Genomic DNA, 57,671 nt, shown 5'->3' with positions numbered 1-57,671 from the left:
AAGTCAGCGACCAGCCTGCGGCTCACGGACGGCTCCTTCTACGGCTTCGAAGGCTGTATCGAGGATCAAGGCAGCTGCGAAGGCTCCTGCACGCACGTATGGAACTACGCATACGCCATGCCGTTCCTGTTCCCGAGCCTTGAGCGCAGCATGCGCGACCTCGACTTTCGCTATAACCGCCGCGGGGACGGGCGGATGTCCTTCAGGCTGATGCTGCCGATCGGCCGGGAAGCCAAAGATTTTCACGCCTGTGCCGATGGCCAATTCGGCGGCGTCATCAAAGCTTACCGCGATTGGAAAATTAGCGGTGACAGCGCTTGGCTCGCCGCCAACTGGGAGGCGATCAAGCAATCCATTGAATATGCCTGGGCGCCGAGCAATGAGGATCAGTGGGACCCTGCGCAGAAGGGCGTGTTGGAAGGCCGCCAGCATCATACGTTGGACATGGAACTATATGGGGCGAATTCGTGGCTGAGCGGATTTTACCTAGCTGCGCTGAAGGCCGGTGCGGAGATGGCGGCTTACTTGGGCGAGGCGGATACCGCCGAGACGTACAGGTGCATTTTTACTAAAGGAAAAAAATGGGTGGATGAGCACTTGTTCAACGGCTCCTATTATGAACAACATGTGGATCTGTCCGATCGGTCTATGCTGGAGCGCTTCGGGGAAGAGGCTGTGAGCAGTTATTGGAATGCAGAGCTGGGCGAAATCAAATATCAGATCGCCGGGGGCTGCGCCATCGATCAAGTTGTCGCTCAATGGCATGCCAACTTGTGCGGGCTCGGGGAGATTTTTGATAAGGTGCAGACACGTTCGGCGCTGCAAGCTTTATACAAGCACAATTTTAAAGCCAGCATGCGCAACGAAGCCAACACTTGGCGGATCTACTCTCTGAACGACGAAGCCGGGCTTGTCATCTGCACGTGGCCGGAGGGCACCGACAAGCCTTCCATCCCGCTCACGTACAATTCGGAGACGATGACGGGCTTCGAGTACCAAGCTGCCGTGCACATGATTCAGGAAGGGTTGATCGAGGAAGGGCTAACGATCGTCCAGGCGATTCGCGACCGCTATGACGGCGAGAAGCGCAACCCTTGGAACGAAATCGAGTGCGGCAGCAATTATGCCCGTTCAATGGCTAGCTACGCCTTGCTGAATGCGTTCAGCGGATTCGAGTATGATCAAGTGAACGGTATGATCGGCTTTCAGCCACTCATCGCGCCAGCCGAGTCTGAGTCGTTCCGCACGTTCTGGGCTTTGGACCGGGCATGGGGCAGCTTTGAAATGTCGCAGCACCATCTACGGCTGGACGTTTCACGCGGAGAACTGCGCTTGAAGCGGCTGAAGCTCGCTCCGTCCCAGCTCGCACAGGTTACACAGGTGAAGCTCGGGGATCGCGTACTGCCGTTCCAAATTTCTGACGGTGCTCTGTTTATGGCAGATGATCTCGTCGTATCAGCGCAGCAATCCGTCATTATTAAGCTGAATGAGGAACAGACGTAGACGCCAATAGGCCGCTCCAAGTCATGACAGACGACTTGAGGCGGCCTCCTTCTCTTCGGAAACGTCCTTCACTTGGGCAATCGGCAGCTTAATGGTAAAAGCAGCTCCTGCTTGCGGAATATTCTCAGCATGAATGGAGCCTCCATGGTCCTGAACAATCTTGTAGCTGACCATGAGACCTAGACCCGTGCCGTTCTGCTTCGTTGTGTAGAAGGGACGGCCGATATTGTTCATCAGCTCCAGCGGAATGCCAGGCCCCTGATCCTGAATCGTGATGCTCGTCTCGCGGGTATCCGCATCGACGATGAGCTGGATCTGCCCGCCTTTCGGCATCGCTTCGACGGCGTTTTTGAGCAGGTTGACGAACACCTGCTTCAGCTGGTTGGCATCCCCGATGACAGGCTGCGGCTTCGCTTTGTAATTGCAGAGCAGCTCGATATTGTTCATCAGACACTGCGTATCCAGCAGCAGCCGGACCTGCTCCAGCAGCTCACCCAAATCCAAAGGCTTGGCACTTTTGAGATTAGGCTTAGCCAACAGCAGCAGCTCGCCCGTAATCAAGTCGATGCGCTCCACTTCCGATTTAATAATATCAAAGTATTTGCCCGATTCCGGATACTTGTTTTGGATCAATTGAATAAAGCCCTTAATCGCCGTCAACGGGTTGCGGATTTCGTGCGCGATCCCGGCCGCTAATTGCCCGACAGCATTGAGCTTATCCGAGAGGCGCATGTACTCTTCCGTCTTGATCCGTTCCGTCACATCGCGAAGGACGACGTGGATCGCCGGTGACTCCTCTTCGAAATAAGCCGGCATACTCGTCACTTCAGTATCGATCACACGGCCGTCCAGATTGGTAATCTTTTGCCGCACACTACGGTGAACATAACCCCGATGGGTTTGCTCCATCTCTAATTGAATGAACTCATGATCTTCCGGCGGATGGTAGTCCAGAACAGAACTACCTATGACTTGTTCCGGCTTGGAGCCTCCCAATAAATCGAGTCCTGCCGAATTGCTGTAAACCCATTTGCCGTCCTGCACGATCATAAAAGCATCTGGCCAATTATCCACCAGCTGCTTAAGCATCTTCTCCTGCTGCTGCGCGCGTCGCGACAAGGTCTTCTGCTGCCCAATTTCCCTGCCAATCGCAGCGATCATAATTATTTCTCCACGCGCATTGTGAATCGGGGAGATTGAGGTGCTCACTTCAATTCTGACGCCGTTCTTGCCTTTGCGAACAAGCTCCAAATTCTCAATCATGCCGCCCTGGCCTACGTAGCGAATGATGTTCATGGATTCTTCCATTTTGTCCGCGGTTGAAATGGGCAGCTTCTTCCCGATTACATCTCCCGGCTCCCAGCCTGTAACGCGCGTATAGGCTTCATTAACTTCCAAGATATGCCCTTCCAAATCGTAGAGCACAAATACATCGGAGGAATTGTGAATCAAAGACTCATATTTTTCTTTCGTCGCCCGCAATTCTTCCTCTTGTTTCTTCAGCGGCGTAATATCATGGATAAAGCCGAGATAAGCAACCTCGGCGTGCAATGTGCTGTATTTGCTTGTCCCTTGAATAAGCCCCCAGATCTCATGGCCTTGTTTATGTATGTAGCGTATTTCCATGCGGTATGTTTCCGGAGCCGATTCCACATCGACGAACGGAGCCCAGTTCTTCTCCCGATCATCCGGATGATGAATATCCCGAATGTTCATCATCCTTATTTCATCTTTGCTATACCCGGTAAAATCACTAAAATATTGATTGACTCTAAAGATCCGACCATCCTGCCCAATCATGATAGCACCAATCGGTGCATTCTCTAAAAGGGTCAAGAGAGGTTCGATTACGGGATTCTCTTTCTCTGTCATCTTCTCTTACCCCCAAGGATTGGAAACGCTTACCATATATGTTTTGCTTTCGTTTGTAAAATGCTGCCACCAGCGCCGAGGCGCGTACATTGTCAGTATACAATGCCCCCCCTTCTCTTGGCTATAAAGCGATTTACTAAAAAATATGGATATATTGCACAGAAAGCTGAGCTCCCTCCATGCATGTTATCCATATCCTTCAAAAGCTTTATCCATGCCCATAACCTGCTTACAGATCGATAGCCCGATGGGGCTTGGTGTAATAACTGACACCCCAACCAAATCCGCCAAAAATAAAAGGCAGAGTCTCACGCTATCAATCTGAAAGCGTAGGAGACTCTGCCTTTCATATCGTGCTTTCGACCAGCATGGCGACGCCTTGCCCGCCGCCGATGCATAAGGCGGCCAAGCCCAGCCGGCCATTGCGCTTTCGCAGCTCGTGCAGCAGCGTGACGAGCACGCGCGCGCCGCTGGCGCCGATCGGATGCCCGAGCGCGATGGCGCCGCCACTCACATTGATCTTCTCCGGCGCTATGCCAAGATCACGACCAACCGCAAGCGATTGCGCCGCAAACGCTTCGTTCAGCTCAAACAGGTCGATCTCTTCGATCCGGACACCTGTTCGCTGCAAAATGCTGCGCGTCGCCTCGACGGGCCCCAGTCCCATGACAGACGGGTCCAGCGCAGAATGCGCGTAGCCCTTAATACGGGCAAGCGGCTTCAAGCCGAGCTCGCTTGCCTTCGCCTCTGACATGACGACAAGCGCCGCAGCGCCGTCATTGATCCCGGAGGCGTTGCCCGCGGTCACCGTGCCGCCTTGTTTGAACGCGGGGCGCAGCTTCGCCAGCACCTCCTCGGTCGTGCCCGAGCGCGGGTACTCATCCGCCGCGACGCGTACCGGATCGCCTTTACGCTGCGGGATCAGGACCGGGACGATCTCCTCCGCGAAGCGCCCCGAGGCGATCGCTTGCTCCGCTTTCTGCTGGCTCCACGCCGCGAAAGCGTCCTGCTCTTGCCGAGTAAGCGCATAGCGCTCGGCAATGTTCTCAGCTGTGACGCCCATGTGAATGTCGCACATGGCGCACCATAAGCCGTCGCGGATCATGGAGTCCACCATCGACGCGTCGCCCATGCGCAGCCCGCTCCGCGCGCCGGGCAGCAGGTAAGGCGCCTGGCTCATGTTCTCCATGCCGCCGGCGACCACGATATCGGCATCGCCGAGCCGAATCGCTTGCGCAGCCAGCATAACGGCTTTCAGCCCGGAGCCGCACACTTTATTGATCGTCATCGCCGGAACCGCTGTCGAGAAACCGGCCTTCAGCCAAGCCTGTCTAGCCGGGTTTTGGCCCAGTCCTGCTTGCAGCACATTGCCCATGATGACTTCGTTGACTTGCGAGTCATCCAGTCCGCCCGCCCGCTGCAAAGCTTCTTTGATCACGATGCTGCCCAGCTCAGGGGCTGGTACTTGCGCTAATGCGCCTTGAAAGCTGCCAATAGCCGTGCGCACGGCACTGACAATGACGACCTCTTGCGTCATTTGCGTCATAGCGAGTCTCCTCCCGACCGGTCCGACGTAGCCAATTGATCCGAACGCCAGACAAATGCGGCCTCCGTTTTCGCTCTAACTTCCTCAACCGTCGCCCCGGGCTGAAGTTCAACAAGCTCCATCCCGCTGGCCGTAAAGTCGAATACCGCCAAATCCGTAATCAGCCGGTTGACGACCGCATTGCCTGTAAGCGGCAGGGTGCAGGCCTTCTTCACCTTGGACTCGCCCTGTTTGTTCACATGCTCCATAATAACCACAATGCGCTTCGCACCGCTGACCAGGTCCATGGCGCCGCCCATGCCTTTGACCATCTTGTCGGGAATCATCCAATTGGCCAGATCGCCGTTCTCGGCCACTTCCATGCCGCCGAGAATGGCCAGGTCGATGTGCCCGCCGCGAATCATCGCGAACGATTCGGCGCTGTCGAAGAAAGCCGCGCCAGCCACGGCTGTGACCGTCTCTTTGCCGGCATTGATCAGGTCTGCATCCTCTTCCCCTTCCAGCGGATAAGGGCCAATGCCCAGCAGGCCGTTCTCGGACTGCAGCATTACCGTCAAGTCCTGCGGAATCGCATTCGCCACCAAAGTAGGGAGGCCAATGCCCAAATTCACATACATGCCGTCCGCTATTTCCTGCACAGCGCGGGTTACAATTTTGCCGCGTTCCTCACTCATCTCGTTCCCTCCCTGGATGTCACGGTGCGCCGTTCAATCCGCTTTGTATAGACGCCGCCATGCACGACACGCTGCACATAAATGCCTGGCAAATGAATTTCATCCGGATTCAACTCGCCGGGCTGGACGATTTCCTCCGCTTCCACGATTGTGATCGTTCCAGCCGTTGCCGCCAGCGGATTAAAGTTGCGCGATGTTTTACGAAACACAAGGTTGCCTAGGGTATCGGCTTTCCAGGCTTTCACCAGCGCGAAGTCGCCGGTAATACCCCGCTCCAAAATATACGTACGCCCGTCGAAGGTGTGATGCTCCTTGCCTTCCGCGACCAGCGTGCCTACGCCCGTAGCCGTGTAAAAGCCGGGAATGCCCGCTCCGCCGGCACGAATGCGTTCGGCCAGCGTTCCTTGCGGTACCAGTTCGACTTCCAGCTCGCCGCTTAAAAATTGCTTTTCGAATGTTTTGTTTTCCCCGACATAAGATGAAATCATTTTCTTGATCTGCCGGTTCGCCAGCAGCAAGCCGAGGCCCCAATCGTCCACCCCGCAATTGTTGCTGACGACGGTCAACCCTTGGCTTCCCCGGGCTTTCAGCGCCGCGATCAAATGCTCCGGAATGCCGCACAGCCCGAAGCCCCCTACGATTATTGTCGCTCCGTCGTGAATATCAAGTACGGCTTCCTCCACAGATGAAACTAGCTTGTTCATGCCGACACTCTCCTCCCCCTGCTTGAGAATACTTCTCACTCAAGACCTTTTTTCTATTATTTATATGTTCGCGAAAACGTTTTATTGAGCGGTATAGCCGCCATCGATCAATAACGATGCGCCCGTCACGCCGCGCAGCTTATCACTTGCGATCAGCACGGCAAAGTCGGCAATCTCTTCCACCGACAGCAGCCTTTTCTGCGGCACCAGCGGATAAATCACTTCTTCCAGCACGCTTTCCAGCGGCACGTTTCTTGTGCGCGCCAAGTCTTCCAGCTGGCCGCGCACAAGCGGCGTATCCACGTAGCCCGGGCACAGCGCGTTCACGGTAATGCCGTGGGCAGCGCCTTCCAGGGCGGCGACCTTCGTCAAGCCGATCAGCCCGTGCTTCGCGCTGTTGTAAGCGGCTTTGCCCGCGAAGCCAATCACGCCGTTGATCGAGGCCATATTAATAATGCGGCCGAAGCCTTGCCGCTTCATAATCGGAAACGCATGCTTAATGCCGATAAAAGCACCGGTTACCATCACTTTGAGCATAAATTCAAACTTCTCAACCGGAAAATCTTCAATAGGCGCCACATGCTGCAGACCGGCATTGTTCACTAAAATATCCAAACGCCCATACGCCCGCTCTACTGTCGCAATCGCTTCAGCCACTTCATTCTCCTGTGTGACATCGCAGCGCAGCCCCAGAGCGTCATGCCCCTCCTGCTTCAGTGTGGCAGCGGCTTGTTCCGCTTGCTCGCCACGTACATCCGAGATGACGACGGCAGCGCCTTCCCGGGCGAAAGTCCGGGCTATTTCCAGCCCGATTCCGCTCGCTGCGCCTGTGACGAAGGCTACTTTTTGATCCAGATACATAGTCACTTGACAACTCCTCATCTCAAAAGATAGATATAACAACCGCAAGCAAAAATACGGTCAACGTTTTGATGACGGTAATGGCAAAAATATCTTTATACGATTGTCTGTGCGTCAGGCCCGTAATTGCCAGCAGCGTAATAACCGCGCCGTTGTGCGGCAGCGTATCCATCCCGCCGGAAGCCATGGAGGCGATCCGGTGCAACAGTTCCGGAGAGATTCCCGCAGCCTGGGCGGCTGTCATATATTGTTTGCCCATCACTTCAAGGGCGATCGATAAGCCCCCGGATGCCGAGCCTGTCACCCCTGCAAGAATGTTCACCGCGAAAGCTTCGGAAATTAACGGGTGCGAGCTTAAGCCTAAAATCCAGTTTTGGATCACTTTGAATCCCGGAAGCGTTTTCACAACGTTACCGAAACCAACCTCGGAGGCGGTGTTAAAGATCGCCAGCAGCGCGCCCATGGCCGCAGCGGTTAAACCGGCTGCCAGCTTGTTGTTCACTTGGCGCACATTGATACATATCGCCGCCACGATCCCGATGCACAGGGCGACGATGAGCGCCCAGGTGGAAGAGACGGCTTTAACGCTGGCAATGTTAAACGTTTTGAGCAGCTCCTCACTGTACCAATTGTTGACGGTCAGGAAGCCTCGGCTCAGCAAGTAGTTGAAGACGAGCACGAGCACCAGCGGCACGATTGCCAGCCAGATGTTCGGATATTGCTGATCCGCGGCCAATTCCGGCTCGTTCTTGTGATTCGTGCCGTAGCCTTCGCCCGCCAGCTCCGCCTGCTTCCGGCGGCGTTCGAGCCAGATCAGGCCTGCGGCGAATACGAGAACGCCGCCGATGATCCCGACCACCGGTGCAGCGTAAGCATCTGTTCCGAAGTACGGCGTAGGGATAATGTTTTGCACCTGCGGCGTTCCTGGAAGCGCATCCATCGTAAACGTGAAAGCGCCGAGGGCGATCGTTCCGGGAATGAGCCGCTTCGGCACGTTCGCTTCACGGAAGATGGCGCTGGCAAACGGGTAGACGGCAAAAGCGACGACGAAAAGCGAGACACCGCCATAGGTGAGCACGCCGCACGCGAGAATGACGGATAAAATAGCGCGCTTGGAACCGAGCCCCTTCACGATAGTCTGGGCGATGGAAGATGCGGCGCCATTCAGCTCCATGACTTTTCCGAATATGGCCCCTAAGAGGAAGATTGGAAAGTATGTTTTGATATAGTTAGCCGCGTTGACCATGTACGTTTCCGTATAGCTTGGCATAAGCGCCAGACCGGAAATCAGGACAGCCAGTAAGGTGAAAATCGGGGCAAATACAATGACCGGGTAGCCCCTGTAAGCAAAAAACATCAGCAATCCTAAGGCAAGCAGAATCGCCACAACCTGAATGAACATCTGTTCACTTCTCCTCTTTGTCGAGAAATATAAAACGCTTACATTTCTTATGCTTCTAGTTTACATCGGACCTGTGCGGAGGTAAAATTCATAGATAGAATATTTCCTATGCCATTTATCTATGGATCGGAGTTGAACCGCTTTGGATCTCAGGCAGCTTACTTATTTACTGGAGATTGCCAAACAGCAAAATTTTACGAAAGCCGCAGAGAACCTCCACCTCACCCAGCCCACATTGAGCAAAATGGTGAAAGGTCTGGAGGCGGAGCTCGGTGTCACTTTATTTGACCGCAGCGGCAAATATGTCAAATTGACGGATACAGGCAGCGTCGCCATCGATCAAGTTCAGCTCATTATGCAAGCGGTTCAGAACTTGTACAGCGCAATTGAGGACGCTTCCAGTCTGCGAACGGGCACGATCCACATCGGCCTCCCGCCGGTGATCAGCTCGGTTTTCTTTCCGCGCGTCATCGCCAAATTTCAAAAACTGTATCCGCACGTAAAATTTCAGATTATGGAGGAAGGCGCCAAAAAGGTAGAGGGACTCGTCCTGGACGGGACGCTGGAGCTCGGTGTGGTCGTTACTCCCGTCGAACCCGATGCCTTTGACAGCATTCCTTTTTTAAATCAAAAGCTGGCGCTCGTTCTGCATCGCGACCATCCGCTTGCCGGGGAAGCTTTCGTCTCGCTGGCGCAGCTGTGCGATGAACCGTTCATCTTGTTTCCGAACGGCTATGCGGTACGCAAGCATGTGATGCGGGCGTGCCGCAGTCTCGGCTTTGAGCCCGACGTCGTCTACGAAAGCTCGCAGTGGGATCTGCTTGCCGAGATGGTGGCGGCCAATCTGGGCATCACCATTATGCCCGATGCGATTTGCAGCAAGATCGTCAATCCCGAATGCCGCACGCTGGAACTGACTGACCCGGAGATCCCTTGGGAGCTCGTTGTGATCAGCCGCAAGGATAAATACCAATCCTTTGCCATGCGCGAGTTCCGGACGTTCGTCCGCGGCTTGGCGAATTAAAGCGACAGGTGCGATCTTCCAACGCCTGATCGCGTGCATTTTCACCCTTTTTATGTTACATTTTCATATGAAAACTAAAGAAGGCACATCTAGGCGCCGTATGCACCTAGGAGAGGTTCGCAAACTCCCTCTATAAAAAACTAAGGATAACGCACTTCGGTTTGACTGTCATGAGTACCCGTGGTATGTTTTTTCGTGTTTTTTAGTTTGTCTTCTTTTCGTCCAGAAAAGAAAGGGGTTTTACCCATGTCCACAGGCAGAAGCCGTGAAGATTTGAAAGATATTACACTGTTAGGCAACCAAGGCACCAAATACATTTTCAGCTATGATCCTACACTCTTGGAAGCGTTCGATAACAAGCATCCGAACCGCGATTATTTTGTGAAATTCAATTTCCCGGAATTTACAAGTCTCTGCCCCATTACAGGACAGCCTGACTTTGCAACGCTTCACATTTCGTACATTCCCGACATCAAAATGGTCGAGAGCAAGTCGCTTAAGCTGTATTTGTTCAGCTTCCGTAATCACGGCGACTTCCATGAAGACTGCATGAACATTATTATGAACGATTTGATCAAGCTCATGGATCCGCGCTACATTGAAGTATGGGGTAAATTCACGCCACGCGGCGGCATTTCCATCGACCCGTACTGCAACTACGGCAAGCCGGGAACCAAATTCGAAGCGATGGCCGAACATCGCTTGATGAACCATGATATGTATCCGGAGAAGATCGACAACCGGTAATAATAAAAGGAGCTAAGCGCATTCACGCTCAGCTCCTTTCTCTATTGAAACGTAGGAAATTGCGTCTGATAGTTCGTAAATTGTGTTTTGATTTGCTGAATTTCCTGCTGGTCGGCGACTTTCATCTTATACCAGCCTTTCTGAAACATTTGATCAAAAAGTTGAAACTGGCAATTATGCGTGTCGCTGAGAATCGCCTGCACCGTTTCGTGCAGCTGCGGATTTTGCATTTCCAGCAATCCGGTGTTGTAACCGGAAGACAAATATTTTTCGTGCGTCAAAATTTCATTGATAAAGTCTCGATCATTAAGCTCCGGACCTTTAACCTGTGGCAGCTGTCCGGTTTGCGGCATAGCTAATTCAAGCGTCATGTGACAACCTCCTCTTGGTTTAGTGCAATAACGTCAGCAGCGAATTGTAATGCTGCAAATGCTTCTGCCCCGTCTGCTTAATAAGCGATTGAATTTGCGGATCTGTACAACGATTTGCGGTATCATTGCATTTTTTCATCGCGAGCAGTTCCCATGACAAAAAGTCTTTTACATAGGATAGCTCCTTGTCAGTGAGCACATTGCGATCTGATGTGGTCTGATTCTGGGATTGAGCTTGGCCCCCCGCTTGCATCTGCTGATTCATCAAAGTTGTTCCTCACTTTCTTCGGCGAGAAGTTCGTCTTTCTCTCTCTACTATCTGCCTGTCTCGGTCGCTCTATCCTTAACAAAAACATGCAGAGGAGGTCACGCCAAAGTCCTCGGAATAAAATTTTCTTCCATATTAGACCGAATTACAGGGCGATTGACTGAAGCTGCGCTTCACAGTCCGGATTTACCCAATTGCAGCCGGCGATTGGCGGATGCTGCGCGCCGCAGTCCGGATTTACCCAATTGCGAGGGGCTTTTTTCGACAGCTACCCGGAATTAGCATCTGTAAGTGGGAAAAATCGGATTGGAGAAGTGAATTCACTCTACTCGGACGCTGCAATTGGCCGAATTCGGACTATGGAGATCAATTGATAAATAGCATGCATAAAATAGCGTTTCTGGATCAGACTAAAGGAGGTGTTTAATCCAGAAGAAAAAGGTGGCTTTCAAGATGAACCAATCCAACCAAAACCAAAATCAAGCTAACAAAGCAGCTGTCCAATCTACACAGCTCAACCGACTTCCAAACGCTGAGAACGATGCGGAGTTTTCCGCAGAGGTCGCTGCTCAGGCTTTCCAAGGAGCAGGCCAAGGCGCTAACCAAAGCGCTAATGCTGCGAATAACGAAGACGAGCAGTAATCCCAAAGAAGACCCCAATGGTTCGGGAATGAACCTTCGGGGTCTTCTATTTTTTACATCGAAGTCGGTACCGGATAATAAACTGGCGGAAACGGGTTATGACAGCCCGGAAACGGGTGAATATCCTGGACCAGATATAACGGATAATGCTTGGTAGCGAATTGCGTGTGATACAAATATTCAATTAAGTAGATTTGGCCGCCTTGAACGCCGCACAAAACCCCGGAGACACCCGTGCCGTCCCGCAGCGATACACCAACAGGCTTCCCTATCCACATATAAGCTTTTTGCTCCAATGGCATCGGTGGTTTTCACCTCCTGCCATACCTTATGCGGGTATCCGCCTGATGGTTCAGCAGGCTGCTCGTTCACCTTATACCTTTTCTACCTGAACACGCCCGGAGAAAAATGTTGCTCCTCCCCCCATATCGGCGACCCGATCAGGGGTCAGCGCATTGACCAGTGCTTTGCGGCCTGGTGCATCCGCCCAAAGCCCTTGGCTGACAACAACCCCAGGCAGCACGTCCTCACCTGCGGATACAATCAGCTCGCATTCACCGCGAGCATTCCAGACCCGGGCCATGTCGCCGCTGGCCAGCCCTAACGCTGCTGCGTCCGATGCATTCATATGCAGCTTCGGCGCTTTTTCCATGCGCACATGCTTCTCATTATTCGAGAACGTCGAATTCAGGAAGTTATGATTCGGCGCCGGCACGAATAGGAACGGGTAATCCCCATCGTCGATCAGCGAAGTGTAAGTCGGCAGCGGCGGGTACCCTAGCTTTTCCATTTGCTCAGAGATCAGCTCGATTTTACCGCTAGGCGTTTTGAGTGGACTTGCCATCAAAGGCGTGATTTTAGCTTTGGCGAATTGCGTCTCCTGCAAGCCCTCTAAGGATATCCCTTCCAAATATGGATTGCGCGGATAGTTGAGCGATTGTCGAATCATTTCCTCGTCGCTATCCTTTAGCGCTTGTTCCTCATACCCCATCGCTTGTGCCAGCAGTCTGAATACTTCCGTATTCGCTTTGCTTTCTTCGTAAGGCGCGATGACAGGCTGTTGGATTTGCACATAATGATGCCAATATGATTTATACAAGTCCGTATTCTCATAGGAAGATGTTGCCGGGAGCACAATATCCGCGTACATGGCCGTCTCTGTCAGGAACAGGTCGTGCACGACCGTGAACAAATCTTCACGCTGTAACCCTTCTCTCACTTTATTCGCTTCCGGGGCGACGACCGCAGGGTTAGAGTTGTAGACATACAGCGAACGAATCGGCGGATCGAGCTCAAGCAAAGCGCTCCCCAACTGAATCATATTGATCTCCCGCGTAGGCTTCGCGAGCAAATCCGGCCGCTGCAAGGCCGCTGTATTGATATCCAAAAACCCTCCGTTGCCCTTAATGGCCCCGCCTCCGTGATGCAGCCATTGGCCCGTCAGCGCTGGCAGGCAGGCAATCGTCCGTACCGTCATACCGCCGTTATCATGATGCTGCGGCCCGTTGCCGATGCGGATGAACGACGGCGTCGTTTGCCCGTATAGGCGCGCAAGGCGGTAGATGTCCTCCACCGGCACGCCGGTAATCGCCGATACGACGGCCGGTTCATATTGGCGCACATGCTGGCGCAGCTCCTCATGCCCTACCGTATATTGGCTGAGGAAAGCCTCATCCACGATCTGCTCGGCAAACAAGATATGCATGATACCAAGCGCCAAAGCTCCGTCCGTGCCCGGCAAAATCGGAATAAACCAATCGGCCCAGCGGCCGGTCTGGTTTTTGTGAACATCGATGACCACGATCTGCGCTCCGTTCTTGCGCGCCTTTTCGGCCAGCACCACCTGGTGCATATTCGTGCTGACCGCATTAATGCCCCACATGATGATGAGCTTCGCATCTACGGTATCTTCCGGATCGATCCCATAACTGCCGCCCATCGTATAAGCATAGCCTTCCGTACCGGCGGACTGGCAGATCGTATAGAGCAACCGGCTGGCCCCCATCCGGTTAAAAAACCGCCGATCCATGCCCTCCGTCCCAATCCGCCCCATATTACCGTAGAAGCTATATGGCAGGATGGACTCGGACCCTTCTTCGGCGATCAGCCTTTGCCAATTGGCGGTGATGGTGCTTACCGCCTCCTCCCAGGAAATGCGCTCGAAGCGGCTGCCCTCGCCTTTGGGGCCGACCCGCTTCAGCGGGTACTTCAAGCGCTGCTCATCATAAATACGGGCCGTCATATTGCGGACTTTGTTGCAAATGGCTCCTTGCGTTATCGGGTGGGACGGGTCCCCTTCTATTTTCACTATTTTCCCGTCCTGCTTATGGAGCAGCAGACCGCACTGATCCGGGCAATCCAGCGAGCATACGGACGGAAAAACGCCATTTAACTGATCTATCATGTTCGACATAACTACTCCTTCTCCAAACTAGTAATTATTTTTACTATATACCTATTAAGGCTGGAGGGAAAGCATTAGCTGCGCCCAATTCTCTCCATCGCTTGACTTGGCACTGTAGGACGATACTGACCACCCTTGCATACCCTCACACGTTACAGTAGCCGACTTAAGCTTGTTTTTCATGCTTAACTTCACCCGTTGCCCTTTCACTCCTCACTTAGCGCCGAAAAACAGCGCTAACCACAAACAGCAAAAAGGCCAACCAATCCCTTGGTTGACCCTTAATGCTAAGCAGCATCCAACGACTGGATGATGCGGTTAATTTCCATCTGGATCCTAGCTGCGCCCAGCTTCCATTGTTCCATGGTGACGCCGGCGCCTTCCGCCAGCTCGGCATCGAGAACCTGCACGGCATCGAACAGGGATGCCGCAAAGAAATTCGCGGATACCCCCTTCAGCGTGTGGACCATTCTTCGAGCCAGCGTCATTTCTTGCTTATACAGCGCAGTCTCTAATTGCTGATAAAAGTTCCGGTAATCCTGCTTGAATTTATTAACCATATACTGAAAGATATGAATCTTCTCGTCCAAGTTTTTCATCACCTGCATCGTATCCATGCCTTCAATCCGATTGAGCCAGGTGAGATTTTGCCACTTCTGAATCATTTGCAGCAGACGCTCTTCGTCAACAGGTTTAATCAGGATGTCATTCATCCCTATTTTCAGACAGCGCTCGTGATCTTCACTCAACACATTCGCCGTTAAGGCAACTATCGGAATCCGGTTAAAATACTTGCTCTGACGAAGCTTGCGCGTCGTCTCATAGCCATCCATCTCCGGCATATGAAGATCCATCAGCACAAGACTCCATGGCTGCTCGTCGGCCTGCGCCAACACTTCATGACCATTGCCCGCAATCGTCACCTGATAACCTAGCCGCTCCAACATGTGCGTGATAACCAATTGGTTGATTTCATTGTCTTCCGCGACAAGAATGTGGCCCCTAAATGCGGCCTCTTCGCTGATCATTTCCTTATCGGCCGCCACCAACGCTTGCGCGTCCGCACTCTCGACCTGTGCCAGCGACTGCAGAGTTTGCAAGAAATTGAGCTTGCACACTGGCTTCATCATCACCGCATCCGGCCTTAGATCAAAAGGATACTTGTCCAGCTCCTCGCGGCCAAATATGGTCGTCAACGCGATCACCTTTGTGGTTTTCCGGTCAATCAAGCTGATAAAGCCCGTCCATGCCTGCAACTTGCGCAGCTGCTCCATCTCCATGTCCACGATGATATAATCGTAGACCGGCGTACGGGCCTCCATGCTATCCTCCAGCGCCTGGCACAGTTCAGAAACATTCGCAGCAGCTTTCACCTGCAATTGAAAAGAACTCAGCATACGGCATAACTGCTCACGCACCATCGGATGATCCTCTGCGACCAGCGAGTGATGGCTGCCATCAGCTAATTGTGTCAGCACAGGATGCTCCGCGAACTCTTGACGGCTCTGTTCAAACATCACCGTAAAGTAAAACCGACTGCCGACTCCCTGCTTGCTTTCCACCTTCAAAATACCGCCCATCGACTGGATCAAATGCTGGCAAATCACCAGCCCCAATCCGGTACCGCCGTACTTGCGGCTGGTCGAGCTATCAGCTTGAGTGAATGGCGAGAACAGTTTCACGAGCTGATCTTTGGCGATGCCAATACCGGTATCTTCAATGGAAAACGACAACAATACATTGTCTTCGACATAAGCTTCCAAACCAACCTTGATGCTAATGTTTCCGTTTTCAGTGAATTTAATGGCATTGTTCGCCAAATTAATCAGCACCTGTTCCAGGCGGAAAGGATCTCCATTCACATACATCGGCAGATCTTCCGAAGTATCGATGATCATTTCGATCCGCTTCTTCCCAAGAGCAGGACTGGACAGATCCGCCACTTTGCGCAGCGACTCTTCCAGCGAGAAATCCACCTTTTCCAATGTGATTTTTCCCGCCTCGATTTTTGAAAAGTCCAAAATATCATTAATCGTCCCCAACAGCGCGTTGGAGGAGGCTTCGATTTTGTGCAAATAATCTTTCTGTGTTTCGGAAAGCTCCGTCTTTTGCATGAGCAGCGACAACCCGATGATCCCATTGAGCGGCGTCCGAATTTCGTGGCTCATTCTAGCGAGAAACTGGCTTTTGGCCCAATTGGCTTCGTCCGCTTCCTTGCGCTTCTTCAAATCCGTGATGTCATGGATCGTCCCTGTCACCCCGCCGATTTCCGATTCGGTCCGGTAGAACGGTGACAGCGTCACATTATAAATATGCTCCTGATCATCTGCAAGGATCATGCACATTTCAAACTGCTGCACGGTTCCCTCCACGACAGCCTGTTCAAAAGCCTGCTCCCACAAATCGGCGTCATCCAAGGTGAGCATCGGTGAAAAGAGGCGGCCGATCAATTGATTGGCTTCAAGTTGCAAAGTTTGGCATAGTTTTTGATTCACAGAAGTCACGGTTCCATCAAGATTAAAACTCAAAATGAAATCGTCGGAGTTTTCGACTAAGATCTGATATTGCTCTTCCCGCTCGCGGATCTTGACCTCGGCGTTCTTATGCCCCGTAATATCGACGGCGGTCCCGATCACTTCGCTGACGATTCCAGATTGATAAATCGGCTGCAGCGTAACGAGCAGCTCGTGTTCTAATATTTTCGATTCATACATCACCCGTTCGCCTTGCCAAGCCCTGCTATAATACATATGCATAGATGCGGCGAGATCCTTCGGAATGACGGAAAGCTCGTCGGTTGACTTGCCGATAAATTGATTGGGCTCATAGCCCATTTGATAAAGCAATTGACCCTCGATCAAAACATAAACGTACCGGCCCCTGTGTTCATGCAGTTTGAACGTAAAGCCAGGCTGCATACGCAGCGTACTGATCAATTCTTGCTCTGCTTGATGCACCATTTGTTTATACGTGCGGTTGTGGAGTAAATATTTAAGGAACGAAGCAATAACGATCATGCACGCTGACTGGTATAACACATACTGCAAAATAAGATCCCATGAATCCGTACGGTACCACAGCCAAAGTAAAGAATAGTAGACAATATAGAAGAAAGATAACCCGTAGAGCCATTTCTTCCAGTAAGATTGAACTTTAGCAAAGATCAAGCAAACTCCGGTTAAACTGACGAATCCAATGACAAGCTGCGGAAGCTCCTGGGAACCCTCTATGATGAATCTCCCCGTCCACATCATAACGAAAGAGATAACCAAGGATAGAGGACCGCCGAGAAATGCAGATAGAAGCAAGCCTACACCTCTAAAATTCATCTGAACATGATCGTCAATTAGAACGCTGAAATTTAGTAAGATAAGGGCTAAAATACCATGAGCAAGCCCCACAACAACTTTCCGCCGCCACGACAGCTTAGCATCCAGCTCGGTATGGATGAGAAATTGTTCGACAAAAAGTACAAATACGGTAATAATCGCAAAATTAATTAACAGACCCTGCAGCAGGACAATCACCAGCCTATTCTGGACATTGTTGTAGATTCTAACTGTATATGTATATTACGATGCCTATTTCCAGTTGTCACTGTTTTCTTTCATGCCTACACTTTCTATCATAACTTCTATTTATTAGCTAACTATGCGCTCTCTGTTAGATAAACTGGCAATATTTACTCATAATTTACTAACATTTTCTTCTTTTCGCCTAAATAGTAGGCGATTTTAGCGATTTACTCTTAAAAATCAGCAGGTTATAATGAAAATATGAGCAAAATGTTAGCACTAAGCTTAATAGAACTAAGTTTTATCATAGAGGCATTTAACGTTACTTGGGGGAATATTTATGACAAAAGTTCTATTAATTGAAGATGACGACATTATCGGAGAAATGATCTCTATGTATTTAACGGAGGAAAGCTTTGAAGTGCTGCGGTGTCATAATGGGCAGGATGGCGTAAGCGCTTTTACCGAATTTCAACCGGATATCATTTTGTTGGACTTGATGCTTCCCGATTTTGAAGGAACGAACTTATGCAATACGCTGCGCAGCATGACCAATGTGCCCATTATTATCATCTCTTCGAATTCCAAAGTCAGCGAGAAAATCGAAGCTTTTACCGTCGGTGCCGACGACTACTTATGCAAGCCGTTCAGCATGCACGAAATGAAAGCCCGTATCCTGGCGTTCTTGCGCCGCTCCCAGCAACAAATTGCCGTGACTCTAGAACCTGCTGTGAGCAAGGCGGCTCAGACAGCTCCGAAAGCGTCGCAGAACAGACTGAACATGAACATGGAAACTCGCACACTATCTGTGCGCGGCGAGACGGTAGAGATGACGTTCTCCGAATTTGAGCTAATGCGCCTGCTCTACGAACACCCGCAGCGGGTGTTTCGCCGGGAAGAATTGATCAATGCGCTTCGCGGGTTTGATTCTTACATAAATGACCGGTCCATCGACGTTCATATCACCAACTTAAGGAGAAAAATCGAAGTCAATCCGAAGGAACCCAAGCATATCAAGACGGTTTGGGGGGTAGGTTATAAATTCGTGCTTTAAAAAAACGACCATCCTGTTGGAGAAAGCCCCTAGGATGGTCATTTCTTTATCTGCTTTTGACAATCAGTTCAACCGCTTCTTCAATCACTTGACTTGGTGAATTGCCTTTCTCCAGTTCCTCTTGAATGCAATGCTCCAAGTTGGCGCCAATGACGGTTCCGATGGTGCGGTCAACGGCTGTGCGGATCGCTGAAAGCTGAGTCACGATATCCCGACAGTCCTTGCCTTCCTCCATCATCGCCAAGACGCCGCGCACTTGCCCTTCAATGCGTTTTAAGCGATTTTTAATGCCATTTTCATACTCCATGCACCTGCCCCCACTTTCACTTAACTAAATGAACAGATTTAATCCCGCATCCTCCGCATCGCCCAAATAGCTCGCTACGCCGGCATAGTCGATGCCATCGATCAATTCTTCGCGCTTAACGCCCATAATGTCCATGCTCATCGTACAAGCGACCAGCTTCACGCCGGAACGAATCGCTTGCTGCATAAGGGACTCCAGCGATTCTGCATTTTTCCTCCGCATCGCATGACGGATCATTTTGGGGCCAAGGCCACCCATGTTCATTTTGGACAACGGCAGCGCTCTGCTGCCTTTCGGCATCATGAGGCCGAACATCGCTTCGACGGCGTCTTTGTTCACAGGGGGAGCCTCATCCTTGCGGAGTACATTCAAGCCCCAGAAGGTGAAGAACATCGTCACCTTCTTCCCCATGGCCGCGGCTCCGGAAGCGATAATAAAAGCCGCAATCGTCTTGTCCAAATCGCCGCTGAATACGACCATGGTGGCGCCTGTTTGCGCCGGTGCCGCCAAGCTTGACTGCTGCGCACCGGGCGCTGCTGCCTGCTTGCTGCCTTTGCGGATCACGGCTTGAACGACGCCGTTCGCGGATTGCAGCGACTCCAGCGTGTTGCCTGTTTTCTCACTCCATTTGGCAATGTCGGAAGCAAAGCCAAAATCAGTGGACCGCACCTCGATGGTATCGCCTGATTGAATCTCGTTCATTGTCTCATATACCCGCATTATAGGGCCTGGGCATTGCAATCCGCAAGCATCGACGATGACATGTCTCGCTTCCTTGGGCTCTGCGGGACTGGTCATCTGCACCTTTATAGTGGCTTCAGCTTGGTTGCGCTCAGCAGTTGGCTGATTAGTTGGCTGATTCTGGGCTGCTGGCGGCTTCGATTCCTGAGCCATCGCCGCGTAGGTCCGGTAGCCCCCGTCTACGTTGCGCACCTGGAAACCGTGCTGCTGCAAAATCCGCGCCGCGACATACCCCCGCTGCCCAACCTGGCACGATACCGCAATCGGATCTTGCTGGGGCAGCTTGGATAATCTTTCTCTTAGCTCGTTCAACGGTATATTGATAGAGCCTGGAATAAAGCCGGCTTCTCTTTCAATCGGATCGCGCACATCGATAACCAGCCCGCCACCAGCAATAAAGGCGTCGACCTCATGCCATTGCATCGTTGCGGCCAAGCCGTCCATCACATTAGCTGCCACATAGCCGGCCATATTCACAGGATCTTTGGCCGATGAATACGGCGGCGCGTAGGCGAGTTCAATGTCGGCCAAATCGGCAACGGTCAATCCGCCCCGCATCGCTGTCGCAATGACGTCGATACGCTTATCCACGCCGTCCGCGCCCACGGCTTGGGCGCCATAGATGATGCCGCTGGCTTTATCGAACAGCACCTTTAGCGCGATCGGCGACGCTCCCGGATAATAACCCGCATGGGAGCCTGGGTGAATATGAATCGCTTCGAAGGGGATCCCGCGGGAGCGAAGCGTCTTCTCATTGCTGCCGGTTGACGCGGCCGTCAGATCGAATACTTTGACGATCGCCGTCCCGTAGGCGCCGAGGTAATTGATCTCGCGGCCATTAATATGATCGGCGGCCAGCCGTCCTTGACGGTTCGCTCCCCAAGCGAGCGGCACAACCGTCTCGAACCCGAGTACGCGATCCTTGACTTCGATGGCGTCGCCGACGGCATAGATCGCAGGATCGCTGGTCTGCAGCTGTGCGTTGACGCGCACGGCGCCCTTCACCCCGAGCTCCAGCCCGGCGGCTGCGGCCAACTCGCTTTCCGGCTGCACACCGACAGCTAAGAGAAGCATATCTGTGCGCAGCTGTCTGCCTGACGCAAGCTGGAGCATGCTGCCTTGATCATGTACAGCGACAATGGAATCGTTCAAAACCAGCTCAACGCCTTTCATGCGCATGTGCTGTTCAACCGGCTTGACCATCTCGGGGTCCAGCGGCCGCAAAATCTGCGGATTACGATCGATCAGCGTCACTTCCACTCCGCGCTTGCGCAGGCTCTCCGCCATTTCCACCCCGATGAAGCCGCCGCCAACAATTGTTGCGTGCCCTGGCTTTTGTTCATCGACAAAAGCTTTGATCCTATCTGTATCCGGCACATTCCGCAACGTAAAGACGGATCGCGCTTCGGTTAGTCCCGGAATTTTTGGCACAACCGGCTTTGCACCCGTAGACAAAATCAAAATATCATACGGATATTGGAACTCTCGCCCGCTTTCCAATTCCTTCACCTCGACAACCTTATTCACGCGGTCGATGCGGGTCACTTCCGACCGAACGCGGATGTCCATCCGAAACCTTTTGCCCATGCCTGCCGGGGTCTGTAAAAACAATTTATTTCGAGACTGAATCGTCTCTTCTATATAATAAGGCAAGCCGCAATTGGCAAAAGAAATGTAGCTGCCTCGCTCCAACATAGCAATATGATCCTCTTCATTCAATCTTCTTAACCGGGCCGCAGCAGATGCGCCTCCAGCAACTCCACCAACAATGACAATGTTCCGCGGCATATCATTCATTCCTCTCTTTTGGTTAAATACCCTATGGGGTAAAATTTATACCCTGAGGGGTATTTTTGTCAAGGTGAGATTCCCTGTCCAGACTATACATTGGAAAAATTTGAGGGGGGAACCTAGCAGATTGCTATGCTAGAATAGAACGGACTCAGAGAGACGGCCATTTGGCTTGCTTCTGAGAACACACTCATGTAGGCCGAAGCTTCAATAGTGAAGCACGGGGGACCCAACTTTGGGGTGAAGCCAACATTTTTGGCCGGGTGATTACTCTTTGACCCGAATCCGTCAGCTAACCTCGCAGGCCGTGAAAAGGGAGGATTTTTTATGAAAAAGACACTATTATCCGGTGTACTCGCGTTGAGTTTGATGGCAGGCGTGGGAGCTATGTCCGCATCCGCAGCCACTGCAACTTACACTGTGAAGAGCCAAGATACAATGTGGACGATATCGCAAAAGCAAGGCATTTCGCTGAGCACTTTGATTAAGCTGAATCCACAAGTTGCCAACCCGAATATCATCTGGCCGGGCATGGTGCTGAACGTTTCCGGCAATACTGTAAGTGGCACAACCCCGAATCCTGCAAGTCCGACAACTCCGGCGGTAAGCCAGTCCGCTTATGCTGACCAAGTCGTGTCGTTGGTGAACCAGGAGCGCGCCAAAGCTGGCCTGAAGCCGCTGACGGCAGATTCTTCTTTGTCCGCGATGGCGCTGGATAAAGCCAAAGATATGTACAACAACCACTACTTTGATCATACGTCACCAACGTACGGCTCACCGTTTGATATGATGACGGAGTACGGCATCACGTACAGCTATGCTGGTGAGAATATCGCGATGGGTCAAAAAACGCCGCAAGACGTTATGACCGCTTGGATGAATAGCACGGGACATCGTCAAAACATTTTAAGCCCGAATTATACGAAAATCGGCGTCGGCTACTATAATGGCGAATGGGTACAAGAGTTCATCGCCAACTAATAAGCATGCAAAAAAGCAATAACGGAACTTGTTCCGCTATTGCTTTTTTATATAAATAGGGTCTTTAGCGAAACGCCCTACGGCACAATCCGTGCCTCCGCAGTCGCCCCCGGCGAAGCCGCCGCCAAAAACAGCGCCTCGAATTCCTCTGCGGGAATCGGCCGGCTAAACAAAAACCCCTGAATCTCGTCGCAGTCGTATTCCGCCAGTTTTTCCAGCTGCTCGCTGCTCTCGACGCCCTCGGCCAACACCTTCATATTCAGATTGCGCGACAAGGCGATAATCGTTTTGACAATTGCCGCATCCCGCTGATCCGTGGAGATGTTCGTAATGAACGAACGATCGATTTTCAGTTTATCGATCGATAAATCTTTAATGCAGCTTAAAGACGAGAAGCCTGTGCCAAAGTCATCCATCGAGATCGAGATTCCAAGTTGCTGCAGTCTATGTAAAATCAGCCGCGTCTGTCCCAGATTAATGAGCGCCGTGCTCTCCGTAATTTCCAAATGCAATCTCGCCGGGTCGAGCCCCGTCTCCTGCAGCACTTGGCTAACAACGTCTACGAAATCAAAACGCTGGAACTGCTGATACGATACGTTCACAGAAATAAACTGCAGCGCACCGTGATCCACATGCCAACGCACCATTTGCAGGCACGCTGTCTGCAGTACCCACGTCCCCAGCATATCAATCAATCCGTATTCTTCGGCAATCGGGATGAAAAGCGATGGCGGAATAGGGCCGCGCTCCTTATGGTGCCAACGAACCAACGCTTCACAGCCAATCACCTTGTCCGAGCGGAGATCCACGATCGGCTGATAATTCAGCTGCAGCTCATCCTCCATTATGGCTTTGCGCAGCTCGCTGCCCAGCAGCCGCTTCTCGCGCAATTCTTCGCTTTGCTCGCTCTCATAGAACAAGAAGCGGTTCTTCCCCGACTGTTTGGCTTTGTACATGGCCAAATCGGCATTTTTTAACAAGGCTTCCGAGCTGTCGCCGTCTTGCGGGAACAAACTGATGCCCACACTGGTCGTAATAAATTGCTCCGTCCCCTCCAGAATCAGCGGCTCTGTGAAATAGGCGACGATCTGCTCCGCCACGTCCTTAATGTCCGTCATTTGTTCCATCTCTAAAATAACGACAAATTCATCACCGCCGAAGCGCGCCGCGATCCCCTTATTCTGAATAAGCGCCTTCAACTTAGAGGCAAACCGCTTCAGAATGTCATCCCCGACAAAATGGCCGAACGAATCATTGATTTCCTTGAAATTGTCCAAGTCCACGAACAAAATGGAAAATACTGCCTGGCTGTCATTCCGGCTGATCAGCAGCTCGTCAAGATGTCTATACAACAGCGTACGGTTCGGCAGCTCGGTCAAAACATCATGATACGCCATGAAGGTGATGCGGGCTTCGGCCTTTTTGCGTTCAGACATATTTTGGGCAATGCCATATACGCCTACAATCTCCTCATTTACGATGATTGGTATTTTTGTCACCATGAACGGGATGGCGATTTGCCCCTTCATCAGTAGCGTGAGCTCAAAGCTTTGCGGGCGGCCATGAAACGCACGTTCGATCACGCTGCGCAGCCGGTGATGGTCGCCAGGGTTCACCACTTCATAGAGCGACTGCACCTCATCTGACTGATAACCTAAGAGATCGTAGAAAACGGGATTCAGCGACAGGAACGTACCCTTAGCATCAATCGAATAGACAATCTCGGGATTGTATTGGACAAGCGAGCTGTAGCGCTGCTCCGAAGCCTCCAGCGACACATTCAGCTTGATCAGCTCATCCGTTGAAACCTGCGCCATATGTGACATCGCACGCAAAGCATCGAGCTCGCCCCATGGGTCTTGGGTCTCTTCCTGTTCCTGCACAAGCCGCACTGCCTCTGGCTTCGGCATTTGCGTATTTTCGGACAGCACAAGCAAAGTCATGGAGTGGTTGATCACCATATTTCTCCGTTCATGATGATAAAACTCCCCGGACGTAAAAAAGCCAATATTCGGGCCTATCTGCTGCAAAGGTGACAATTCGTAGCCGATCGAATTGAACATAAAGCTTTTCCGCGCTGTGCACGAATAGATGAGAATCGCTTCAGCCGTAATATCCCGCAGCGTCTCAATCAACTGTTTGGAGCCCTCGACGATAAGCTCCGGGTCACCGAACCCAAACCTGACAACCTCGCCTTCATACAAATGCCCCGATACCGTCACGGAGCCGTCTTCATGAACCGCGAGGACGTCCCGGCAAATATCAATGCCGTTGCGGCTGAGGATCAGCGGGAATTGCGTGCTTTTTGTGGTAATTTGCGTCGCTATTTTCTCACCCAAATATTTGCGGTACAAGTCAACGACCGGCATGCCGTCTATCGCGTAAATGCGATTGCCTTCAGCCCGCGTCACGACGAGCCTTTTTCCAACTGACTTCCAGTTCAAGCTATATTGGTTATGAACTTGTAAATTTTCTCCAGATAAAGCAACACCGACAGCACCCTGCTCCATAACGCCATCTTTGGTAAACAGCACCGTTTGTCCCTGTTGGTTTAAGGAAATTCCCCCGGCCAGCACAACATGCGGTGCAATGGACTCAACGCCCTGGACAAAATCCTCAGAATTCGCAAGCGTGCTTGTGAAAATGATCATCGCCTGGGTGTCCGCCCCTGTTAATCGGGCGGCCAGCATCTTTCCGTTGTCATAGCAGTCTCGATCCGCTATAAAGGGGAATAGCACACTATCTAAAGCAGCTTGTTCAAATTCAATAAAGGACAGCACAGTCCCGCTTTCACACATCTCGCCATCCAAAATTTGTCCTTCAGAGGCGCATCCAATGCAAGTTGCTTGAGGCAAACGTGTATGTAAGAGTCCGATTAAACGGTGAATCGGATCTAGCTGAACGATGCTGGTATAAACTTGTATAAGCAGCCGCTTGGAGTCTTGTATGTCATTCATATCGATCCATGATAGCAAATGAGCGGGATCTTGGTACAGAAGCTGATGGACTCTCAAGACGACACCTCCTTTTGTTTCTCTAACTAACGAAATGATCGTAAACATGATTCGCCATCTTTTTACAAATTCCTGCAAAAATACCGGATTCCCCAAGCTAAAAATCATAGATAATAAAGGGATATATTGGGATTGTGTCGAATCTTGACGAGAACAACCAACATGATCAGGAGGATATCATGTCCATTAAGGTGAAACTCACCCTTTGCATATCTCTGCTTGTTGCCACTATTCTCGTGTTGAATTTGACCATCTACTCCATCAGCACCAAAGAAGGCTTGAAAAAGTCTGCGGAGCAGCAAATGCTCACGATCGCGGACCAGCTCAGCACCACGGTCGAAGTGACACAGCAGGCACGTCAAGCGATGGAGGATACAACTGCTGAAAAGCTGCGGGCTGCCGCCATCGCCGCGCAAGCTGAGCTGAATCCCGATATTGCCGGCGTGACCAACGAACAGTTGGTAGCGCTTAGCGCCAAGCTTGGCGTCGACCACATCTCCCTTTGGACAAAGCTGCCTGACAACGACATCGTCGTCTTACGTTCATCCAATCCAAAGGAAATTAACCTAAGTTCTAAAACATGGGATTACTGGTACACGGCTTTTTTACAGCTTTTTACCCTTCATGAGGTCACGGTTTCTCAAGGGCGGAAACTCCCGCATTATTGGTCCGGTCCGATTAATTTCGCCACTTCCGATCCGTCTGACATCAATAAGTGGGGCTACTATTACGACGGTACGACGAACTATATGATCGATCCGTACATCAATGCCACAAGCATTCTGGACTTTCAAAAGATAGAAGGCTCGGAAGCCGTCATTCAGAAGATGATGAAGGAAAACGCCAGTATTCTTGAAATAACGGGCTTTAATCCGCAGTTTTTCGGTAAACAGCCGATTATTAAAATCAAACAAGGCATTCCTGTCCATAATCTCGACGTGCGGGATATTATTTTCGGGAGCTATCGCTTTACCGATGAAGAGAATGATGGGATCCATCTCCAGCAAGCCATCGTATCCGGGAGCAGAAATATAACCGAGAGTCGGATTGACGGAAAAAATGTGCTGAAAAGTTTCATTCCCGTACACGCGGCTGAACCTTATGTCATCGGCATCACCTTTGATCTGAGTTCGCTAACGAACGTGCTGAATCACCATCTTTTCATCCTTGGCATGATATCGCTGGGACTTCTCCTATTCTCCATGGTTACCAGTTATTGGCTAGCGGGATTTATGATCCGGCCGATCCAGAAGATTTTGGATACTGTTAATCTGGTCGCCAAAGGCCAGTTTGACAGCTTCATTCCGGGCCGTCGCAAGGACGAGCTCGGCCTGCTGGCCGCTCAAGTGAATACGATGACCAGCAACTTGCATCGCTATACGACAGAGCTGAGCGAAGCGGCGGATGAATTGCGCACGACCAAAGAGTACTTGGAATCGTTCTTCAATCAAACGTCCGACGCGATACATGTCTCTGATTTGCAGGGCCAGGTATGGCAAGTGAATCAGGCTTTTGAACGCTTGTTCGGCTGGTGCCATGAAGAGGTATGCGGCAAGCCGCTGGATAATATTCCTGCCGATCAGCTTGCAGCTACCGAGGAACAGGTGCAGAAGATGCTGCAAGGCGAAGCGGTGACCGACTTTGAAACAGCGCGATATATGAAGGATGGCCGATTGATTGATGTAAGCATCACCATCTCCCCGATCCGGGATGCGCACGGTCATATTGTCGCCATCGCCTCGATTTCCCGCAACATTACAGTCAGGAAGCAGACCGAGGAGGCGCTGCGGAGATCGGAGAAGCTGTCAGTCGTCGGCCAGCTCGCCGCAGGCGTAGCCCACGAAATCCGCAATCCGCTGACGACGCTCAAGGGCTTCGTACAGCTGCAGAAGATGACCGGCTCGCTGAAAGCCAGCCAGCTGGATATTATGCTCTCCGAGCTCGACCGCATCAACTTTATTGTGAGCGAGTTTCTAGTGCTCGCCAAGCCGCAAGCCGTACAATTCCAGCTGACCGATATCCGCGACATTGTAAGCCATGTCGTGAAGCTGCTGGAATCGCAAGCGAGCCTCGATAACGTGGAGATCGAATTGACCATCAGTCTGGAACCAACGGACGTGCCGCTGATCCATTGCGAAGCGAATCAATTGAAACAAGTGTTCATCAACGTGCTCAAGAATGCGATGGAAGCTATGCCAGACGGCGGCAAAATTCAGATTGACCTGATGGCGCCAGACCCAAAAAGCTTCATGATCCGGATCATCGACCAAGGATGCGGTATTGTGGAGGACGAGATGAGCCGAATCGGTGAACCGTTCTATACGAATAAAGTGCATGGAACCGGCCTGGGGCTTATGGTCACTCAGCGCATCATCAACAACCATAAAGGCACCTTTGCCCTCCGGAGCAAACCGGGTGAGGGGACATGCGTGGAAATCGTGCTATTTAAATAACGAAGGGCGCCCCTAAGCGTCAGCAGATGCTGCTGCTTAGGAAGCGCCCTCTTTGTTGAGCGTGACCAGCTCACTTACAGCTGGTTGTCGCCAGTACTCTGGAAGAACTCGAGAATTTCACCGTTCAGCCCTTTGACGAAAGCGATGCGCACCGGCGTAGGCGGATTATTGCCCAGCACCGCATCCTTTGGCGCTACCGTTACGACCGCGCCTGCGGCTACGGCCGCTTCAACGGCTGCATCCACATTGTTGCTGCGGAACGCGACGTGGAAGTAAGAGCCTTCCGGTCTCTCTTCGCCGGAACCGCCTGCAAACACTTCCATATAATTTCCATCGCCGCTGTCGAGCAGCACAATACGCTTGTCCCCTTCGCCCCAGCCGTTTACTTCTTTGAAACCTAAGCCCTCGGTATAGAACCGCACCGTCGCTTCAAAATCATTTGCGCGGAGCGCAACGTGGTGAAAACCACCGCCACCGATTTTTTCATTTGTACCCAACCGCTTCGCCTCCTCATAACCTTGTGATTGTCTCACCTTCAGTATAAAGGATTCCCGAAAGCCAGGAAATGAGTTACAAAAAGGTAAGTAGCTTAACCGCAGGAATTTTCAAAAAAAACAGCTCCCCTGTGCAGCGCTTCAGTCCTTTACTTGGCTGCGGCGCTATCCAGGTAGAGCCTTTTATAAGAGTCACTTATAATGTTTCTTGAATGCCTGTATTCGCTCTGACGATGATCTCGTCATACTTCACATCATCGCGCTTCGAGGAGAACAGCGTCCCGACCCAGGCGCCTATGAAGCCGAGCGGAATGGAGATGATGCCCGGATTCGTCAGCGAAATTAACGGTGTACCGACGAGAATCGCTTTACCGGCTGTAGGGTCCCAGACGTTCGGGCTAATGATTACGAGCACGAGCGCGCTGATCAGGCCGACAAGCATCCCGGTCACAGCGCCGACAGTGTTGAATCTGCGCCAGAACACCGTGAATACAAGCACGGGCAAATTCGCGCTCGCCGCTACGGCAAAAGCCAAGGCAACCAGGAACGCGACGTTCAGCTTCTGCGCATACAAGGACAGAATGATGGATACGATAGCCACGCCGACGGACGCCAGCTTCGCTGAGCGGACTTGCTCCTTCTCCGTCGCCTTCCCTTTGCGGATGATGTGCCCGTAGAAATCGTGAGCAAAGGCGGAAGCTGCGGATAACACCAGACCGGCCACGACCGCCAAAATGGTCGCAAACGCTACAGCCGAAATAAAGGCGAACAAGAAGTCCCCGCCCAGCGCTTTGGCGAGCAGCGGTGCCGCCATGTTGCCTGCGGCATTGGCTTTGACGATGACATCTTTACCCACGAAGGCGGCTGCCCCGAACCCGAGGAACAGCGTCATCACGTAGAACAAGCCGATAATCCAGGTGGCGACCACGACAGATTGTCGCGCTGTCGGCGCATCCTTCACCGTGAAGAAGCGGATGAGAATATGCGGCAGGCCTGCCGTGCCCAACACCAGCGCCAGATTGAGCGAGATCGTATCCAGTCCATTCGTAAACTTATTTCCCGGGTAAAGAAACGCCTCTTTGAGCGGCGTCGCCGTCCGCATCTGATCGAACATATGCATCAAATTGAAATCAAATTTGGCAAACACGATCAAGGAGATGATAAACGTGCCCGCCATCAGCAGCACGCATTTGATGATTTGCACCCAGCTCGTTGCCGTCATCCCGCCGAATACAACGTACACCGTCATCAGTGCGCCGACAATCAGCACGGATGTGGTGTAATCCAGGCCCAAGAGCAGCTTGATCAGTGCGCCCGCCCCAACCAATTGCGCAATCATATAAAAAATCGAGATCGTAATTGAATTCAGCGCAGCTACACCGCGCACCTTTTTATCGTCAAACCTGGCGGCAATCATATCTGCCATCGTATATTTACCCAAGTTGCGCAAGGGCTCCGCAATCACATACAGCACGACTAGATAAGCGACAAGAAAACCGATGCTGTAAAAAAAGCCGTCAAAGCCGAACAGCGCCACCATCCCGGCGATCCCGAGGAAGGATGCCGCTGACATGTAGTCGCCCGCGATGGCCAGACCGTTTTGCCAGCCGCTCAGACCGCCCCCGGCCGTGTAGAACTCACTCGTTGTTTTCGTCTTTCTGGCTGCATAGTAGGTGATGACCAGCGTTCCGGCCACAATAATCAGGAATAATAAAAATGCCGTATTCATCGCTTATCCCGCCTTTCGCTCATTCCTATTAGATTCGACTTTAATCTGTTCGGCCAAGCGGTCAAACTCGACAGCTTTACGCGAATAAAGCCAACACAGCACCCAGGTCATAATAAATTGCGCCGAAGCTAACAACCACGCCCACGTGATAGCGCCGAACGCTTTTTCATTCAGTACTTTCGAGTAAGAGGTCATAATGGGCAGGATAAAATAAAAAATGAGGAAGAACAGCGTCATCGGCACGATAAACCGCTTTTTTTTAGCCATCAGCCTAGTGAACGGTTCCGATCTAACAATTTCACTGTAAGGATTCGTTTTCAGTTGCTCCTTCATCATACCCCTCCTGTGAGATCAAGCTTAATCTCGCGAAATTATGTAAGCGCTTTATCATTGTAGCATGAGCAGCTGCTCTAAGACGGCAATCCCGCTCGAAATGTCGTCTATTCTTCCTCAAATTCAAAAAAGCAAGCATGAACAGCAGCTTGCTTCGTTCAGCCTGCGAAGGTCAATCCCCCTGCAGCCGTCGCATCAGTTCCTTTGCCGCCACCCTGGACAAGGGGATGCGATCGCGCCGGGCATCTTTGAGAATCACGTTGTAGGCGCCGTTAAACCACGGCTCGATTTCATCAATCACGTCGATATTGACCAAATAACTGCGATGCGTGCGAAAAAAAGCATATAATGTCAGCTTTTCCTCCAGCTCCTGCAGCGTCTGCCTGGTCGTGTAGATCTGCCCCTCAGTCATATGAATCTGCGTCAGCTTCTCCTCTTTCACCGCATAGCTGATCTTCACGGGATCTACGACCGCCATGCGGCTGCCGTCATCGATCAGCAGCTTCGGCTTAACCGCTGCGAAGGCGCTCTTCGGGATATCTGCAGGCTGCCCTAATGCCGTATCTTTGCCTGGGGAAAGCCGCAGCTTGCGGATTTTTTGCAGCGTTTGCCGCAGGCGCATCTCGTCGTAAGGCTTGAGCAAATAATCGGCGGCCTCCAGCCTGAACGCCTCCACGGCATATTGCTCGTACGCCGTCGCAAACACAATCAATGGCCGATGCTCCATCTGCATGAGCTGCTGCGCCGTCTGCACGCCATCGAGCCCGGGCATATGGATATCAAGAAACACGACGTCAGGCCTATACAGCTGAGCTTGCTCAAGCAGCTCTATACCGTTAGCGGCATAAGGAAGAAGCTCGACATCCCGTTCCTGCGAAAGCAAATAAAGAAGCTCATCGCGTGCAAGCCGCTCATCTTCCGCGATCATAACCTTCATGCCGGATATCCCTCCTCTCGTCTGGTTGATAAGGAATGGTACATGCAATGAGCGCACCGCCCTCCGGCGGATTGGAGAATCGCAACCGTGCCTCCGCTCCAAACAGATGCACCAGCCGTCTGCTTACATTGTAAATCCCTATCCCCGTGCTATCGCCGCCCGTGATCGGGGATTCACCCAAAGCATCGAGCAGCTCGGCTGGAAAGCCGTTGCCGTTATCTCTCACGCTCATATGCACGCCCTCCTCTCCGCGCAGCAGCTCAACGCGGATCTCACCACGGTCGGTTCTGCCTTTGAAACCATGCTGGATGCTGTTCTCCACCAACGGCTGCAGCGTAGACGGCGGCAGGACGACGCGCCCTTCCAGCCCGTTCTCGCAATAACACTCCACGAACAGCTGGTCCTCAAACCGGATATTCACGATGTCGAGGTACGTCCGCAGATGCTCCAGCTCTTTGTACAACGGAACCAGCTTGGACTGGTTCATCGTCAAGTTCATCCGCATATAACTGCCGAGCTGCACGGTAACCCGTCTCGCCGCTTCCGGCTGCACGCGAATCAAAGTGACAATGGCCCCCAGTGTGTTAAACAAAAAATGCGGGTTAATTTGCGCTTGAAGCGCTTTCAATTCGGCATCCTTCATCAGGCTCTTTAACTGCTCGGCCATGGCGATATCGAGCTGGATCGAGATCAGCTTGCTGAGCCCTCTGGCAAAAGCGATCTCGACTGTGCGAATTTGCCTCACGCTTTGATAATACAGCTTGATCAAGCCAGCCACCTGCCCTCCGCTGCGAAAAGGCACAATAATTGCAGCACCGATGGCCGGATGATGCGGCTGAATATCTTCTCTGGACTTGGCGATGTGAATCTCGCCTGTCTCAATCGCTTGTAGCGATAACTTCGTCTTAATTCGCTCCCCTTGAAACCGTTTCGTCGTCCCGATGCCGACCTGGGCCAAAATCTCCTGCGTATCCGTAACGGCAACGGCGACGGCGTGCAGCTCACGGCGCAAAATATTTGCGGCCGACTCCGCAGTCTCGCTGGTAAGCCCTTGCTTGAGATAGGGCAGCGCCATCTCGGCAATATGCAGCGCCCGCTGCGTCTCCGAGGCCGCCGCCCGTTCTTCTTCGCGAATTGCCGCCAATATCATCGCGACAAAGATCCCGACGCCGATGCTATTGGCTATCACCATCGGCACGCCGATCAGGTCGACGGTTGCGATCGCAGCAGCCGATGATTCATTCACAATGAGAATGACACCCATTTGCAAAATCGGCGCAAACACACTGATAAACAGCGCCTTAATCGGCGCAATCACCCGCTCTTCCGCGAAAAAGCGTGCGACCAGGCCGGCCAGAAGGCCGATGACTGGTGTCGACAGCGCATCCGCCGCCCCCGTAACGCCGCCCAGCCAGAGCGCATGCAGGCCGGAGATCAGGCCGGCTCCCGTGCCGACAGACACGCCGCCGAGCAGCCCCGCCATCATGACGCCGATCAAGGCCGAGTCGGCCATCGCTTCGTCCGGTTCCAGCCGGGCAACCAGAAAGGTCGAATCCAGCTCGCCATGCTGGATCAAAATCCCCGCATACGTCCCGCCGATGCTGATCAGACCGAAAAACAGCGAGAACGTGACCCCTGTCCGCCAATCCAGCCGCCGATCAAGCAAATAGCGGAATTGCGGAATGCGCGTCACAATAAACGTGATCAGCAGCAGAATGCCCATTCTTTCACTCAGAAGCAAAGTGAGCTGCTCCAGCCGTATCCCCTCCTATTCGGTCATCGCATCCCTTTCGTTCACATTAGTCAATGTTATTCGCCTTGCGTAGGTCAATTCCCTTCTGGGCTTGATCTGCTATGGCATCGTGACTTACTATATTTGAGAAACCATAAAAAAATGAGTAGACTATGGATAGAGCGTAAGGAGGCGAACAGCCAATGGCCGAACCGGCAAACATTGAAATTGGTATCAGCACTTTTTTGGAAACAACCCCTGACCCTGCGACCGGGAAAATGATGAGTCATGCCGAGCGTCTGCGCAATGCCGTGGAGGAGATCGTGCTCGCCGACCAGGTTGGGCTCGATGTCTATGGCATCGGGGAGCATCACCGCCCCGATTATGCAGGCACCGCGCCTGTTGTCGTACTGGCGGCGGCCGCCGCGATGACCAAGCACATCAGGCTCACAAGCGCCGTTACCGTGCTGTCCTCGGACGATCCGGTCCGCGTGTATCAATCGTTCTCGACGCTTGATGGCATCTCAAGCGGACGGGCCGAAATTATGGCCGGCCGGGGGTCATTCATCGAGTCCTTCCCGCTATTCGGATACGATCTGCAAGATTATGATGAATTGTTCGAAGAAAAACTGGAGCTGCTGCTGAATATTCGCGCTTCAGAGAAAGTGAACTGGCGCGGCGGCCATCGCCCAGCTATTCACAATCGCGGCGTGTACCCGCGCTCCGTCCAGGATCCGCTGCCGGTATGGATTGCCAGCGGCGGCAATCCGGAGTCGGCGATCCGCGCCGGATTACTAGGACTGCCGATTGCCTTCGCCATCATCGGCGGCATGCCGGAAAGCTTCGCGCCGCTTGTCAACCTCTACAAAGAGGCGGCGGCGAAAGCCGGCCACGATCCGTCGAAGCTGCAAATTGCCACGCATTCGCACGGGTTTGTCGGCGATACGACGGAGCAAGCGGCGGACGCCTTCTTCCTGCCGACGCAGGCGCAGATGAACGTCATCGGCCGCGAGCGGGGCTGGGGACAGCCCTATACACGCGCAACGTATGACGCTGCCCGCAGTCTGCGCGGCGCTTTATATGTCGGTGATCCGGAGTATGTGGCCGAGAAGATTTTGCTGCTCCGCAAAAACCTCGGGATCACCCGCTTCTTCCTGCATGTGAACGTCGGCACCATGCCGCATCAAGAGGTCCTGCACGCCATCGAGCTGCTCGGCACCAAGGTCGCACCGATTGTGCGCCGTGAGCTTGCCCGCTCTTAAGCGCGGCAGCAAAAAAAGCCACTCTAGCGAGTGGCTTTTTCACATCTATTTCAAGGCAACCTTAGCCGTAAGCTCTGGCGCCCAGTTCTTCACGCCGTTATCTTCAATGATACCAAGGGTAACGTCCGAGATGTCGGAATCCTCAAGCAGCTTATCCCGCACGCGGAATTTAATATCGTCGGCAGCCGCCAAAGTTAACCCTTTGCGCAGCTCGATCAGCCCTTCCACGTGGTAATATTTTCCCTCTTGGATGATACGCATCTGATAGATATCCGTTACGTCCACATCGGCCAAAATGATAGCAGCAATCCGCTCTTCGACATCTTGAGGCGCCGCAACACCGATAAGGCCGACCATATTGTCATAACCGACGCGGAAGGCTACGCCCACCATTAACAAGCCAATAAGCAACGTCGAAATCCCATCGATCAGCTCAAAGCTGGTAAATGAAGTGACCACAACCGCGACCAACGCAAGTGCTCCGCCCAACGTAGCAACCAGATCCTCATAAAATACGAGACGCGTAGGTGGCGCCGCCTTGCTTACATGTTTGAATGCTGTAGGAACGATCGTCCATCCTTTGGCGTAGGAGCGCGTTTCTTTGCCAATGCTTTTCATTACTTTCCACAGAACAAGTCCATCAATCACAATCGAAATAATGAGTACAATCGCATTCAGCCAAAATCCATGCGCAGCAGCGGGATGCTGCAAGAGATGAATCCCTTCACGAATGGTTTCATAAGCCATGATCGTGACAACAATAACGGCAACCATACAAAAAAGATTAATAACCCGGCCAGGCCAAATCCGGTAGGGAATCGGCGCGTCGGCTTCTTTTCGGCCAAAATACTGCCCGCAAATACAAATCCTTGATTCACAGAGTCGGCAATCGAATGCATCGTCGAGGCGAACATGGCCCCGCTTCCGCTTAACACGGCGGCAACACCTTTGATAATAGCGATCACCACATTTCCCAGCATGGCAAGCAGTGAAGAGGTATTTCCTTTCTTTAATAAATCAATCAACGTTTCTTTACTCGGCTCAGGGTCCACATTTTCCTCCATTAGGATCGAATCAAATTTAACTGCAGCCTGCTCGCTGCGAGTCTATACATTTTTTACGCAGCAGTTTTCATTTCGTTTCACTTAACCGCCTCTATTTTCGATCGGCACGTTGACAGGCACATGAAACATCCAAATCCAAAAGATGCATAGAAATACGGAAATCGTGTACGCCATCAGCGGACGTTTAAAGTGCAGACGCAAAATAGGAAACATCGTGATGTCAAAAATAATAGACCACCACAAATTCCATCCATGTTGATAAACCATCCTGCCGCAGACGAAAAACAACAACTCAAATCCGGCGTAGATCGCAATCCATATCAGGTTATGCAGCACAATCTTTTTGGGAGTTACAGGGTACTTCGCTAAAAAAAGCAGGGCCGTCGCCGGAAAAATCACAAACGTATATACGAGCTCCGTGATGCTGTGATTCGGGAAAATGTCAGGTTTCATTTTCCACAAAAAGTAATTGGCAGTAATAAAATTGTAAGTCACATTGCCGAGTGCAAAAAACATCATCGTGTGATGAAAGGTGCTCCATTCCCGCCAAACCCCTCTAGCCCATACAACAATCACAATAAACACGGCAAGCGCAAAATGCATACTCGACCCCACCCCAGCTAGATTAAATCTATCATCTCCAACTGCCGAGCCGCTTATTACGCGCAAATAAAAAGGACTCCTCTCGGAGTCCTTCTTGACGGTGAACCAGATTTGTTGGCCACTTTGCCTTGAACCTTACTTGGCTAGATCTCTACCTCATCACATTTATTGCAGTTGAAAACCACATAAATATAACGTGCGGCACATCTCCTCGCTTCCATACAGATTCAATTCAAATCCATGGTTAATGGAATGCGACACGACACCTCTCTATATCACCGTCGAAGCTTATTGTGTACCAACTTCGGTCTGGATATACATATGCACTATCCAATTCCTGTGAAAATCGCCACCGTTAAACTTAACAAACAGGCAAGCCCTGACAGCGGCGTCATCACGAGCCGTTCCTTTTTACTTTTTGATGCCAAGTTCCCTAACGTGTTCACGGCAAGAAAGATCGTAATGATCCATACAAGAATTTGCGTTGGCATGACAAGCAGGTCACTCGACACCACATGCGTATGAATAAGAAAAATCAAGCTCATGAACACTAGCAGCACGGCAGAGGGCAAACTCATCATGCGCAGCCTTGGCGGCAGCACGCCTGCATGTTTACCGCCCCAGCCATATTCCCCTAGTGGAAAGCCCAGGAACAGCAAAAGTTGAAAAATAGCAATTGCACCTAATATGATCGAAATTAGGATAGCTGGAACCTGCATCCAATCTGCCATTACGTCACCACCGCTTTCTGTTATCGTTTCAGCGTTTCGGTCAGGCAGGCCTGGAAATCTTCTTTAGCCCAACCAAATCTATTATTAAAGCCAAACCGATCCCGCACACATACCGCACCAAATCTACATACAAAAATCCTTTGCCCAAAATAAGAGCGCCCAGCACTGTATTTCTAATACGGATGATCCAGTCCGCAGTTATTAACTGGCTGAACTCGATGGCGAAGCTGAACACAATACTTAGCCATGCTGACCACGCCAATCCGCGGTGGATGCCTACAAATCGGAATCCAAAATAGACCATACTCGCCCACAGCATATCGCCGGCATGTTCAGCGACAAGCGGCGGCAAGATATCCGCGAACTGTCTGGAGCCCAGGCCTAATCCTATACAAACTATAACCGCTGCAGCGTATTTAAAGCGAGCTGGCATCTATTCCATCCTTCTTTCAACTTACGGCTATGAATGAGACGGAAAAGTGTCAGGGGTTGGTTCAAATTTGTTCGGATAAAAAAGCGCCGACCTTTCGTCAGCGCTTTTGATTATTTAAAATAATTCATCTACGTAATCATGCCAATCTGTTCTAATTTCATATCCGTCCCTTACACGACGCTCTTTGCCCCTTGCTACGATATCAAAAAGTGATTACAAAGTTCTATCACGCAAAACAAAAAAATCCGGGAAGCCCCCGGATTTAATACCGAATGAACCTATTCAATCAAAATCGTATCTCTCTTCTTGCCAAGGATCTCCATACATATGGTACCCGTTCCGCTCCCAGAAACCCGGCTTATCCTTGGGCATCAGCTCAATGCCACGCAGCCACTTGGCGCTCTTCCAGAAATACAGATGCGGCACAACCATCCGAACCGGATAACCGTGATCGGGAGTCAATAACTGTCCATTATGCTTGACGGCAAAAAATGAAGTTTCACGCAGGAAGTCCTCCAGCGGCAAATTCGTCGTCCAGCCATGCTCCGCATGAAGCATGACATGGGTAGCCTCCGGCTTCACCTTCACCTTGTTCATGATATCCGCCACTGCGACGCCTTCCCATACGTTATCCAACTTGGACCATGTGGTAACGCAGTGAATGTCGTTCGTGAACGTTCTGCGGGGGATAGCCATAAAATCTTTGTACGAAATCGTAAACTCCTCTTCAACGAGCCCGAACACCTTCAGGTTCCACTTGCTCATATCGTTATAATAGGGCACGGACCCATAGTGAAGGACAGGAAACCCTTGCGTCAACGTTTGCCCTGGTGGAACACGGTCGTTCCGGTCCTGAGGCTTATCTCCAAATAACATGGACACTGCTCCTCCAGTTCCTGATAACCTAGCTATCGCTGCCGATATATGCTTCGTACTCAGCTGCAGTAAGCAGACCCTCTAGCGCATCGCTGCCGGAAATCTCAACTTCCACCATCCAGCCTTCGCCGTATGGGCTGCTGTTCACTAGCTCCGGCGAGCCTTCAAGCGCGCCGTTGATAGCCGCCACTTTACCGGATACCGGAGAGAAAATGTCCGAAACTGTTTTGACAGACTCTACGCTGCCAATGCTGTCATTGGCGGTAATCGCCGTCCCCGTTTTAGGAAGCTCAACAAACACGATATCGCCCAGCTGATCCTGTGCAAAGTCCGTAATGCCTACGCGAACAACGGTATCCGAAAGCTTTTCCACCCACTCATGCTCTTTGGTGTATAACAAATTGGCTTGTACTTGACTCATCGCTTCACGCCTCGCTTACCAGCAAATTTTGCTTTTAGCTTAATCTAACAGAAAGCTGAAAGTCAAGTTGTGATCCTGCACAAGAGAGATAACCTTTTTCGGAAAAGTTCCAGTTGACATTTTGCACCAATCTGGGCACATAATAATACAGTGAATATAACTGAATATTTCGCGAATGAGGGTACAGGGAGAGACCGCAAGGGAGCATGCAGCAAGGCAGTAATAGCAGCGCGGCGCCGAAGGAGTAAGCCACATGGTGGTGAATCTCTCAGGCAAAAGGACCTGTATCGGACGCAACTCTGGAGAGCTTCGGCAAGCAGCGGCCTAATCAGCGGCGGCAGACCGGACACCCAAGGGGAAACTTGGCTGGCACTCAAGGTGTAGACAAGGTAACTCTCAGGTACAAAGGACAGGGCAAAAAGTATGTATTTGTGATGCGTACTTTTTGCTCTTTTTTGCTTTTTGGGCAAAATAATTCGGGACGACTACACACGAGGATGGAAGGCGAGGAACGAGCATGCTGAAACGAACACCGCTCTATCCGGTTTATGCCGAGCATGGAGCGCGAGTCATTGATTTCGGAGGCTGGGAGCTTCCCGTGCAGTTTACGGGAATTCAAAAAGAACATGATGCCGTGAGACAGCTAGCCGGGCTGTTTGACGTATCGCATATGGGAGAAGTCCGGGTAACGGGAAGCGATGCCCTGTCATTTTTGCAGAACCTGACAACCAACGATGTCGCCAAGCTGGAAACCGGCCAGTGCCAGTACAGCTTAATGTGCTACCCAAACGGCGGCGTTGTGGATGATCTGCTCGTCTACAAGCTGGGGGAAGACCATTACATGCTGGTCATTAACGCCTCGAACATTGACAAAGATTTGGACTGGATGCGAAATAACCTGAACGGTGACGTAGCGCTGACCAACATCTCCGACGAAACCGCCATGCTGGCCCTTCAAGGCCCGCATGCCGAGCACATTTTAAACAAATTGACCGATGCCCCCCTCCACTCCTTAAAAGCGTTTCGCTTTTTTCAGGACGTGAATGTATCTGGCATTCAAGCGCTCGTATCGCGCACCGGGTATACCGGCGAGGACGGGTTTGAACTGTACGTGAGCGAGCACGACGCCGTCAAACTGTGGAAGCTTCTGCTCGATGCCGGGCAAGCGGACGGACTCGTGCCGGCAGGGCTCGGTGCTAGAGATACGCTGCGGTTTGAAGCTCGCCTCCCGCTATACGGCCAAGAGCTAAGCGCGAATATCACACCGCTTGAAGCCGGACTCGCCTTTTTCGTGAAGCTGGATAAAGGGGATTTTATCGGCCGTGACGTCATCGCCGGGCAAAAAGCGAACGGTACGCCGCGCAAGCTTGTCGGCATCGAAATGATTGACCGCGGTATCCCGCGCTCGCACTATCCGGTCTATGCGGAGGGCAAACAAATCGGCGAAGTGACAACAGGCACACAGTCTCCAACGTTCAAAACGAATGTGGGCTTAGCCCTGATCGACGCCGCTTACAGCGCGCCCGGCACCGAGTTGTTTGTGGAAATTCGCGGCAACCAGGTTAAAGCCAAGGTCGTTGCCACGCCGTTTTATAAAAGAAAATCATAACCGCCCGCCACGAGAGGAGCTTACTGCCATCATGAAGCATCGCTATTTACCGATTACCGAGCAGGACCAGAAAGAAATGATGAAGACAATCGGCATTTCTTCCTTGGACGACATGTTTCAAGATATTCCTGACAAAGTGCGCTTCAAAGGTGAACTGAATATATCGAAAGCACTCGATGAGCAAAGCCTCCTGCGCTACATGCGGGGACTCGCCGGTCGCAACGCCGACTTCGACCGATATGCCTGCTTCCTCGGCGCCGGCATTTACGACCACCACCTGCCAGTGGTGATCAACCACGTCATCTCGCGCTCGGAGTTCTACACGGCATATACGCCGTACCAGCCGGAGATAAGCCAGGGGGAGCTGCAGGCGATTTTTGAATTCCAGTCGTACATCTGCGAGCTCACCGGCATGGCGGTGGCGAACGCCTCGATGTACGACGGCGCGACGGCGCTGGCCGAAGCTGGCGCGCTCGCCCACGGCGCAACGAAGCGCAGCCGTCTGCTCGTCTCGCGCGCGGTGCATCCCGAAGCGCGCGCGATCTTGCGCACGACCGCCCGCGGGCTGAACTTGGAAGTGGTCGAGATCGGCCTCACGCCGGAAGGCGTGACCGACCTCACAGACCTCACTTCCAAGCTCAGCGGCGACACAGCCGCCGTCATCGTCCAATCGCCGAACTTCTTCGGCTGCTTGGAGGATATCGGCGCTGTGGAGTCGCTCGCGCACGGCGCGGGCGCCCTGCTCGTCGTGAGCGCGAATCCGCTCACGCTCGGGCTCTTGGAGGCGCCGGGCAAGCTCGGCGCCGACATCGTCGTCGGCGACTGCCAGCCGCTCGGCATCCCGGCCGCGCTCGGCGGTCCGACATGCGGCTACTTCGCCGTCGCCGAAAGCTGGATGCGCCGCATGCCGGGACGCATCGTCGGGCAAACCGTGGACCGTGCCGGCAAGCGCGGCTTCGTACTCACGCTCCAAGCGCGGGAACAGCATATTCGCCGGGAGAAAGCCACGTCGAATATTTGTTCCAACCAAGCGCTGCTCGCGCTGTGCGCATCCGTGTATTTGTCCACGATGGGCAAACAAGGCATCAGGGACGTCGGCAAGCTCAACGTCCAAAAAGCGCACTATGCAGCCACCCGCCTGGCCGCGAGCAGCAAGCTGACGCTGCCGCTCACAGGCAGCTTCTTCAATGAATTCGCCGTCAAGCTGCCGGACGGCGCCGCGAGCGTGCAGGAGCTGAACAGCAAGCTCCTGCAGCAGGGAATCATCGGCGGCTACGACCTCGGCCGCGATTACCCGGAATTAGCCGGACACATGCTGATCGCCGTCACTGAACAACGAACACGCGAAGACATCGACGCCTTCGCCGCTGCATTGGAGGAGCTAATATGAGCGAGAACAACAACATCCCTGCAAACGCGACTGGGACTGCGACTGCGAACGCGCCGATTGCACACGATAAAGCGCTTATCTTTGAAATGAGCCATCCAGGCCGTGTCGCCTATGCCTTGCCGGAGTCTGACGTCCCGGAAATCGACCTGAACGAAGCGCTGCCTGTAAAGTTCCAACGCCAAGCCGCGGCTGAGCTGCCTGAAGTTTACGAAGTTGATGTCATTCGCCACTACACAGCCCTTTCCCGCCGCAACTTCGGCATTGATAACGGTTTTTATCCGCTTGGTTCGTGCACGATGAAGTACAATCCCAAAATCAACGAAGATGTCGCCCGCTTCCCGGGCTTCGCCAAAATACATCCATACCAGCCGGAGGAATCACTGCAAGGCGCTTTGGAGCTGCTCTACAACCTGCAGAACGATCTCCAGGCGCTGACAGGCATGGATCGCGTAACTTTGCAGCCTGCAGCCGGCGCGCACGGCGAATGGACCGGTCTGATGATGATTCGCGCCTACCATGAAAGCCGCGGTGAGAAACGGACCAAAGTCATCTGCCCGGACTCGGCGCATGGAACAAACCCGGCCAGCGCAACGGTAGCCGGCTTCGAAACGATCACGATCAAGTCCAACGAACGGGGCCTTGTCAATCTGGATGAGCTGCGCAAAGCCGTCGGCCCTGACACAGCGGCGCTCATGCTAACCAACCCGAATACGCTCGGCTTGTTCGAAGAGCAAATCGTCGAAATCGCCGAGATCGTGCATGAAGCCGGCGGCCTCTTGTACTATGACGGCGCAAACGCCAACGCCATCATGGGCATTACCCGCCCTGGCGACATGGGCTTCGACGTCGTGCACCTCAACCTGCACAAGACGATGAGCACCCCGCATGGCGGCGGAGGTCCCGGCGCGGGTCCGGTCGGCGTCAAGATGAAGCTGATTCCGTTTCTCCCGACTCCGCTGGTCGCTAAGCACGAGGACGGCAGCTTCTATTTTGACCATAACCATCCGCAATCGATTGGCCGCGTCAAAGGCTTTTACGGCAACTTCGGCATTCTCGTGCGCGCCTATACGTACATCCGGACTTATGGACCGGAGGGCTTGCGCAAAGTATCCGAGTATGCCGTCCTGAACGCCAACTATATGCTGGCGAAGCTGACGCCGTACTTCGACGTGCCGCATCCGCGCTTCTGTAAGCACGAGTTCGTGCTCTCCGGCAACCGCCAGAAGAAGCTCGGCGTGCGAACGCTCGACATCGCCAAGCGGCTGCTCGACTTCGGTTATCACCCGCCGACCATCTACTTCCCGCTCAACGTCGAGGAGTGCATCATGATTGAGCCGACCGAGACCGAGAGCAAGCAAACGCTGGACGCTTTCATCGACACGATGATCGCCATCGCCAAAGAGGCCGAGGACAATCCGGAGCTCGTTAAAAACGCGCCTTATACAACCGTAGTCAGCCGCCTGGACGAAGCGCTCGCCGCGCGTAAGCCGGTTCTGAACTGCTCCTGCGGTTAAGCCAATAAATAAACAAACCACCGTCAACCTGCTGACTTTCGCCAGCGGTGACGGTGGTTTTGTTATACGGACAACCGCTCGACAAGCCGGTGCGAGTCCAACACAAGGTCAGCGCGAATCGAACATTGTTCCGGGTGATCCATCGTCTGCAGAAAGTGATCCACCACTTGGGCGAAGCCTCTTCGCGCAAGCACCGAATCCCAACTGCCAAAGTTGCGCAGCCGCGGCATCGCGCCTTTTTCATAAAAAATCCCCGACTCCAAATTGGTGATCTCCACAGACCTGCCGCTGCCATGCAGCTCGACTCGCTCCAGATCCGTGCCTGCAAGCCGAACCATGCTGTACGTGCCTACCGCGTTGCCGAAGCTTAACGAGCCTGAGGCATGCAGCAGCCGCCCATCCTCGTCCACTTGCTGCTGAGAGGCATTCACTTCGTACGGCTCCTCGCCCAGCCAAAGGAGCAAATCGAGCATATGAATCAGGTCGTCGTACATCGTTTCCTTGGCGCCAAAACCTTGCTGCTTCAGGCGATGCTTGACCGCTGCGCAATAATCGAAGCCGCCTGTTTCTTTCAGCCACGCCTTCGCTTCTATATAAAGCGGAGCAAACCTGCGGTTAAAGCCCGCAGCCAGCAGCACGCCTCTCTTCTCGGCGAAAGCCGCCATCTCCACCGACTGCTCCCACTCATAAGACAAGGGCTTGTCCACATAGACGGCAACGCCCCGCTCCAGACACCTCATCGCCAGATTAAAATGCGTCGGCGTCGGGCTATGGATGAACACGGCGTCCACGCCTTGATCCAGCAGTTCATACAGATCCGTCGTTCCAAAGCGGACCCGGTATTGAGCTTTCATCCGCTCCACCGTCGTCTCCGCCCGGCTCATCAGCCCCACGATTTCAACCTGCTCGTTTGCCGATAACAAGGGAAGGTATACCTTTTGCGCAATGTCGCCTAATCCGATGATTCCGATTCTTTTTCTCGTCATTTGATGCACTCCTCTGTTCATTTCGTGGAATGGCTGATGTTACAACTTACAATTTACAGGCTGCATATGTTAAAATAATGCTGACTACCCAATCTATCATGTCAGGCGGGATTATTGAATTGTTATGAAACCGAAGAAATTTGGACTTCTCATCAGCTTACTACTCTTTTTGACTTTTATTGTACTATCCCTAGTATTCCAGTCAATAATCTATTTGTATGTCGCTAGCGTTTGTCCGTTATTGATTGTTCCGTTTCTCCCGGATATTCGCTCCTCTCAGTTTATCAAGCCGCACGCGGCCAAAGGCGCTGTTCGTTTGATTAAACTCGAAAGCATGGAAACGTCGGAATCTGACTTTCTCGTTATTTTGTTTGAACCCGGGTATGTCAATTGGAAGAGCAGCAAGCTGTTTTTTAACTTGCAGGATATTATGAAAGATGTCTATGTCAAGCCAGATCCTTATGCCGCTTCAATGACCGTTTTGAAATATGACCTTAGTGTGCATAAGCGCAAAAAAGAATGGGTCGGTATCTCCTTAGCCCAACTCGCCGAGAGAACGCCGCAATTGTCTTACACGACGAACGAAATTAACCGTCTCGTCATCCGGATGTCCGATTTGAAAGAACTGCTGAAAGTGCCGCAAGCGGTAACTGCAAAGGCCGGACGCAGCCTTGGCGCCTAAGCAAACAAAGTCACCTGGCTCGAGTGAACCTCGATGCCGGGTGACTTTTTAATATCTGTCCATCAGCCGAGAACTAGGCGTAAAGCGCTTCCCCGCATATATAAGAAGCTAACGTCCGCACCATAACTCCAGTGCCGCCCTTCGGCTCTGTTCCTTTCGTTGACCACAACCAAGCTGTGCCGCCGGTATCCAAGTGAATCCATGGCGTTTCCTCGGCAAAAAAGCCAATGAATAAGCCTGCTGTAATCGCCCCGGCCCAACGGTCCGAGGTCGCGTTTTTGATATCCGCCACATCGCTTTTCAGCATTGCCCGATATTCCGGATAGTTCGGCAGCTGCCACACCTTTTCGCCCGCTCCCGCAGCAGCATCCATAAATGGTTTGAGGAAGTTGTCATCATTCGTCACTGCGCCCGTTGCCACATCCGCCAGCGAAACCAGGACCGCCCCCGTCAATGTAGCCACATCGATCAAGCGGGTCGCACCCAGCTGCTTCGCATAGGTCACACCTTCAGCCAAAATAATCCGGCCCTCCGCATCGGTATTGAGCACCTCTACCGAATGTCCGCTCATCAGCTTCACGATGTCCCCTGGACGGTAGGCCGCTCCTGATGTCATATTTTCCGCGGATGGGATTACCACGACCAGATTCACCTTGGGCTTCAGTTGACCTACAACGTGCAAAGCGCCCAACAGCGTCGCTGCGCCCCCCATGTCGCTGATCATCTCTTCCATGCCTTCCGGCTTCTTCATCGAGATCCCGCCGGTATCGAAGGTCACGCCTTTGCCGACGAGGCCCAGCACGTCAGTTGAATCCGGATCCCCCTTATACTGCAGGGTGATCATGCGCGGCGGGTGGACACTGCCGCCACCCACGGCGATAAGTCCGCCCATCCCGCGGGCGGCAATTTCTTGTTCATCCAGCACTTCGCAGGCGAAGCCGTATTGCAGGGCAAGCCTCATGGCTTCCTCCGCCAAGGTAGCCGGTACAAGCTTGTTGCCCGGGAGATTCGTGAGATCCCGGGCATAGTTCGTACCTTCCGCCACCACCCGTGCGGTGGCGATCGCCTGCTCCAGAAGCGCTGCATCCACAGCCGCTTCTGTGAGCAAATCCGCCTGGCGCAGCTCCGCGCGCGCCGGCGCGTCTTTGCGGTACGTCGCGATGCGGTACGTACCGAGCAGCAGACCTTCGGTCAGCGCGGTTACCGCTCCCCGAAGATCCAAGCCACTTGGCAGCCGCAGCGCCAAGTGTTCGAGCCGCAGCGCGAGCGCTTCGCGCGCTGCATAGACCGCGGCTGCTCGCAGCGTATCGCGTGATGGGTCGGGACCGAGTCCCGCCACAAGCACGTACGCGTACGGCAGCAGCCCGTGCGTCGGCAGCGCGCGGACTTCGCCTAGCGCGCCGGTGAATATGCCCTTCTCACGCAGGCGGTGAAGGGCGCTTTCGAGCTGCGGCTGGCCGAACAGGCCGTCCTGCCGCAGCTCGGATTCGCTCAGGCAGACGACGATTGCGTCTGCCCCGCTTTCATTATTTGGATACGACGTAAATACACCAGTTGTGATCTTCGTCATCGATTCAAACATACAGATGCTCCTTGCTGTTATGTATTGATATGGCTCGTCCACAGTTATGCAGAGTAGAACGATGCGGCCTTTTGGACAACTTGTTGCATCGGCAGATGATAAGGGCACTTCTCTTCGCAGAGCGGCTTTTCCTTACACGGCTCATAATCCGCACAACCCATTATTCTCTCCTTTTGCCGTTCAAAAAAACCGCTGCCCTTCGGCAGCAAGCCGAACTTCTCACGGAAGCGGCTCGAGATCATCACATCAGGGATCGCCACTTCCAACGGGCACTTACAATAATTGCAGCGGCGGCAGTCATGCTGCCCGAGCTCGCGCGCCAACATCTCCAGCTCCTGGCGTTCCTCGCTGCCAACAGCTTGTTCCTGTGCAGCCAAATTTTCCTGCACTTCCTTCACGCTGACCATTCCGGAGATCGTCACATGTACATCTTGGCTGTACGGGTAGCGGATCGCTTGCTCCACAGGCTGTATAAACCCGCCGGATAAAGGCTTCATCGCCACCTTCATCATATCCATCTCGGTCATTGTCGGAATCAGTTCATCTAAGGCGAAAGGCTGTGCCAAATTCAAATGAAACAGCACTTGCGAAAACTGCCCTTTCGCAATCCATTTCACCAGCAGGTCAGGGCGATGGCCGCTTATGCCGATGAATCGGACTTTGCCTTCCCGCTGTGCTTCCAGTGCGGCTTCATAGGCGCCGCCTTCGCCCATGATTTTTTTAAACTCATGGACATAGTTTACGTAATGCAGCTGCAGCAAATCCACATGATCCGTCTTCATCCGGACCAGGCTGCGCTCAATTTCACTTTTCGCAGTCTCGTAATCTCGGGCGTTCGTCTTCGTCGCCAAAAAATACTCCTGCCTGCGATGCGAAATGCACTCGCCGATAATCTCCTCGCTGTTGCGATATGCCGCTGCCGTGTCGATATAATTAATGCCGTGATCTAATGCATAGTTGAGCGCTTCTCTCGCTTGGTCAAGTGGTACACTCGGAAGATTCATAGCTCCAAAGCCTAATGATGACACTTTGTAGCCAGATTTACCGAAAGTGGTGTATCTCAAAGCAGACACTTCCTCCCCAAAATGAATGCTGTAATGCACATGATTGTATTGTACCACCTGCAGGTGAAAACTGACAGTTTTCAATATCTGTATTTGGATACGAAACGACAAAAAAAGACTGCTCCTTAGGTCCCATTGAACCTAAGGAAACAGCCTGATTAATTTCGACGGTTATCGTCATCCTTGTTGTTATTTTGATCTTTGTTGCGTCCGTCGCGATTGTCCGACTTGTCGTTCTTGTCCCGGTCGTTGCTTTTGCCTTTGGAATCGGAATCGCTCCCATCACCCTCTTTAGGTGTGGGAGTCGGCTTGACCGATGGCTTCGTTGTAAAAGGCGGCTTCAGAGTCGGCTTGGTGCTGGGCGAAGTTGACGATTTTGAAGATGTATTCTTCTGGGAATCATCGTCGTCGTCATTGTTGCTGCGATCCGGTCGCTTCGTCGGGCTCTGTTTATCGTCATCATCTTTGCCGTTACTTTTACCACTTTTGTCGTTCTTGTCATTCTTATCACTTTTGTCGTTCTTATCGTTCTTATCGTTCTTATCGTTCTTGCTGTTCTTATCGTTGTTAGAGGACTTGTCGTTCTTCGGTGTTGGCTGTGGCGTCCGTCCAGGCTTCGTAGTCGACTTGCTGTTTGGGTTGCTCTTGCCATCTTTGTCGTTGTCTTTGTCCGAGTTGCCCTTGATTAGCTGTTCGTATCTGTCGTTCAGCTTACCCGACTTCTCATCATCAACCAACTGCTTCAGAGACGTTTTATTAATCGGCTTCTCGGGATTAACCAGCTTATCAATACCGCCATTATCTTTGGCCAACTGATGGATGCTCACGGACTTAATATCATCGAGCGATACTCTGGTCCCGTTATCCAGCGCATTCAAGTAAATCGCGTACTTGCCTGCCGAAACGCCGCTCGCTTTGGCTTCCTGGCGTACTTCCTGCGGCGCGGCGAACGCCGTCACTTCGTAGTTTTTCACTTGGTCAGGATGTACTTGCTCGATATGCTTGCTAACTTGGTCCTTGAGCTTGTTAGCTAAGGCTTCATCATTGATAGCGGTGTTGTCTTGAACGAGCGTGCTGCTGATGATAATATCTCCCTCGCCTTTACCGAGGGCCCCCTGTTCAGCTTTATCGAGAATGTCGGAAGTCACAGCCTCCACAGACTTCCCTTTGAACGCAAGTGACTGAATCAAGTTGTCGCCATCTGTATTCAGCCCCTGCAGCTCCTGTACGATTTCCTGATTATCGATACCAATCTCTATGCTCGGATTAATATCGATTGAGACATAAGCCACAACTTGCCCGCTCGGTACGCTGCCTGTCAACGTAGAAACTAATACGAAACAAAAGACAATAGCAGCTGCCAATCCGGAAACAATAGCCATCTGCGGCACTTTAATGCCCCGTTTCACAGGTGCGTACAAGATTTCTTCCCCTACTTCACAGCTCCGCGTTCCTCGTGGAAGCTTCTCGAACCGTCCGTCCGGACACATGACGATAATGGAGCTGTCGCTTAATTCCATTACGATTCCCTTGTTCATGCGCTTTTCTCCCTTTCTGTAACATCACTCATCATCTCGAATATGTAAATAGTCCCGCAAATAAGGGTATGGACCGTTAAAAATAAGTGCAATGGCAATTAAGTATTTGCGGTTGCGCTCCAGTGTTTTCCTGGAGACTTGGACTTGCTCCAGCAATTCCTTGATCGGCAGCTGGCGTTTAGTCAGCAGAGTGCGCATAAGCTCTGCGTCCTGTGAAAGGGTCCGACCGATCCCAAACAGCATTTGACGGGAATCATCGTGCTTGGGCGCAGCATCGGTCAGATCGTTGAACTGAATATCGAAATCCTTCAAGCAACGGTTAAAATCCATGATCTCGCTGCGGCGTTCCTCCAGGCCTCTCTGCTTCTCATAAGCTTCGATCGCCTGATGAACTTCAATCGGATTCATGAAGTTATCTTCATCATCCTCTTGATCAAAGGAGCTGTAGGGGATTTGCCCTTTGAACCGCTGTTCCTTACGCAAAAAGTCAATCAATCTGCGACGTATGACCGTTTCCGCGAAACCCAGAAACGAGCGGCCCATCGCTTTGGAATACTGATTGAGCGCTTCGTTAAAGGCACCAAGCGCAATGCTGAATTCATCATCTCTTGCCGGATCGATATATCGCTTACAGAATCTGCTTGTGACTTTAGCCACATAAGGTTGGTAATCGGCTATAAACTGATTCCTAAGTCTCAGATCTCCGTCTTGTATTTGCTGTACGGTTTCCTCTAGTGGAGAGGGCTGGGTATCACTTTGTCCCCCGCTTTGCTTCCTTCCAAGGAACTTTTTAAATAGTACAAGTAGCACCGTTCCACCTCACAATATAGTAATTTCGTCCCTATCTATAACAATCAGGGGGTATGTATCGCCAGAAAAAATAAATAAAAAATATTTAAAAAACAAATTTATTATAACACACTTATCCAAAGGCGCACCTAATGGCAATATTAACCTTGAATGTAGTTTCAATTTTTCGCTGAATCCATTACAATGTTCACATATTGGAGGTGTTTCCCATTGGAATTTCCTAATAACTTCGGAAAATTCCTCGAAGAACTGCGGGGCAAAATGTCATTGCGCAAAGCCGCAGATAAAAGCGGTTTATCTCACGCCTACATTCGAGATTTGGAGCTTGGGCGTAATCGGGCCACGAATGACGTGATCAGGCCATCGCCAGACACCTTGAGAAAGCTTTCACAAGCCTATTTATATCCCTATAAAGATATGTTGATGAGGGCTGGGTACTTGGAAGAGGAGCACCAGCAACCATTGTCCATGAAGGACCAGCTGGCGAATATTTGGTATGTGGAATTTGGAGTGAAGCATATTCGTTATTATTCACCGGAGCAGATTGCAGAAGAAATCGTTGAATCGTTGGTCGAATTTACCGATCTGCTTGAAATCATGCAGGACAATGATTATCTGAAGCTGGATACGCATCTGTTCGTGAATATGAACAAAATAAAAAAGTATGCCCCCGCTGAGGGCAAACTTTATTTTGATGCCGCTGGAGAGGGGCCTTATGTTACGATTGCCGCCCTCCCGCAGAAAAAATATCATCAATTGATCATATCCTATGTTGCCCGCAATACAGGCCAGCAGCCGGATATCGAACAAGGCACGTCTACACTGCCGTTAAATCCCAAATTCTTCTCGTAACGTTACATAGATGAATAGAGCCGTCGCTATGCTGAGAATTTGAACAGGCATGAGTGCACTCAATGTGTTGTTCTCCAGCGTATTACCAAACCCGATACCTATTAGAACGGTCAAAATAAACAAATAAAAACCGGCATTCTCCTTGCACAGCGTAATTCTGTAGTAATGCGTAAGAAACGTAAAGCCGAGCCGCAAACGGACCATGCCAAGCAGGACGAGGCATTTGACCCCTATGCCGAGCAGCATCAGCATGCTGGATGCCAAGGCCATAGAGTCCTCTTGCAAGCCGGAGTAGCTAACGAGCCCGGTCTTATCGCACACAAAGATTACGGCTGTCGAGACGATGACCGACATCATATAACCAGACAGCGCCAACAGTACGGCGGGTATCAGGTTGAACTTTAGAAATCTCGTAAATAACACGAACAAAATAGCTAGATAGACAAGAGGATACGGGCAGGCGTAAGTGGCTATGAAGGCCGCACCAATAGCCAGCGCAATTCCTCTCCAGTACGGTCGTACCTTTATTCTAAACGTGACAAATGAAAAAAACAGCATGGGAATAAAATCAATAGATGCGACGAAAAATTTGAACCATGTGAGCAATACAATCCCTCATTTCCAAACTTGCTCCGTAGAAGGCATCCTATTATTTAACTATACATCTTTATTTACGTTTTGCCTTCAAACAGGACTCAGTTGGCTGTTTCTGCGACCAAGATGCCATCTCAGATAAGAACTTCATGAATAGGAGGCGTACGAAAATATGAGTTTCCTTGTGACAGCTGCGATTGTCGAGGACAACCAATGGGCAGGCACAATGCTTGAAAGCTATTGTGAGCGCTGCGGCGTTAACGTCGTCTGTGTCGCCTCCGACGGCCAAGCGTTTCTTCAGCAATACGATTCTTGCAAACCGGATATTTTATTTGTCGATATCCGACTCCAAGGGGAGCTGGACGGGATCTCCATGGTTCAGGCGATTCGCGAAGCCGGCGGACGGCCGAAAGTGATCATGGTCAGCGGCACGACGAATATTGACGATGTGCTGACTTCATTTCATGATCTGGGCTCCCTTTATTTTTTATCCAAGCCTGTCCTCTTCCCGAAATTTCAGACTGCGCTCGAGAAAGCGAAAACTGAAATCGAAATGGAGCGCAGCGTACAAGCGTCTCAGGCACCACCGGCTACATGGATTACGGTGAAGCATCAAAAGCTGGAGCTGCCGATTTCGGAAGACTCCATTCTTTATATCGAAAAAGAAGATAAACGCCTGACAGCCATCCATCTCGTCAATGGAGATTGTGTAGAGGCAAGCACGAACTTATCGGACATTCTCCTGCAAGCATCTCCTTTATTATTCAGTCCGTTCAAAGGCTTCCTCGTGAACATGCGCCACGTGGCCTCTTACGTCAAAGAACGCGGGTTCCCGACATCGCGGAGGTTCCTCATCCATTTTAAACATAGCACCGTCAAGGTTCCGTTAAGCCGCAATTTGCAGAAGGAATTTGCCAAGCTTCTTCAAGAGCTGAATATATGAAAAAAGCAAGCAAAAAACCCACAATCAGGATTTCGCCCTAGTGGGTTTTTGTGCGTACACTCTATAAGACGCTATCTGCGTGAGCTAGTTACAGCGTAACTACAATCAGACGCGTTTGGATGGCTTCTTATTCAACAGCTTATCACGGCGGGCACTGAGCATCTTCAGCCGTATCTTCAACTGCTCCTCCCACTCATTATCGCCGATGGATGTGGCTACGCTCAAGAGATCAAGCGCCATGTCAATTTGGCTGCGGACAATGTCTAACGGCTCTTCGCCCTCATGATTCACGCAATTATCATACAATAAGTGATCTTTGCCATCCACATATTCTGCAAAATCCACTTCGAATGCTCCGTCGCCATGCGCATATTCCGCTAGAATTTCATATTCATTTTCCACCAAATAATGAACCTCTATGCGGTGACATACCGGACAAAAGAGGATAGGCACATTATGAATTTGCGTACGGATATGTTTGAGCGTTCCCTTCGTTCCGATCATACTGGCTCCACAACAAAAACTCATGGATTTCCCCTCCTTAGCGTTTTGCGGCGCAAAACAAACTGCATATTCTGATCCTTGTTTACATGGATTACCCCAATATATTCGCGGTATACAGCCGTGATTCCTTTTTTTCTTAACCTGTACATTTTAACAATGAACGCATAATTTTCAAATGAGAAGCGAATCCTGAAACAGTCAAAACGGTTGAAAATGGGGGGATTTCGCCGCAATGGGGTTTGATTTGCCTGATCGGTACCATCAGGATTTAATACATCTAATGACGATTGACGCACACACCCTCTATGTATATTGGGAGATTAGCGACAGGCGAAGATGGCTGGTTGCACAGCATTTTCAGTGCGATTATGGGGACATGCCCAAGGTGCTGCGGGTGTACGACGTGACCTGCACGTTGTTTGACGGCAGCAATGCACACGCCTATTGGGATATCGAGCTCAGCGCCGAAGTAATCGACTGGTATATTCGCGATCTCGGCCCTGGCCGAACGTATATCGCGGATATCGGCACCTATACGTGGGATCGTGAGTTCATTCCTCTACTTCGATCTAACTGCGCGGCAACTCCTAGAAATACCTCAGCCGTGTCTCCCCAACTTTTTGAACAGCTTGAAGCTTATTCTCCTTCTATGAGGTGATACAGCGGCATGATGAAGATCAAAACTTTGATAGACGAGGATAAAAAAAATCAAAAAATGACGGAGGGCCCGTTCAAGGGCTTCTTGGCGCTTGTTTTGCATGCGCACCTGCCCTTTGTCCGGCGTCATGAGCCTGACGACAGCTTGGCGGCGCAGTGGTTCTGCCAAGCGATGAGCGTAACCTACCTGCCTCTGATCAAAACCATCGACCGGATGGTCCGCGATCAATTGCCATTTCGCCTCACCCTTTCGCTGACGCCAACTTTGCTCACTTTGCTTAGCGAAGGATTGTTGCAGGAACGCCTGGCAGCATACTTAGGCAAGCTGGCCAAAGCGGATGCTAGACGGGCCCGGGAGCTGATCGGGATTTACGAAAGCTGCAACGGCAATTTGATCGCAAAATTCAAGCAATATCAGGACGCCGGCTCGATCGAAATCATTACCTCCGCGGCTACACACGGCTACTTGCCACTGATGCGAACGGAAGAGGCCGTGTATGCGCAAATCGCCACGGCCGTCCGCGCATATGAGCAGTATTTTGGTCGTGCCCCGCGTGGCATATGGCTGCCGGAGTGCGGCTTCACCGCCGGCATAGACCGGGTTGTCAAACGGTGCGGCCTCGATTACTTTTTCGTTCACGAAAGTGCCGTCACCTTGGCATCGCCGCCCCCGCAGGGCGTTTGTACACCGCTGCTCACCCCTCACGGGGTCAGCGCGTTTCCGCTGGACTCGGCGTGCGCCGCGCAAGCATGGAGCGTTGCCGGCGGCGCACCGAACAAGTTCCGGCGCCGGCAGCGGCAGACGGACAGCTTTATCGAAGGCTGCCTGCAGCAGACGATGCATCATGAACAGCGGCACGGCCGCAAGCCGATCCTCGTATCCGCCTGTGATACGGCGCGGTTCGGACAATGGATGCAGGATGACCCGCTCTGGATCGAGACGCTTTGCCGTAAATTAAGTGAGGAAGGACAGCCAATAGGAATGATCACGCCAAGCGAGTACCTCCAGGGGTATCCACCCAGCGAAACCGGTTGGCTGAACGATTCCAGCTGGGGGCGGAATCAGTCGGCGGAAGAATGGCTGCAGCCCGGCAGCGCCTGGATGTACCGCCATTTGCATCAGGCGGAGAAGCGCATGATTGAGCTGACTCAAGTTTCTGAGCCAAGCAGCGAAAAGCCGCTGCTGCAGCGAGCGTTAAACCAAGCCGCACGTGAGTTGATGCTAGCCCAGACCAGCGACTGGGCGTTCATGATGAATGCGGGAACCGGCGTCGATTACGCAGTCAGCCGTACCAAAGAACATTTAGCGCACTTTCAGCGGTTAAGCGAACAAATCGGCCAGGCTCAAGTGAACGAAGAGGAACTCGCCGCCTTGGAGGAAACCGACTGCCTCTTTCCTCTCATAGACTATTGGGACTACGCGAGCATCCACCGTCCATCACCGATTCCCATCATTCCGGATCCGCAGCAATGGCGTGATCTTATCACCGAGACCAGCGGGCGGCCCCATATATTTATGCTTTCCTGGGAATATCCGCCGAAGCAGGTTGGCGGTCTGTCCCGCGCCGTTCACGAACTTTCCGAAGCACTAGCCGCCGCAGGGGAAATCATTCACGTCATCACGCCCGCCTATCCAGGGGCTCCTTATTTTGAAAAGCGAAACGGCGTTTACATTCATAGGCTGCCGGTAGATAGCTCAGGCGACACCCACCTCTATCACTGGACGTTTGAAATGAATCTCGCCATGATTGACCATCTGGTGCGCTGGAAAGAAAGCGGCGGCCGGATCGATCTCCTGCATGCGCACGACTGGATGGTTACGTATGCGGCCAGAGAGTTGAAACATACGTACGGCATCCCGCTTGTGGCCACGGTCCACGCCACGGAATGGGGCAGAAATCAAGGCACGCTCGCCACACAGCTCCAGCACAATATTCATAACCTGGAATGGCGATTAACGTACGAGGCAAACCTGGTCTTTGTGTGCAGCTCTTACATGAAAGAAGAAGTTCAGCGCATCTTTAGCCTCGCCCCGGATAAAGTGGCCGTTTATCCGAACGGCATCCGCATCCCGAATTCAGCGGCGGGTCTCATAAGTAGGCCCGATTACCTGGAAGACGAGGATAAGGTTATCTTTTTCATCGGCAGGCTCGTGTATGAAAAAGGCATCCAAGTGCTCATCGACGCCATGCCGGCCATCCTCGCGCAAATTCCGCAGGCGCGGCTGGTCATAGCCGGTTCAGGACCGATGGAAGAGGAGCTGCGCAGCCGCGCTGCACCACTCGGCGCCCGTGTTTGGTTTGCCGGCTTCGCGGATGAAGCCTACCGCCAGCAGCTGTATCAAGCGGCAGACGTTTGCGCCATTCCAAGCCTGTACGAGCCTTTCGGCCTCGTGGCGCTGGAGGCGATGGCCAGCCGCACCCCGCTCGTGCTCTCGGATACGGGAGGACTGGCGGAAATTATCCGTCACGGCATTGAAGGCTATAAGTCGCTCCCCGGACATACGGAATCGCTCTCGTGGCATATCACCGAGCTGCTGCGGCAGCCCGAATCCGCCGCCCGCATGGCTGAAAGCGCCTACCAAACTTTGCAAAGGGACTATCAATGGAGCCAGATTGCCCAAAAAATGCGTAGCGAATATCGGAGGTTCTAAACGCTTCTTTTCTGACATATATAGTACAGATTATATCCGCTCTATTTGGAATGTTTCCCTGGACGGATTTTTCAAAGACTCGTGAAAAGGAGAGAGCAGCGTGAACATCATCCCCGTGGAGTCCAAGCAGATTGCCTACGTCCAGTACGACGATCAATCTTCCAGTATGATCGTCCACTATCATACCGGATATAAAGCCTCTTACAGCAATGTCAACCAGGATGATTATCTGATGATTGTGTCCTCCACCAATCGCTATGATTCCTTAATGCGGCTGACGGAAACCAGATACATAGAAGGATCCGCGCCTGAAAAGTAAATACACAACTCAATCTCCACCTGTAACAGGGGGGAGATTTTTCGTTTTATGAACGGTATGCTACAATGTTGCTCAAAGTGAGCACGAATTCCAACTTCTAGAAAAAAGGTGAGTCCCATTTCTACCCAAGCTCTCTCCACCGATCGGCCGGATCACAGCCGCGACACCCTTCATTTGCTCGTACAATCACCATTCGTGCTGTTTGTCTATTGGCAGCTGTCAGCGAGAAAACGCGCCATGGTTCAGGAGCATTTTGCCGTCGATTGGCCGGTCCTCCAGCCTACCTTACGCATCTATGACATCAGCGGACTCTCCTTTGACGGCAGCAGCGCCAATGAAGTTTCGGAGCTTCCGCTGCCTGAAGGCGAATCTTGTTTTTTAAGCGGTTTTCGGCCTGGCGCTACGTACGTGGCGGATCTGGGCGTCAAAGGCGACCACGGGCATTTCATGCCCTTGCTGCGTTCCAACACAGTGCAGACGCCGCCTGCTGATGCGTTGCATCCGCAGCCGTTCGCGCCTGTCCCCCAACCGGTCGTCTTTCGCCTGATCAAACCGATTCATTACGACCAATTCTCCGCGTATTCGGTCTACTTGCCGAGGGCCGCGGCCCAAGAGCACGGAGGCGATGTGGAGTGAGATCTTCGTTGCAAGGCCAAGGCCATGTTGCGATCGTGCTGCATGCCCATATCCCTTATGTCCGGCAACCTGAAGACGATATCACGCTGGAGGAACGGTGGTTCTGCGAAGCGGTCGCCGACAGCTACCTGCCGTTCATCGAGATGTGCGACCGCCTCTTAGCCGATGACGTGCGTTTCAGGCTGACGCTCTCGCTGTCTCCAACACTGCTCGACCAGCTGGAGGATCCGCTCATGCAGCGCAAGCTGCGGCAGCATCTCGCCGCCTTGCGCGAGCTCTCCTCCCGCGAAGTGTTCCGCCTGTGGGGTGACGCCGATTTCGGCCCCACGGCGATCCATTATGCCGACCGCTATAGTCGGCTTGAGAAGCTTTACGACCAGCTGGGCGGCGATCTGATCGGCAAGCTGCGCAGCCTGCGCGACAACGGCTGCGTCGAGCTGATCACGTGCGCGGCGACGCATGCGTTCTTGCCCCTGGTCAAGAACGACGCGATGCTGCGCATCCAGCTGGAAGCTGCCGTGACCGAGTTCCGGCGGCATTTTGGCACCGCTCCGGCAGGCATCTGGCTGCCGGAGTGCGGCTACACGCCTGCGGTGGAGCCCCACCTGCAGGCGCTCGGCCTGCGCTTCTTCGTCGTCGACGCCCACGCCTGGGCTGTGGCGGCGCCGGAAGCGCAAGCAGGAGCGCCGCTGCGTACACGCGGCGGCGCCTGCGCCTTCGCCCGGGACCCCGAGGCCAGCGAGCAGGTATGGAGCGCGGCGAAGGGGTATCCGGGCGATGCCGACTATCGCGAATATTACCGCGATATCGGCTTTGACCTCGGCCAAGACGATGCGGCCGAGTGGGCGT

General features: G+C 52.2%; 50 protein-coding genes, 1 pseudogene and 3 riboswitches (2 of these 54 only partly in view). Of the genes and pseudogenes, 19 read left to right on the top strand and 32 right to left on the bottom strand.

The genetic code is table 11. From position 1 onward, the window contains the following. On the top strand, positions 1-1,503 hold the 3' portion of the coding sequence (locus O9139_RS00895; RefSeq protein WP_270877555.1) for a GH116 family glycosyl-hydrolase. The gene continues 1,116 nt to the left of window position 1, outside the view; only the last 1,503 of its 2,619 coding nucleotides appear in the window; its start codon lies beyond the left edge, outside the window; the stop codon is at positions 1,501-1,503. A gap of 21 nt (positions 1,504-1,524) precedes the next feature. Here the strand turns inward: O9139_RS00895 and O9139_RS00890 are convergent, their stop codons facing one another. The 6 genes from O9139_RS00890 to O9139_RS00865 all read right to left on the bottom strand — a co-directional run bounded on the left by O9139_RS00890 (position 1,525) and on the right by O9139_RS00865 (position 8,562). Then, entirely contained in the window at positions 1,525-3,375 is a 1,851-nt protein-coding gene (locus O9139_RS00890) for a PAS domain S-box protein (RefSeq protein WP_270877554.1), read from the bottom strand. Between the two features lie 346 nt (positions 3,376-3,721). Beyond that, positions 3,722-4,912, bottom strand: a complete 1,191-nt coding sequence (locus O9139_RS00885) for an acetyl-CoA C-acetyltransferase (RefSeq protein WP_270877631.1) — start codon at positions 4,910-4,912, stop codon at positions 3,722-3,724. 5 nt (positions 4,913-4,917) lie between these two features. Next, entirely contained in the window at positions 4,918-5,595 is a 678-nt protein-coding gene (locus O9139_RS00880; protein WP_270877553.1) for a 3-oxoacid CoA-transferase subunit B, read from the bottom strand. Beyond that, on the bottom strand, positions 5,592-6,299 hold the full coding sequence (locus O9139_RS00875) for a CoA transferase subunit A (RefSeq protein ID WP_270877552.1): 708 nt from the start codon (positions 6,297-6,299) through the stop codon (positions 5,592-5,594). The genes O9139_RS00880 and O9139_RS00875 overlap by 4 nt, the downstream gene beginning before the upstream one ends. A gap of 81 nt (positions 6,300-6,380) precedes the next feature. Further along, positions 6,381-7,160 (bottom strand): 3-hydroxybutyrate dehydrogenase, encoded by a 780-nt coding sequence (locus O9139_RS00870; protein ID WP_270877630.1) that lies wholly within the window; start codon positions 7,158-7,160, stop codon positions 6,381-6,383. A 22-nt stretch (positions 7,161-7,182) separates the two neighbouring features. After that, positions 7,183-8,562 (bottom strand): GntP family permease, encoded by a 1,380-nt coding sequence (locus O9139_RS00865; RefSeq protein WP_270877551.1) that lies wholly within the window; start codon positions 8,560-8,562, stop codon positions 7,183-7,185. Between the two features lie 142 nt (positions 8,563-8,704). Here O9139_RS00865 and O9139_RS00860 point away from each other — a divergent pair, with 142 nt between their 5' ends. Together O9139_RS00860 and queF are read left to right on the top strand one after the other, a co-directional pair. After that, positions 8,705-9,586 carry a LysR family transcriptional regulator gene (locus O9139_RS00860; RefSeq protein ID WP_270877550.1) on the top strand — a complete coding sequence of 294 codons (882 nt, stop codon included), beginning with the start codon at positions 8,705-8,707 and terminating at the stop codon, positions 9,584-9,586. Positions 9,587-9,692: 106 nt separating this feature from the next. After that, positions 9,693-9,736: riboswitch (PreQ1 riboswitch) on the top strand. 96 nt (positions 9,737-9,832) lie between these two features. Continuing rightward, positions 9,833-10,333 carry a preQ(1) synthase gene (gene queF, locus O9139_RS00855; RefSeq protein WP_270877549.1) on the top strand — a complete coding sequence of 167 codons (501 nt, stop codon included), beginning with the start codon at positions 9,833-9,835 and terminating at the stop codon, positions 10,331-10,333. A gap of 41 nt (positions 10,334-10,374) precedes the next feature. Here the strand turns inward: queF and O9139_RS00850 are convergent, their stop codons facing one another. Both O9139_RS00850 and O9139_RS00845 read right to left on the bottom strand, forming a co-directional pair. Continuing rightward, positions 10,375-10,704, bottom strand: coding sequence for a spore coat protein (locus O9139_RS00850; protein WP_270877548.1), 330 nt, complete (start codon positions 10,702-10,704; stop codon positions 10,375-10,377). A 19-nt stretch (positions 10,705-10,723) separates the two neighbouring features. Continuing rightward, on the bottom strand, positions 10,724-10,969 hold the full coding sequence (locus O9139_RS00845; RefSeq protein ID WP_270877547.1) for a hypothetical protein: 246 nt from the start codon (positions 10,967-10,969) through the stop codon (positions 10,724-10,726). A 456-nt stretch (positions 10,970-11,425) separates the two neighbouring features. Between O9139_RS00845 and O9139_RS00840 the strand changes: the two genes are divergently transcribed. Then, on the top strand, positions 11,426-11,614 hold the full coding sequence (locus O9139_RS00840; protein WP_270877546.1) for a hypothetical protein: 189 nt from the start codon (positions 11,426-11,428) through the stop codon (positions 11,612-11,614). 53 nt (positions 11,615-11,667) lie between these two features. Here O9139_RS00840 and O9139_RS00835 read toward each other — a convergent pair whose 3' ends face one another. The 3 genes from O9139_RS00835 to O9139_RS00825 all read right to left on the bottom strand — a co-directional run bounded on the left by O9139_RS00835 (position 11,668) and on the right by O9139_RS00825 (position 17,545). Continuing rightward, on the bottom strand, positions 11,668-11,916 hold the full coding sequence (locus O9139_RS00835; protein WP_270877545.1) for a hypothetical protein: 249 nt from the start codon (positions 11,914-11,916) through the stop codon (positions 11,668-11,670). Between the two features lie 71 nt (positions 11,917-11,987). Beyond that, positions 11,988-14,027 carry a molybdopterin-containing oxidoreductase family protein gene (locus O9139_RS00830; RefSeq protein WP_270877544.1) on the bottom strand — a complete coding sequence of 680 codons (2,040 nt, stop codon included), beginning with the start codon at positions 14,025-14,027 and terminating at the stop codon, positions 11,988-11,990. 278 nt (positions 14,028-14,305) lie between these two features. Beyond that, positions 14,306-17,545, bottom strand: a complete 3,240-nt coding sequence (locus O9139_RS00825; protein ID WP_270877543.1) for a response regulator — start codon at positions 17,543-17,545, stop codon at positions 14,306-14,308. A 328-nt stretch (positions 17,546-17,873) separates the two neighbouring features. Here O9139_RS00825 and O9139_RS00820 point away from each other — a divergent pair, with 328 nt between their 5' ends. Further along, positions 17,874-18,587: a response regulator transcription factor gene (locus O9139_RS00820; RefSeq protein ID WP_270877542.1), complete on the top strand. Its 714-nt coding sequence runs from the start codon at positions 17,874-17,876 to the stop codon at positions 18,585-18,587. 46 nt (positions 18,588-18,633) lie between these two features. Here the strand turns inward: O9139_RS00820 and O9139_RS00815 are convergent, their stop codons facing one another. Together O9139_RS00815 and O9139_RS00810 are read right to left on the bottom strand one after the other, a co-directional pair. Beyond that, positions 18,634-18,894 (bottom strand): metal-sensitive transcriptional regulator, encoded by a 261-nt coding sequence (locus O9139_RS00815; protein WP_270877541.1) that lies wholly within the window; start codon positions 18,892-18,894, stop codon positions 18,634-18,636. Between the two features lie 24 nt (positions 18,895-18,918). Then, positions 18,919-21,423: an FAD-dependent oxidoreductase gene (locus O9139_RS00810; RefSeq protein WP_270877540.1), complete on the bottom strand. Its 2,505-nt coding sequence runs from the start codon at positions 21,421-21,423 to the stop codon at positions 18,919-18,921. 190 nt (positions 21,424-21,613) lie between these two features. Next, a riboswitch (cyclic di-AMP (ydaO/yuaA leader) is annotated at positions 21,614-21,748 on the top strand. A 5-nt stretch (positions 21,749-21,753) separates the two neighbouring features. Here O9139_RS00810 and O9139_RS00805 point away from each other — a divergent pair. Next, positions 21,754-22,407, top strand: a complete 654-nt coding sequence (locus tag O9139_RS00805; RefSeq protein ID WP_270877539.1) for a CAP domain-containing protein — start codon at positions 21,754-21,756, stop codon at positions 22,405-22,407. A gap of 77 nt (positions 22,408-22,484) precedes the next feature. Here the strand turns inward: O9139_RS00805 and O9139_RS00800 are convergent, their stop codons facing one another. Then, positions 22,485-25,421 (bottom strand): bifunctional diguanylate cyclase/phosphodiesterase, encoded by a 2,937-nt coding sequence (locus O9139_RS00800; RefSeq protein WP_270877538.1) that lies wholly within the window; start codon positions 25,419-25,421, stop codon positions 22,485-22,487. A 179-nt stretch (positions 25,422-25,600) separates the two neighbouring features. Here O9139_RS00800 and O9139_RS00795 point away from each other — a divergent pair, with 179 nt between their 5' ends. After that, the gene (locus O9139_RS00795; RefSeq protein WP_270877537.1) at positions 25,601-27,874 is read left to right on the top strand and encodes a PAS domain S-box protein; all 2,274 of its coding nucleotides are present in this window, start codon (positions 25,601-25,603) and stop codon (positions 27,872-27,874) included. Positions 27,875-27,948: 74 nt separating this feature from the next. Here the strand turns inward: O9139_RS00795 and O9139_RS00790 are convergent, their stop codons facing one another. The 5 genes from O9139_RS00790 to O9139_RS00770 form a co-directional block, all read right to left on the bottom strand. Beyond that, positions 27,949-28,371, bottom strand: coding sequence for a VOC family protein (locus O9139_RS00790; protein WP_270877536.1), 423 nt, complete (start codon positions 28,369-28,371; stop codon positions 27,949-27,951). 193 nt (positions 28,372-28,564) lie between these two features. Then, positions 28,565-30,097: a solute symporter family protein gene (locus O9139_RS00785; RefSeq protein WP_270877535.1), complete on the bottom strand. Its 1,533-nt coding sequence runs from the start codon at positions 30,095-30,097 to the stop codon at positions 28,565-28,567. A 3-nt stretch (positions 30,098-30,100) separates the two neighbouring features. Further along, positions 30,101-30,430 carry a DUF485 domain-containing protein gene (locus O9139_RS00780; protein ID WP_270877534.1) on the bottom strand — a complete coding sequence of 110 codons (330 nt, stop codon included), beginning with the start codon at positions 30,428-30,430 and terminating at the stop codon, positions 30,101-30,103. A 172-nt stretch (positions 30,431-30,602) separates the two neighbouring features. Continuing rightward, positions 30,603-31,367: a LytR/AlgR family response regulator transcription factor gene (locus O9139_RS00775; protein ID WP_270877533.1), complete on the bottom strand. Its 765-nt coding sequence runs from the start codon at positions 31,365-31,367 to the stop codon at positions 30,603-30,605. Then, a complete protein-coding gene (locus tag O9139_RS00770) occupies positions 31,342-33,108 on the bottom strand; it encodes a LytS/YhcK type 5TM receptor domain-containing protein (RefSeq protein ID WP_333742433.1) in 1,767 nt (588 codons plus the stop codon). The genes O9139_RS00775 and O9139_RS00770 overlap by 26 nt, the downstream gene beginning before the upstream one ends. A gap of 194 nt (positions 33,109-33,302) precedes the next feature. Between O9139_RS00770 and O9139_RS00765 the strand changes: the two genes are divergently transcribed. Beyond that, positions 33,303-34,361, top strand: a complete 1,059-nt coding sequence (locus O9139_RS00765) for an LLM class flavin-dependent oxidoreductase (RefSeq protein ID WP_270877532.1) — start codon at positions 33,303-33,305, stop codon at positions 34,359-34,361. Between the two features lie 45 nt (positions 34,362-34,406). On the opposite strand, the pseudogene O9139_RS33515 reads toward O9139_RS00765, so the two are convergent. The 6 genes and pseudogenes from O9139_RS33515 to gcvH form a co-directional block, all read right to left on the bottom strand. Beyond that, positions 34,407-35,341, bottom strand: a pseudogene (locus O9139_RS33515) (cation diffusion facilitator family transporter). A 165-nt stretch (positions 35,342-35,506) separates the two neighbouring features. Next, positions 35,507-36,028 (bottom strand): CBO0543 family protein, encoded by a 522-nt coding sequence (locus O9139_RS00750; protein WP_270877531.1) that lies wholly within the window; start codon positions 36,026-36,028, stop codon positions 35,507-35,509. Positions 36,029-36,354: 326 nt separating this feature from the next. Further along, positions 36,355-36,759: a hypothetical protein gene (locus O9139_RS00745; RefSeq protein ID WP_270877530.1), complete on the bottom strand. Its 405-nt coding sequence runs from the start codon at positions 36,757-36,759 to the stop codon at positions 36,355-36,357. Between the two features lie 40 nt (positions 36,760-36,799). Further along, positions 36,800-37,192, bottom strand: coding sequence for a ribosomal maturation YjgA family protein (locus tag O9139_RS00740; RefSeq protein WP_270877529.1), 393 nt, complete (start codon positions 37,190-37,192; stop codon positions 36,800-36,802). Positions 37,193-37,474: 282 nt separating this feature from the next. Next, complete coding sequence (locus tag O9139_RS00735) at positions 37,475-38,068, bottom strand: sulfite oxidase-like oxidoreductase (protein ID WP_270877528.1); 594 nt, start codon at positions 38,066-38,068, stop codon at positions 37,475-37,477. Between the two features lie 28 nt (positions 38,069-38,096). Continuing rightward, complete coding sequence (gene gcvH / locus O9139_RS00730) at positions 38,097-38,489, bottom strand: glycine cleavage system protein GcvH (protein WP_270877527.1); 393 nt, start codon at positions 38,487-38,489, stop codon at positions 38,097-38,099. 175 nt (positions 38,490-38,664) lie between these two features. Beyond that, positions 38,665-38,783: riboswitch (glycine riboswitch) on the top strand. A 223-nt stretch (positions 38,784-39,006) separates the two neighbouring features. On the opposite strand from gcvH, the gene gcvT reads away from it, so the two are divergent. Genes gcvT through gcvPB form a run of 3 tightly spaced genes read left to right on the top strand, consistent with a single transcriptional unit; the run spans position 39,007 to position 43,002 of the window. Continuing rightward, a complete protein-coding gene (gene gcvT / locus O9139_RS00725; protein ID WP_270877526.1) occupies positions 39,007-40,098 on the top strand; it encodes a glycine cleavage system aminomethyltransferase GcvT in 1,092 nt (363 codons plus the stop codon). Positions 40,099-40,129: 31 nt separating this feature from the next. After that, complete coding sequence (gene gcvPA, locus O9139_RS00720; protein WP_270877525.1) at positions 40,130-41,488, top strand: aminomethyl-transferring glycine dehydrogenase subunit GcvPA; 1,359 nt, start codon at positions 40,130-40,132, stop codon at positions 41,486-41,488. A 56-nt stretch (positions 41,489-41,544) separates the two neighbouring features. Further along, complete coding sequence (gene gcvPB, locus O9139_RS00715; protein ID WP_270877627.1) at positions 41,545-43,002, top strand: aminomethyl-transferring glycine dehydrogenase subunit GcvPB; 1,458 nt, start codon at positions 41,545-41,547, stop codon at positions 43,000-43,002. Positions 43,003-43,064: 62 nt separating this feature from the next. Here the strand turns inward: gcvPB and O9139_RS00710 are convergent, their stop codons facing one another. After that, positions 43,065-43,988 carry a Gfo/Idh/MocA family protein gene (locus O9139_RS00710; protein WP_270877524.1) on the bottom strand — a complete coding sequence of 308 codons (924 nt, stop codon included), beginning with the start codon at positions 43,986-43,988 and terminating at the stop codon, positions 43,065-43,067. Between the two features lie 124 nt (positions 43,989-44,112). Between O9139_RS00710 and O9139_RS00705 the strand changes: the two genes are divergently transcribed. Beyond that, complete coding sequence (locus O9139_RS00705; RefSeq protein WP_270877523.1) at positions 44,113-44,670, top strand: hypothetical protein; 558 nt, start codon at positions 44,113-44,115, stop codon at positions 44,668-44,670. 73 nt (positions 44,671-44,743) lie between these two features. On the opposite strand, the gene O9139_RS00700 is transcribed toward O9139_RS00705, so the two are convergent. From O9139_RS00700 to sigI, 4 genes are all read right to left on the bottom strand, one after another. Beyond that, positions 44,744-46,252, bottom strand: a complete 1,509-nt coding sequence (locus tag O9139_RS00700) for a leucyl aminopeptidase (protein ID WP_270877522.1) — start codon at positions 46,250-46,252, stop codon at positions 44,744-44,746. A gap of 44 nt (positions 46,253-46,296) precedes the next feature. Beyond that, a complete protein-coding gene (locus O9139_RS00695) occupies positions 46,297-47,316 on the bottom strand; it encodes an aldo/keto reductase (protein WP_270877521.1) in 1,020 nt (339 codons plus the stop codon). A 158-nt stretch (positions 47,317-47,474) separates the two neighbouring features. Continuing rightward, the gene (locus tag O9139_RS00690; protein WP_270877520.1) at positions 47,475-48,854 is read right to left on the bottom strand and encodes an anti-sigma factor domain-containing protein; all 1,380 of its coding nucleotides are present in this window, start codon (positions 48,852-48,854) and stop codon (positions 47,475-47,477) included. Between the two features lie 24 nt (positions 48,855-48,878). Beyond that, a complete protein-coding gene (gene sigI, locus O9139_RS00685) occupies positions 48,879-49,664 on the bottom strand; it encodes an RNA polymerase sigma factor SigI (RefSeq protein WP_270877519.1) in 786 nt (261 codons plus the stop codon). A gap of 210 nt (positions 49,665-49,874) precedes the next feature. Between sigI and O9139_RS00680 the strand changes: the two genes are divergently transcribed. Further along, the gene (locus tag O9139_RS00680; protein ID WP_270877518.1) at positions 49,875-50,516 is read left to right on the top strand and encodes a helix-turn-helix domain-containing protein; all 642 of its coding nucleotides are present in this window, start codon (positions 49,875-49,877) and stop codon (positions 50,514-50,516) included. On the opposite strand, the gene O9139_RS00675 is transcribed toward O9139_RS00680, so the two are convergent. Continuing rightward, positions 50,493-51,122: a hypothetical protein gene (locus tag O9139_RS00675; RefSeq protein WP_270877517.1), complete on the bottom strand. Its 630-nt coding sequence runs from the start codon at positions 51,120-51,122 to the stop codon at positions 50,493-50,495. The genes O9139_RS00680 and O9139_RS00675 overlap by 24 nt on opposite strands. Before the next feature lie 160 nt (positions 51,123-51,282). Here O9139_RS00675 and O9139_RS00670 point away from each other — a divergent pair, with 160 nt between their 5' ends. Further along, complete coding sequence (locus tag O9139_RS00670; protein WP_270877516.1) at positions 51,283-52,053, top strand: LytR/AlgR family response regulator transcription factor; 771 nt, start codon at positions 51,283-51,285, stop codon at positions 52,051-52,053. A 105-nt stretch (positions 52,054-52,158) separates the two neighbouring features. On the opposite strand, the gene O9139_RS00665 is transcribed toward O9139_RS00670, so the two are convergent. Continuing rightward, positions 52,159-52,581 (bottom strand): hypothetical protein, encoded by a 423-nt coding sequence (locus O9139_RS00665; protein WP_270877515.1) that lies wholly within the window; start codon positions 52,579-52,581, stop codon positions 52,159-52,161. Positions 52,582-52,789: 208 nt separating this feature from the next. On the opposite strand from O9139_RS00665, the gene O9139_RS00660 reads away from it, so the two are divergent. From O9139_RS00660 to O9139_RS00640, 5 genes are all read left to right on the top strand, one after another. Then, the gene (locus O9139_RS00660) at positions 52,790-53,215 is read left to right on the top strand and encodes a DUF4912 domain-containing protein (protein ID WP_270877514.1); all 426 of its coding nucleotides are present in this window, start codon (positions 52,790-52,792) and stop codon (positions 53,213-53,215) included. 9 nt (positions 53,216-53,224) lie between these two features. Further along, positions 53,225-55,867 carry a 1,4-alpha-glucan branching protein domain-containing protein gene (locus O9139_RS00655; protein WP_270877513.1) on the top strand — a complete coding sequence of 881 codons (2,643 nt, stop codon included), beginning with the start codon at positions 53,225-53,227 and terminating at the stop codon, positions 55,865-55,867. A 100-nt stretch (positions 55,868-55,967) separates the two neighbouring features. Next, positions 55,968-56,186, top strand: a complete 219-nt coding sequence (locus tag O9139_RS00650; protein ID WP_270877512.1) for a KTSC domain-containing protein — start codon at positions 55,968-55,970, stop codon at positions 56,184-56,186. Positions 56,187-56,294: 108 nt separating this feature from the next. Beyond that, positions 56,295-56,822: a DUF4912 domain-containing protein gene (locus O9139_RS00645; protein ID WP_270877511.1), complete on the top strand. Its 528-nt coding sequence runs from the start codon at positions 56,295-56,297 to the stop codon at positions 56,820-56,822. Continuing rightward, a protein-coding gene (locus tag O9139_RS00640; protein ID WP_333742432.1) for a 1,4-alpha-glucan branching protein domain-containing protein crosses the window boundary here: on the top strand, positions 56,819-57,671 show its 5' end (the start). 2,105 nt of this gene lie beyond the right edge of the window; only the first 853 of its 2,958 coding nucleotides appear in the window; it begins with the start codon at positions 56,819-56,821; its stop codon lies beyond the right edge, outside the window. The genes O9139_RS00645 and O9139_RS00640 overlap by 4 nt, the downstream gene beginning before the upstream one ends.

Source organism: Paenibacillus aestuarii, assembly GCF_027789125.1.
Classification (GTDB): domain Bacteria; phylum Bacillota; class Bacilli; order Paenibacillales; family NBRC-103111; genus Paenibacillus_E; species Paenibacillus_E aestuarii.
This window is presented reverse-complemented; position numbering and strand designations above follow the sequence as displayed.

Excerpts from the sequence above, each read along its gene's own strand:
- O9139_RS00850 (WP_270877548.1), bottom strand. The coding sequence starts at position 10,704 with ATGACGCTTGAATTAGCTATGCCGCAAACCGGACAGCTGCCACAGGTT.
- O9139_RS00710 (WP_270877524.1), bottom strand. The coding sequence starts at position 43,988 with ATGACGAGAAAAAGAATCGGAATCATCGGATTAGGCGACATTGCGCAA.
- O9139_RS00705 (WP_270877523.1), top strand. The coding sequence starts at position 44,113 with ATGAAACCGAAGAAATTTGGACTTCTCATCAGCTTACTACTCTTTTTG.
- O9139_RS00765 (WP_270877532.1), top strand. The coding sequence starts at position 33,303 with ATGGCCGAACCGGCAAACATTGAAATTGGTATCAGCACTTTTTTGGAA.
- O9139_RS00865 (WP_270877551.1), bottom strand. The coding sequence starts at position 8,562 with ATGTTCATTCAGGTTGTGGCGATTCTGCTTGCCTTAGGATTGCTGATG.
- O9139_RS00655 (WP_270877513.1), top strand. The coding sequence starts at position 53,225 with ATGATGAAGATCAAAACTTTGATAGACGAGGATAAAAAAAATCAAAAA.
- O9139_RS00870 (WP_270877630.1), bottom strand. The coding sequence starts at position 7,160 with ATGTATCTGGATCAAAAAGTAGCCTTCGTCACAGGCGCAGCGAGCGGA.
- O9139_RS00840 (WP_270877546.1), top strand. The coding sequence starts at position 11,426 with ATGAACCAATCCAACCAAAACCAAAATCAAGCTAACAAAGCAGCTGTC.
- O9139_RS00890 (WP_270877554.1), bottom strand. The coding sequence starts at position 3,375 with ATGACAGAGAAAGAGAATCCCGTAATCGAACCTCTCTTGACCCTTTTA.
- O9139_RS00845 (WP_270877547.1), bottom strand. The coding sequence starts at position 10,969 with ATGAATCAGCAGATGCAAGCGGGGGGCCAAGCTCAATCCCAGAATCAG.
- O9139_RS00745 (WP_270877530.1), bottom strand. The coding sequence starts at position 36,759 with ATGGCAGATTGGATGCAGGTTCCAGCTATCCTAATTTCGATCATATTA.
- gcvH (WP_270877527.1), bottom strand. The coding sequence starts at position 38,489 with ATGAGTCAAGTACAAGCCAATTTGTTATACACCAAAGAGCATGAGTGG.
- gcvT (WP_270877526.1), top strand. The coding sequence starts at position 39,007 with ATGCTGAAACGAACACCGCTCTATCCGGTTTATGCCGAGCATGGAGCG.
- O9139_RS00810 (WP_270877540.1), bottom strand. The coding sequence starts at position 21,423 with ATGCCGCGGAACATTGTCATTGTTGGTGGAGTTGCTGGAGGCGCATCT.
- O9139_RS00820 (WP_270877542.1), top strand. The coding sequence starts at position 17,874 with ATGACAAAAGTTCTATTAATTGAAGATGACGACATTATCGGAGAAATG.
- O9139_RS00670 (WP_270877516.1), top strand. The coding sequence starts at position 51,283 with ATGAGTTTCCTTGTGACAGCTGCGATTGTCGAGGACAACCAATGGGCA.
- O9139_RS00815 (WP_270877541.1), bottom strand. The coding sequence starts at position 18,894 with ATGGAGTATGAAAATGGCATTAAAAATCGCTTAAAACGCATTGAAGGG.
- O9139_RS00660 (WP_270877514.1), top strand. The coding sequence starts at position 52,790 with ATGGGGTTTGATTTGCCTGATCGGTACCATCAGGATTTAATACATCTA.
- O9139_RS00750 (WP_270877531.1), bottom strand. The coding sequence starts at position 36,028 with ATGCATTTTGCGCTTGCCGTGTTTATTGTGATTGTTGTATGGGCTAGA.
- O9139_RS00665 (WP_270877515.1), bottom strand. The coding sequence starts at position 52,581 with ATGAGTTTTTGTTGTGGAGCCAGTATGATCGGAACGAAGGGAACGCTC.
- O9139_RS00875 (WP_270877552.1), bottom strand. The coding sequence starts at position 6,299 with ATGAACAAGCTAGTTTCATCTGTGGAGGAAGCCGTACTTGATATTCAC.
- O9139_RS00690 (WP_270877520.1), bottom strand. The coding sequence starts at position 48,854 with ATGAACAAGGGAATCGTAATGGAATTAAGCGACAGCTCCATTATCGTC.
- O9139_RS00700 (WP_270877522.1), bottom strand. The coding sequence starts at position 46,252 with ATGTTTGAATCGATGACGAAGATCACAACTGGTGTATTTACGTCGTAT.
- O9139_RS00835 (WP_270877545.1), bottom strand. The coding sequence starts at position 11,916 with ATGCCATTGGAGCAAAAAGCTTATATGTGGATAGGGAAGCCTGTTGGT.
- O9139_RS00780 (WP_270877534.1), bottom strand. The coding sequence starts at position 30,430 with ATGAAGGAGCAACTGAAAACGAATCCTTACAGTGAAATTGTTAGATCG.
- O9139_RS00805 (WP_270877539.1), top strand. The coding sequence starts at position 21,754 with ATGAAAAAGACACTATTATCCGGTGTACTCGCGTTGAGTTTGATGGCA.
- O9139_RS00740 (WP_270877529.1), bottom strand. The coding sequence starts at position 37,192 with ATGCCAGCTCGCTTTAAATACGCTGCAGCGGTTATAGTTTGTATAGGA.
- O9139_RS00795 (WP_270877537.1), top strand. The coding sequence starts at position 25,601 with ATGTCCATTAAGGTGAAACTCACCCTTTGCATATCTCTGCTTGTTGCC.
- queF (WP_270877549.1), top strand. The coding sequence starts at position 9,833 with ATGTCCACAGGCAGAAGCCGTGAAGATTTGAAAGATATTACACTGTTA.
- O9139_RS00775 (WP_270877533.1), bottom strand. The coding sequence starts at position 31,367 with ATGAAGGTTATGATCGCGGAAGATGAGCGGCTTGCACGCGATGAGCTT.
- O9139_RS00880 (WP_270877553.1), bottom strand. The coding sequence starts at position 5,595 with ATGAGTGAGGAACGCGGCAAAATTGTAACCCGCGCTGTGCAGGAAATA.
- O9139_RS00785 (WP_270877535.1), bottom strand. The coding sequence starts at position 30,097 with ATGAATACGGCATTTTTATTATTCCTGATTATTGTGGCCGGAACGCTG.
- O9139_RS00735 (WP_270877528.1), bottom strand. The coding sequence starts at position 38,068 with ATGTTATTTGGAGATAAGCCTCAGGACCGGAACGACCGTGTTCCACCA.
- O9139_RS00885 (WP_270877631.1), bottom strand. The coding sequence starts at position 4,912 with ATGACGCAAGAGGTCGTCATTGTCAGTGCCGTGCGCACGGCTATTGGC.
- gcvPA (WP_270877525.1), top strand. The coding sequence starts at position 40,130 with ATGAAGCATCGCTATTTACCGATTACCGAGCAGGACCAGAAAGAAATG.
- O9139_RS00830 (WP_270877544.1), bottom strand. The coding sequence starts at position 14,027 with ATGTCGAACATGATAGATCAGTTAAATGGCGTTTTTCCGTCCGTATGC.